At 69.7% G+C, this 40,631-nt stretch carries 13 protein-coding genes and 1 pseudogene; 3 read left to right on the forward strand and 11 right to left on the reverse strand.

Annotated features, from left to right (window positions below; genetic code table 11):
- From ACFWPA_RS17425 to ACFWPA_RS17445, 5 genes and pseudogenes are all read right to left on the reverse strand, one after another.
- Positions 1 to 7,678, reverse strand: a pseudogene (locus tag ACFWPA_RS17425) (amino acid adenylation domain-containing protein); the annotation flags it as partial.
- Between the two features lie 189 nt (positions 7,679 to 7,867).
- A complete protein-coding gene (locus tag ACFWPA_RS17430; protein ID WP_378571214.1) occupies positions 7,868 to 25,546 on the reverse strand; it encodes a non-ribosomal peptide synthase/polyketide synthase in 17,679 nt (5,892 codons plus the stop codon).
- Between the two features lie 694 nt (positions 25,547 to 26,240).
- Positions 26,241 to 26,981, reverse strand: coding sequence for an SDR family NAD(P)-dependent oxidoreductase (locus ACFWPA_RS17435; RefSeq protein WP_378508021.1), 741 nt, complete (start codon positions 26,979 to 26,981; stop codon positions 26,241 to 26,243).
- A complete protein-coding gene (locus tag ACFWPA_RS17440) occupies positions 26,978 to 27,985 on the reverse strand; it encodes a phosphotransferase family protein (protein ID WP_378508022.1) in 1,008 nt (335 codons plus the stop codon). The genes ACFWPA_RS17435 and ACFWPA_RS17440 overlap by 4 nt, the downstream gene beginning before the upstream one ends.
- Before the next feature lie 11 nt (positions 27,986 to 27,996).
- On the reverse strand, positions 27,997 to 29,205 hold the full coding sequence (locus ACFWPA_RS17445; RefSeq protein ID WP_378508023.1) for an acyl-CoA dehydrogenase family protein: 1,209 nt from the start codon (positions 29,203 to 29,205) through the stop codon (positions 27,997 to 27,999).
- 203 nt (positions 29,206 to 29,408) lie between these two features.
- Between ACFWPA_RS17445 and ACFWPA_RS17450 the strand changes: the two genes are divergently transcribed.
- Positions 29,409 to 30,302 (forward strand): helix-turn-helix domain-containing protein, encoded by an 894-nt coding sequence (locus ACFWPA_RS17450; protein ID WP_378508024.1) that lies wholly within the window; start codon positions 29,409 to 29,411, stop codon positions 30,300 to 30,302.
- Positions 30,303 to 30,371: 69 nt separating this feature from the next.
- Here ACFWPA_RS17450 and ACFWPA_RS17455 read toward each other — a convergent pair whose 3' ends face one another.
- A complete protein-coding gene (locus ACFWPA_RS17455; RefSeq protein ID WP_378571217.1) occupies positions 30,372 to 31,265 on the reverse strand; it encodes an SDR family oxidoreductase in 894 nt (297 codons plus the stop codon).
- Between the two features lie 108 nt (positions 31,266 to 31,373).
- Positions 31,374 to 31,652, reverse strand: coding sequence for a hypothetical protein (locus ACFWPA_RS17460; RefSeq protein WP_378508088.1), 279 nt, complete (start codon positions 31,650 to 31,652; stop codon positions 31,374 to 31,376).
- A 52-nt stretch (positions 31,653 to 31,704) separates the two neighbouring features.
- Here ACFWPA_RS17460 and ACFWPA_RS17465 point away from each other — a divergent pair, with 52 nt between their 5' ends.
- Positions 31,705 to 33,165 (forward strand): MFS transporter, encoded by a 1,461-nt coding sequence (locus tag ACFWPA_RS17465; protein ID WP_378571219.1) that lies wholly within the window; start codon positions 31,705 to 31,707, stop codon positions 33,163 to 33,165.
- Positions 33,166 to 33,275: 110 nt separating this feature from the next.
- Complete coding sequence (locus ACFWPA_RS17470; protein ID WP_378571221.1) at positions 33,276 to 34,334, forward strand: DUF6777 domain-containing protein; 1,059 nt, start codon at positions 33,276 to 33,278, stop codon at positions 34,332 to 34,334.
- 4 nt (positions 34,335 to 34,338) lie between these two features.
- On the opposite strand, the gene ACFWPA_RS17475 is transcribed toward ACFWPA_RS17470, so the two are convergent.
- The 4 genes from ACFWPA_RS17475 to ACFWPA_RS17490 all read right to left on the reverse strand — a co-directional run bounded on the left by ACFWPA_RS17475 (position 34,339) and on the right by ACFWPA_RS17490 (position 39,915).
- Positions 34,339 to 35,094 (reverse strand): FadR/GntR family transcriptional regulator, encoded by a 756-nt coding sequence (locus ACFWPA_RS17475; protein ID WP_378508090.1) that lies wholly within the window; start codon positions 35,092 to 35,094, stop codon positions 34,339 to 34,341.
- An 88-nt stretch (positions 35,095 to 35,182) separates the two neighbouring features.
- Entirely contained in the window at positions 35,183 to 35,923 is a 741-nt protein-coding gene (locus ACFWPA_RS17480) for an ABC transporter ATP-binding protein (protein ID WP_378571223.1), read from the reverse strand.
- Positions 35,920 to 38,661, reverse strand: coding sequence for an ATP-binding cassette domain-containing protein (locus ACFWPA_RS17485; RefSeq protein ID WP_378571225.1), 2,742 nt, complete (start codon positions 38,659 to 38,661; stop codon positions 35,920 to 35,922). The genes ACFWPA_RS17480 and ACFWPA_RS17485 overlap by 4 nt, the downstream gene beginning before the upstream one ends.
- Positions 38,662 to 38,688: 27 nt before the next feature.
- Entirely contained in the window at positions 38,689 to 39,915 is a 1,227-nt protein-coding gene (locus ACFWPA_RS17490) for an ABC transporter substrate-binding protein (protein WP_378571227.1), read from the reverse strand.
- Between the last annotated feature and the right edge of the window lie 716 nt (positions 39,916 to 40,631).

Here is a 40,631-nt window from a genome sequence, read left to right on the forward strand (position 1 = left end):
GGCCGCGGTAGCCGCGAGCCAGACCAGGCCCGGCGAGGTAGAGCTCGCCGACCACCCCATCCGGCACAAGTCGCAGTGTGCTGTCCAACACCACCGCCCGCATCCCGTGCACCGGCGGGCCCGCGGTGATCGGCAGGCCCGGCACCAGTGGCCGACTGCTGGTCGCGACGATCGTCGCCTCGGTGGGCCCGTACCCGTTGATGAACGTGCGCTGGTCTGCCCAGCGGGCCATCAGCTCCGGTGGGCACGCCTCACCGCCGACGCCGACCATCCGCACCTCGGGAAGCTCGGCCGGGTCCACCGACGCCAGCGCGGACGGCGTCATGAGCACGTGGCTGACCCGCTCGCGTCGGAGCAGCTCGGTCAGTTCCGCGCCGCCGTAAACCGTGGTGGGGGCGATGACGAGGGTGGCGCCGGGCACCGCGGCCAGCAGCAGTTCGTTGACCGAGATGTCGAAGCTCGGTGATGCGAAGTGCAGCACCCGCGATTCCGCGGTGACCTGGTAGTCCGCATGCTGGTAGGCGCAGAAGTTTGCCAGGCCGGTGTGGCTGACCACCACGCCCTTCGGCTTGCCGGTCGAGCCCGAGGTGTAGATGACGTAGGCCGGGTGCGCCAGCCGCAACGGCCGGGTCCGGTCGGCGTCGGTGATCGGCGCCGCTGACACCGCCTCGAGCAGCGCAGCACTCTCGTCGAGCACCAGCCAGTGCTCGCCCGGCAGCCGGTCAACGAATTCCGTTGTGGTCAGGCCGATCACCGATTCCGAATCGGTGAGCATGTGATCGATCCGCTCGGCCGGGTAGGTCGGGTCCACCGGCACGAACGCGGCACCGGTCTTCGCGACCGCCCAGATGCTCAGCACCGATTCGATCGACCGGCGCATCGCCACCGCGACGACCCGCTCGGGTCCGGCGCCGTATCCGATCAGCACCCGAGCCAGGCGTGAGGACCGCTCGTCGAGCTCGCGGTAGGTGATAGTGCGCCCCTGGAAGGACAGCGCCACCGCCTCGGGATCCCGCAAGACCCCCTCCCCCAGCAGGTCCGGCAAAGTCCGCGGATCCACACCGGCAGCACCGGACCTCGTAAGGAGGTCTACCCGCTCGGCCGAGTCGAGCAGGTCGATCTCGGCGACCCCAATGGTCGGCCGCGCCACCACCGCCGCGAGCACCCGCCGGAACCGCGACACGAACCCGACGATCGTCGACTCGTCGAACAGATCCGTCGCATAGGTGAAGCCACCGGTCATGCCAGCCGGAGTGCCGTCCGACGCGATCGCCTCGGACAGGCTGACCTGGAGGTCCGCCTTCGCCGGGTGCTCATCGACCTCGACCCCGGAGACGGTGAGGCCGTCGAGGTGAAGTTCGGTCCGGCCCATGTTCTCCAGCGCGAGCGCGACCTGGAAGAGCGGGTGCCGCGCCTGCGACCGGGCCGGGTTGAGCACCTCCACGAGCCGCTCGAACGGCACATCCGCGTTCCCGAACGCCGCGAGATCCACCTCGCGCGCCTGCCCCAGCAGGTCGGTGAACGAGGCACCGGATTCCACCTGGAGACGGAGGACGAGGGTGTTGACGAACATGCCGACCAGCCCGTCAAGCTCGGCCTCGCCGCGCCCGGCGACCGGGGTACCGACCGCGATATCCGAGGTGCCCGACAACCGGGCGAGCAGCACGGACAGCGCGGAGTGCAGCACCATGAACAGCGTCGAATTGTGCGTGCGGGCAAGCTCGGTGAGCGCCCGGTGCAGTTCGGCGTCGATCGTGAAGTCGATCAGGCCGCCGCGGTTCGTCGCGGCCAGCGGGCGAGGCCGGTCGGTGGGCAGGTCCAGCTGCTCCGGCAGCCCGGCCAGCCGCTGCGACCAGTGGTCCACCTGCCGGGAGATCAGCGACTCCGGATCGTCCTCCGACCCGAGCACCTCCCGCTGCCACAGCGTGTAGTCCGCGTACTGCACCGGCAGCGGAGCCCAGGTGGGCGCCTCGCCCGCGCTGCGCGCCGCATAGGCGACCGTGACATCGCGCGTCAGCGGTCCCATCGAGAAGGCGTCGCCCGCGATGTGGTGCACGACCAGGACCAGCACGTGCTCGTCGGTGCCGCCAACGCGGAAGAGCCTGGCCCGCAGGGGAACCTCGGTGGTGACGTCGAAGCCGGCCTGGATCGTCGCGACGACGCCCGCGGTCAGTGCGTCGACCGACACGATCTCGGGCGTCAGGTCGATCATCGCCTGCGCGGCCGGAAGCACCAGCTGGTGGCCGGTGCCGTCGACCTCCGGGTAGACCGTTCGCAGCACCTCGTGCCGCGCGATCACGTCACCGACGGCCGCCCGCAACGCTGCGATGTCGAGGGCACCGGTCAGCCGGACGGCCACCGGAATGTTGTTCGCGGCGGATGCGGTGTCGAAGCGGTTGAGGAACCACATCCGAGACTGCGCCAACGACAACGGAACCCGCTCCGGCCGCGGACCCGCAACCAACGCAACCCGCCCACCCGCGCCGGCCTGCGACTCCACCCGCGCCGCCAGCCCCGCGACCGTCGACGACTCGAACAGCTCGCGAACCGCGACCCGCGCATCGAGCGCCGCACCCAACCGCGCCGCCACCTGCATCGCGACCAGCGAGTTGCCACCCAACTCAAAGAAGTCGTCATCGGCACCGACCCGCGGGGCCCCGAGCACCTCACCGAACACCGACGCCACGATCTCCTCCACCGGCGTCGACGGCGCCCGGAACACCCGAGCCTCAAACACCGGCGCCGGCAACGCCTTCCGATCCAACTTCCCCGACGCATTCAACGGGAACGCATCAAGCACCACCACCGCCGACGGCACCATGTACGACGGCAACACCCCACCCGCGAACACCTTCACCGCACCCGCATCGACCACCGCACCCGGCACCGGCACCACATACGCCACCAGATGATCACCCGCCGACGTCGACACCACCAGCACCGCCGCCTGCAGCACCGACCCCTGCCCAAGCACCGCCGACTCGATCTCACCCAACTCGATCCGCTGACCACGGAACTTCACCTGAAAATCGGTACGCCCGATGTAGGCCAACTCACCGGCCGCATCCCACGTCACCAGATCACCGGTCCGATACATCCGCTCACCAAGCACCGAGAACGGATTCGCCACAAACCGATCCGACGTCAGATCCACCCGCCCGAAATACCCGCGCGCGAGCTGATCCCCCGCCAGGTACAACTCACCCGGCACCCCCACCGGCACCGGATGCAACCGCGAATCCAACACGTACACAAGCGAATTCCACTGCGGACGGCCGATCGAGATCGCCGCCGCATCACCGTCACCGCTCACGTCACGGTAGGTGATCGACACCGCCGCCTCCGTCGGCCCATACAGATTGTGCACCCGCGCCGCACTCACCGAAGCGAACGCCCGCACCGTCTCCGGCGGCAACGCCTCACCGATCACGAACACCTGCCGCAGCGACTTCAGTTCCGCCGCAGGCACCGCCGCCGCGAACACCGTCAGCATCGACGGCACGAAGTCCGTCACCGTCACCCCATGCTCGGCGATCTTCCCCGCCACATACCCCGGATCCCGATGCCCATCGGGCGTCGCCACAATCAACTGCGCACCCACCCGCAGCGGCATAAACCAACCCCACAACGACACGTCGAACGTCGTCGCCGTCTTCTGCAGGTACACGTCGCCGGAATCCAGCAGGTACTCGCCCTGCATCCACTCCATCTGGTTGACGATCGCCCCATGGCTGACCGCAACACCCTTCGGCTTACCCGTCGACCCCGACGTGAAAATCACATACGCCGGATGCTCCGGACGCAGCACCGAACCCCGCTCAGCATCCGAAACCGGGGCATCATCGACACCCGCCAAATCCAGCCGATCCAGCAGCAGGACAGACCTGTCCCCCGCGGCCTCGAACTCGTCTCGCGCCGTCGTCAGCACCACCACCGGACGTGCCGTGTCGAGGATGTGCCCGATCCGCTCCGCCGGATGATCCGGATCGATCGGCACATACGCGCCACCCGCCTCCAGCACCGCATAGATCCCGACCACCAAATCCAACGAACGACGAACAGCCAACGCCACCAACGACTCCGGGCCGACACCCACACCGATCAGATGACGCGCCACCCGGTTCACCCGAGACGCAAACTCCCCATAGGTCAGCGACTCACCCTCAAACACCACCGCCACCGCATCCGGCGACGCCGCCACCCGACGACGAAACCCATCCAGCAGCAACCCACCCGCCGGCAACGCACGACCGGTCTCGTTCCACGACGTCAGCGTCAACGCACGCTCGTCCGCCTCAAGCAACTCAATGTCCCCGACCACCACCCCGGCGTCCGCGACCACCGCCGACAACACACCCTCAAACCGCCGACCGAACGCGACCACCGTCGCCTCATCGAACAGATCGGTGGCATAGGTGATCTGCACGGTCATCGCGGGCGCGCCGCTGTCCGCGACCGAGTCGAGCATGGTGACCTGCAGGTCGAACTTGGCGATGCCGGGGTCGAAGTCGAGGGCCGCGACCGTCAGGTCCGGCAGTTCGACGGCGGCTTGCTCGAGGTTCTGGAAGAACAGCGCCACCTGGAACAGCGGGTGCCGCGCCTGCGACCGGGCCGGGTTGAGCACCTCCACGAGCCGCTCGAACGGCACATCCGCGTTCCCGAACGCACCGAGGTCGTTCTCCCGGACCCGGCCGAGCAGGTCCGCGAACGGTTCGGCCTCGTCGACCTCGGTGCGCAGCACCAGGGTGTTGACGAACATGCCGACCAGGTCGTCGAGTGCGGCGTCGCCGCGTCCGGCGATCGGTGCGCCGATCGCGATGTCGGAGGTGCCCGACAACCGCGCCAGCACCACCGCGAGCGCGGCGTGCACGACCATGAACGGTGTCGCTCCGAGATCGCGGGCCAGCCCGTCGATCCCGGCGACCAGTTCGGGTGACAACGGGAACCGGTGGTTGACGCCTGCGTGCGAGGCGACCGCGGGCCGCGGCCGGTCGGCGGGCAGGTCGAGTTGGGTGGGGAGGCCGCGGAGGGCATCGGTCCAGTACGCCAGTTGCCGCGCGATGGTCGAGACCGAGTCGTCCTCGGAGCCGAGCGCCTCGCGCTGCCACAGCGCAAAGTCCGCGTACTGCACCGGGAGCGGTGTCCATGCGGGCGCCTGCCCGGCCGACCGGGCGGCGTAGGCGGTGACCACGTCCCGCACCAGGGGGGCGATCGAGAATCCGTCGCCGGCAATGTGGTGCACGACGAGCACCAGCACGTGCTCGGTGTCCGAGACCCGCAGCAGTCGGGCCCGCAGCGGCACCTCGGTGGTGACCTCGAATCCCCCGCCCGCGATGCCGAGGACGGTGGGCAGCAGGTCCTCCTCGGTCACCGACTGCGGTGTCAGGTCCGGGGTCGCCCGGTCGACGGGCAGGATCAGCTGGGTGCCCTCGCCCGCGTGCTCGGGGTAGACGGTGCGCAGCACCTCGTGCCGCGCGACCACGTCGGCGACCGCCGCGGCCACCTGCGCCGGGTCGACGGCTCCGCTGAGCCGGACCGCGAACGGGATATTGTTCACCGCGCTCGCGCTGTCGAACCGGCTGAGGAACCACATGCGGGACTGGGCCAGCGACAACGGAATCCGGTCCGGGCGTGGTCCCGCAGCCAGGGCGGGCAGGGAGTTGCCGCCACCCGCGGCGGCATCGACGACCGCGGCGAGTTCCGCGACGGTGGGGGCGTCGAAGAACTCGCGGACGTCGATCCGGACCCCGAACTCGGCGTTGAACCGCGCGATCGCCCTGGTCGCGATCAGCGAGTTGCCACCGAGTTCGAAGAAGTCGTCGTCGGCACCGATCCGCTCCAACCCGAGGAGCGCGGCGAACATGGCCGCCAGCGTCTCCTCGGTCGGCGTGCTCGGTGCCCGGTACTCGCGGGCCAAGGACGAGAAGTCCGGCGCGGGAAGGGCTTTGCGGTCGAGCTTGCCGCTGGCGTTGAGCGGGAACCGCTCCAGCACCACGAACAGCGACGGCACCATGTAGTCGGGCAGGCGGTGCTTGAGATCCGCCCGCAGTTCCCGGTGATCCGGTGTCATCCCGGCCGTCGCGACGAGATAGGCGACGAGATGGTCACCGACGGTGGGGTCGCTGTGCACCACCACGACGGCCTGGGCCACCTCGTCCCTGCTGAGGAGCGCCGCCTCGATCTCGCCGAGCTCGATGCGCAGGCCGCGCAGCTTCACCTGGAAGTCGATGCGGCCGAGGTAGTCGAGCGAGGCGGGCGCCTCGACCCGCCAGCGCACCAGGTCACCGGTCCGGTACATCCGGGCGCCGGCTGCGGCGTACGGGTTCGCGACGAACCGGTCCGCGGTCAGTTCGGGCCGGGCGACGTAGCCGCGGGCGAGCTGCACACCCGCCAGGTACAGCTCGCCGGGCACCCCCACCGGCACCGGCCGCAGCCCGTCGTCGAGGACCAGAAGTTCGGTCTCGGCGACCGCGGAGCCGATTGGGATCGCCGCGCCGTCGTGTTCGCCGGTCGGGTGATAGGTGACGTCCACCGCCGCCTCGGTGGGGCCGTACAGGTTGTGCAGGCCTGCGGAGCTGACCGCGCGGAAGCGGGACGCGGTCTCGGCGGGCAGCGCCTCACCGGACGCGAAGACCAGGCGCAGCGTGTCGACGTCGGCGGCGGTCGGTTCGGCGAGGAACATCGCCAGCATCGACGGGACGAAGTGGGCGACCGTGACGCCGCGGTCGATCATCGTCTTGACCAGGTACACCGGGTCGCGGTGGCCGTCATGGGTGGCGATCACCAGCTTCGCACCCATCAGCAGCGGCCAGAACAGCTCCCACAGCGAGACGTCGAACGTGTACGGCGTCTTCTGCAGAATGACGTCGTCCTGGGTGAACCGGTACTCGGACTGGCGCCACAGCAGGTTGCTGACGATGGCGCGGTGCGCGACCGCGACGCCCTTCGGCCGTCCGGTGGATCCGGAGGTGAAGATGACGTAGGCGATGGTGTCGGCGGACAGCGGCGACAGCCGGTCCGCGTCGGTGACCGGGGCGGTGGAGTAGCCGGACACGTCGAGGGTGTCGATCTCGAGCACGGTCACGCCTGCGGGCATCGGCACCGCGTCGCGGGCGGTGGTGACCACCGCGGCGGGCCGCGCCACGTCCAGGACGTACGCGATGCGGTCCGCCGGGTGGTCGGGGTCGAGCGGGACGTATGCGCCGCCCGCCTTGACGATCGCGTACATGCCGATCAGCAGGTCGAGGGAGCGGCGGATCGACAGCCCGACCATCGATTCCGGGCCGACGCCCGCCTCGATCAACCTGCGGGCGAGCGCGTTGGCACGGGCATCGAACTCGGCGTAGGTCAGCGTCGCGCCCTCGAATTCGAGTGCGACGGCGTCCGGGGTCCGCACCACCTGCTCGTCGAAGAGCGTCGGCAGGGTCCGCGGCAGCGGTGCCGCCGCCGCGACGCCACCCGCGGCGGCGACGTCGGCGAGCAGGGCCTCGGTCACCGCGCCGAGCCCATCGGTCTCGGAGTCGGCGAGGTTCGGCAGCAGGCTCGAGAGCACCACCGGGATCAGCGCGTCCGCCCCGAGCGCGCCGCCCATGGCCGAGTCGAGTGCCGCGAGCTCCGCGTGCAGCACCCGGTAGGCGATGGCGGCATCCCCGTGCCGGACGGCGACCCGATCCGGGTCGGTGTTCGCGATATCGGCGATCAGTCGCGGCAAATCCTCGACAACAAGCGCCCGCCCCTGTGAACCCACACCCGACATCTGGCCGTTCCCTTCACTACACCGCGATGCCCGGCCATGACCGACCGGAACACGCGCACACAAAAGACGTGGGACGCCACAAATTCGGGCGTCCCCGCGTGAACTATAGGTTCACTGCGTGCCGCCTGACCGGGCTTTCTCAACAATCGCTTGGGACTCGGTGACCAGGGAATCCATCACCTTCGCGAGCCCCTCCGGACCCAACGCGGGAAGGATGCCGGGGACGAGCCCGGACAGCGCGACGGTGATCGCCGCCTCCGGCTTGAGTGCCGCGCCCATCGACTTCACCACGGCCGCCACCTTGGCGGCCAGCTGCCCGAAGGTGATGGCCGTACCGTCGTGGGTCAGGGCGACGGCGTCGGACCCGACCGCCGCCGCGGCCGCAACCAGATCCGGCAGATCCGCCGCCGTCGGCTCCTGCGTCGGCGCGAATCGGGACCGTTCCTGCTCGGTCAGGATGTCGATGCCGCGCAGCAGCACCATCGGGTCGGCGGACACCGCGTCGAGGATCCGGGTGAGCCTGCCCGCGAACAGCGCGATGGTCTCCGGCAGGAACAGGTCCGTCGCGTAGGTGAACTGCATCCGGATCTCCGCGGGTGCGCCGCGGTCGTCGAAGGTCTCCTGCCCGGTGAGCTGCAGGTCGAACTTCGCCTGGTCGAAGCCGCTGTCGAGCGCCGACACCTCCAGCCCGGGCAGCTGCAGCGACCGGGCAGTCATGTTCTGGAACGCGAACATCACCTGGAACAGCGGCGAGTAGGCCGTCGACCGTTCCCGCCCGGTCACGTCGACGAGCCGCTCGAACGGCACGTCGGCGTGGTCGAAGGCGGCCAGGTCCTTCCGCCTTGCCTGCGCGAGCAGGTCGGTGAAGGTCGACCCCGAGCCGACCTCGGTGCGCAGCACCACGGTGTTGACGAACATGCCGATCAGGTCGTCGAGCACCCGCTCCCCGCGCCCGGCGACCGGGGTTCCCACGGTGATGTCGGTCGACCCGCTCATCTTCGCGAGCAGCACCGCGAACGCGCTGTGCACGACCATGAACAGCGTTGCATGGTGGTCGCGGGCGATCGCGTTCAGCCGGTCCGTCAGCTCCGCGTCGATCGTGAAGTCGTACGATCCGCCGCGCATCGACTGGCGGGCGGGGCGCCGATGATCGGTCGGCAGTTCCAGCTGCTCGGGCACCCCGGCCAGCTCGTTCACCCAGTAGTCGACCTGCCTGGCGAGCGGGGACTCCGGGTCGTCCTCGGAGCCGAGCACCGCGCGCTGCCACAGGCTGTAGTCCGCGTACTGGACCGCCAGCGGCGCCCAGCCCGGTTCCCTGCCCTCCACCCGCGACGAGTAGGCCATCATGACGTCCCTGGTCAGCGGGCCCATCGAGAAGCCGTCCCCGCTGATGTGGTGGACCACCACCACGAGCACGTGCTCCGTCGCGCTCAGCTCGAACAGCCGGGCCCGGATCGGGACCTGCGTGGTGACGTCGAATCCCAACGACACCGTCTCCAGCAGCAGGGCGGGCAGGTCCCGCTCGGCGACCCGGGCCGGGGTCAGATCCGGCCGCACCGCATCGGCTGGCCGCACCACCTGAACCGGGCCGTCGGTGCCGTCCGGGTAGACCGTCCGCAGCACCTCGTGCCGCTCCACCACGTCCCGCATCGCGGATGCCAACGCCGGGACGTCGAGCAGCCCGGACAACCGGATCGCGGCCGGGATGTTGTAGGCGGCGGAGTCCGGCATCATCCGGTTGAGCACCCACATCCGCTGCTGCGCGAGCGAGAGCGGGATGGCGTCGGGGCGCGGCATCACCGTCAGCGGCGTCCTGCCGCCGACGCCCGCGATCTCGGCGACCCGCGCGGCGAGAGCGCCGACGGTCGGTGCCTCGAACAGCAACGCCACCGGCACCGTCGTGGCAAATATTTCCCCGAGGCGCGCGGTCACCTGCGTCGCTACGAGCGAGTTGCCGCCGAGCGCGAAGAAGTCATCGTCGAGGCCGACCCGGCCCGCGGCGAGCACCTCCGCGTACACGTCCGCGACCGTCCGCTCGGCCGCGGTCTCCGGTGCGCGGAACTCCGCCACCGAGAATTCCGGGGCGGGCAGCGTCGCCCGGTCCAGTTTGCCGTTGACGGTGAGCGGCAGGGCGTCGAGCACCACGAACGCGGCGGGCACCATGTAGGCGGGCAGGCCGGCCAGCGCGTGCGCCTCGAGCCGCGCGGTGTCGAGGGTCGTGCCGGCGGCGGACACCAGGTAGGCCACCAGCCGGTCGACGCCGTCGCCGTCCGCGCGGGCGGTGACCACCACCGCGCCGACCGACTCGTCGCGGGCAAGCACCGCCTCGATCTCGCCGAGCTCGATCCGGTACCCGCGCACCTTCACCTGGAAGTCGCCGCGCTCGAGGTACTCGAGGTCGCCGCCGGCCCGCCAGGTCACCAGGTCGCCGGTGCGGTACATGCGCTCGCCGGGAAGGCCGAACGGGTTCGCGACGAAGCGGTCCGAGGTCAGGTCGGCGCGGCCGTGATAGCCACGCGCCAACTGCGTCCCCGCCAGGTACAGCTCGCCGGGCACCCCGGCGGGCACCGGGTTCAGCCGCCGATCGAGCACGAACAGTCGGGTGTTCCACTCGCCCCTGCCGATCGGCACCGACGTGCGATCGTCGTCGGTGACCCGATGCGCGGTCACCGAGACCGCGGCCTCCGTCGGGCCGTACAGGTTGACCAGTTCCGCACTGTTCGACTCCCGGAACGCCTGCGCGGTCGCCGCGGGCAGCGCCTCCCCGATCGCGAGGACGCGACGCAGGTCAGCGGACACGGCGGTGCCGCCCGCGACGGTGGACAGCATCGTCAGCATCGACGGCACCGTGTGCAGGGTCGTCACCCGCTGCTCGCGCAGCAGCGCCAGCAGGTAGTCGGGGTCCTGCTGACCACCCGGCCGGGCAATCACCAGCCGACCACCGGTCACCAGCGTCGACCAGAACTCCCACACCGATAGGTCGAAGGTCGCCGCGGTTTTCAGCAGCGCCGAATCGGTTGCATCCAGGCAGAATTCGAACCGCAGCCATTCCAGCTGGTTGACGATCGCCCGGTGGCTGACGGCAACGCCCTTCGGCCTGCCGGTGGACCCGGAGGTGAAGATGACGTACGCCGGGTGCTGCGGCCGCAGCGCGGTGATCCGCTCCGCGTCCCGCACCGGCGCGTCGGAGAACCCGGCCAGGTCGAGGGTGTCGACGTGCAGGACCGGGATGGTGCCGGCGGTGAATGCGTCCCGGTCGGTGCTGAGCACGCACACCGGTACCGCGGTGTCGAGAATGTGCGCGATCCGCTCCGCGGGGTGATCGGGATCGACCGGCACGTAGGCACCGCCCGCCTTGGTCACCGCGTACATGCCGATGACGAGTTCGACGGATCGACGCATCGCGAGCACCACCAGGGACTCCGGTCCCACCCCCGCCGCGATGAGCCTGCGCGCGAGACGGTTCACCCGGGCATCGAACTCGCGGTAGCCGAGTTCGATGCCGTCGCACCACAATGCGGGTGCCGCGGGGGTGCGGCCGACCTGCCGGTCGAACAGGTCGACGAGTGTCTGCTCGTCGACCGGTTCGGCGGTGTCGTTCCATCCACCGAGGAGCGTGATCCGCTCGGCGTCGCCGAGCAGATCGACGTCGCCGACGGGTGCCGACGGGTCCGCGACGACGGCCTCGAGCAGCCGGATGAAACGGTCCGCGAATCCGGCGACCGTCGCCTCGTCGTAGAGGTCGACCGCGTAGCTGAACACCGCATCCAGCCCCGCCGGTGCACCGGTCTCGTCGTACCGGTCGGTGAGGAAGAGCTGCAGGTCGAACTGCGCGTTCTCGGTGTCGAGGTCGAGTGCCGTGACGGTGAGGCCGGGCAGTTCCAGGCTGGTCTGCTCGTGGTTCTGGAACGAGAAGCCGACCTGGAAGATCGGGTGCCTGGCGGTGGACCGGGTCGGGTTGAGCACCTCGACCAGCCGCTCGAACGGCACATCCGCGTGGGCGAAGGCCTGCAGGTCGGTTTCCCGAATCGCGGCGAGCAGGTCCGCGAACCCGGACTCCGAGGTCACCCGGGTGCGGAAGACGAGGGTGTTGACGAACATGCCGATCAGGTCGTCGGTCGCGGCCTCGCCGCGCCCGGCGATCGGGGTGCCCACCGCGATGTCGGTGGTTCCCGACAGCCGGGCCAGCAGCACCGCGAGCGCGGTGTGCGCGGCCATGAACAGCGTCGCGCCCTGACCGCGCGCGAGGTCGCCGAGCCCGCGGTGCAGCCGCGCGTCGACCGCGAACGCGACCCGGCCGCCGCGGTGCGACTGGACGGGCGGCCGCGGCCGGTCGGTCGGAAGGGTCAGCTGATCCGGCAGCCCGGCGAGGGCGTCCCGCCAGTATCCGATCTGCTGCGCGGCAACCGAATCCGCGTCATCGTCGCTGCCGAGGAGGCGACGCTGCCACAGTGCGTAGTCGGCGTACTGCACCGGAAGCGGCGCCCAGCCGGGGGCCGTTCCCGCGATGCGGGCGGTGTAGGCGGTCATCACGTCCCGCACGAACGGGGCCATCGAGGAACCGTCCGCCGAGATGTGGTGGACCACCGACGCGAGCACATAGTCGGTCGGACCGGTCGGCGTGCGCACCTCGAACAGTCGGATCCGCACCGGAATCTCGGCGGTGACGTCGAAGCGGGTGGTCATCAGCTCGGTCAGCAGCCCGGGCAGGTCATCGGCCCGCACCCGCTCCGGGGTGAGCTCCGGGGTCGCCTGCGCGGTCTGTTCGATCAGCTGGATCGGCCCGGTCGCGGTCTCGGGGTAGCGGGTGCGCAGCGACTCGTGGCGGGCGAACACGTCGCCGACCGCGGCCCGCAGCGCGGCGACGTCGAGGTCGCCGGACATCCGGATCGCCATCGGGATGTTGTAGGCGGTCGATGCCGAGTCGAAACGGTTCAGGAACCACATCCGCTGTTGGGCAAGGGACAGCGGGAGCTGCCCCGGCCGCTGCTGCGCCACCAGCTCGGCTCGGCCGCCCTCGCCGCGGTGGGCGACGAGGCGCGCGGCCAGCTCGGCGACGGTCGACGCGTCGAACAGTGCGCGCACCGGCACCTTGGTGTCGAGGGCGGTGCCGAGCCGGGAGATCACCTGTGCGGCGGACAGGGAGTTGCCGCCGAGCTCGAAGAAGTCGTCGTCCGCACCGACCCGGTCGGCGCCGAGCACCGCGGCGAAGACGCCAGCCACGATCTCCTCCACCGGCGTCGACGGTGCCCGGAACACCCGCGCCTCGAACACCGGCGCGGGCAACGCGCGCCGATCGAGCTTCCCGTTCGCCGTCAACGGGATCTCGTCGACCACCACGAACGCCGACGGAACCATGTACGCCGGCAGCAATCCCGCCGCACCATCGCGCACCACCGCGACATCCACACCCGACGACCCGGCGGCCACCACATACGCCACCAGCACCGGATTGCCCGGGGTGTCCTCCCGAACCACCACCGCCACCTGTCGCACCGACTGCTGCGCCAGCACCGCCGACTCGATCTCACCGAGCTCGATCCGGAAGCCGCGCACCTTCACCTGATCGTCGGCGCGGCCCAGGTACTCCAGGTCCCCGCCGCGTCCCCACCGCGCAAGGTCGCCGGAGCGATACAGCAGCGACCCCGCGGCACCGAACGGATTCGCCACGAACCGTCCTGCGGTCAGGGCGGGCCGACCCAGGTAGCCCCGCGCCAACTGCCCACCCGCAACGTACATTTCACCCGGCACACCCACCGGCACCGGACGCAACCGCGCATCGAGGACGTACACCTGCAACCCGTCGATCGGCTGCCCCACCACACTCGCCGCCGACGACGAGGCCATCGCCCGGTCGAGTCCGCGATGCGACACGTGCACCGTCGTCTCGGTGATCCCGTACATGTTGACCAGCCGCGGCCCCGGCGCGCCGAGGCCGTCGCCGTGCCGGTCGAACCAGTCCGTCAACCGCCGCAGCTCCAGCGCCTCACCACCGAAGATCACCTGCCGCAACGCAAGCTGGCCGACCGAGGCCGATGCCCGGTCCACCTCCGCCAGCTGGTAGAACGCCGACGGCGTCTGGTTCAGCACCGTCACCCGCTCCCGCACCAGCAACTCCAGGAACTGATCCGGCGACCGGGACGTGAAGTAGTCCACCACCACCAGCGTCCCGCCGTAGAGCAGCGGACCCCACAACTCCCACACCGAGAAGTCGAACGCATACGAGTGGAACAGCGTCCACACATCCGACTCGTCGAACCCGTACACCGACTCGGTGTTCGCCATCAGCCGCGCGACGTTGCGGTGCGGCACCAGCACACCCTTCGGGCGACCCGTCGACCCCGACGTGTAGATCACGTACGCCACATTGCCGGGTGTCAGCGGCACGATCCGCTCCGCATCGGTCACCGGCGCAGCCGACACCGCGGCCAGGTCCACCCGGTCCAACTCGACCACCGGCAACCCGGCCGGACGCACCGCCTCCACACCCGAGCCGGTCAGCAGGCACGCCGGCGCCGCGTCGGACAGCATGAACTCGATCCGCTCCGCCGGATAGGTCGGGTCCACCGGCAGGTAGCCGGCACCTGCCTTGATCACCGCAAGCAACGCCACCACCAGATCCGCAGACCGCGGCAGCGCCACCGCCACCAACGACTCCGGGCCGACACCCATCGCAATCAACCCGCGCGCCAGACGATTCGACCGACCGTCGAGGTCGGCGTAGGTCAGGGTGTCTCCCCCGTACCGCACCGCGACCCGACCGGGGTGGGTCCGGGCCACCGCGTCGAACAGTTCCGCCAGCGTCGCGTCGACACCGGCATCGGCCCCCGCCGACGTCCACTCCGACACCACCAGCTCCCGCTCACCCGAGCCGAGCAGGTCGATGTCCCCGACCACCACCGCCGGATCCGCAACCACCTGCGTGAGGATCCGCACGAACCGGTCGCCGAACGACTCCACCGTCACCCGGTCGAACAGATCGGTGGCATAGGTGAATTCGGCCGTGAGCCCGGACGGGCGACCGTGCTCGTCGACGGCCTCCGACACCGTGAGCTGCAGGTCGAACTTCGCGACCTGCGCGTCGACGTCGGCCTCGCCGATCGTCAGGCCCGGCAGTTCCAGGCTCACCCGCCCCAGATTCTGGAACGTCAACGCCACCTGGAACAGCGGGTGCCGGGCCTGCGAGCGCTGCGGGTCGAGTGCCTCCACCAGCCGCTCGAACGGCACATCGGCGTGCGCGAAGCCGGCGATGTCGGTGTCCCGGACCCGCGCGAGCAGATCCGTGAAGGTGGCCGTCGGCTCCACCCGGCTCCGCAGCACCAGTGTGTTGACGAACATGCCGACCAGGTCGTCGAGCGCGGCGTCACCGCGACCGGCGACCGGGGCACCGATCGCGATGTCCTCGGTGTTCGACAGTCGCGCCAGCAGCACCGCCAACGCCGCGTGCACCACCATGAACATCGTGGCGCCCTCCCCGCGGGCAAGGTCGCCGAGCGCGGCGTGCAGCTCGGCGTCCACGGTGACGGTGGTGCCTGCGCCGCGATACGACGCCACCGCGGGCCGGGTCCGGTCGCTCGGGAGCTCCAGCTGGTCCGGCAGGCCCGACAGCTCGCGTGACCAGTGCACCAGTTGCCGGGAGATCAGCGACTCGGGGTCGTCCTCCGACCCGAGCACCTCCCGCTGCCACAGCGCGTAGTCGGCGTACTGCACCGGCAGCGGCGACCAGGTGGGGGCCTGGCCTGCGCTGCGGGCGCCGTACGCGGTCATCACGTCCCGGACCAGCGGGGCCACCGAGAAGCCGTCGGCGGCGATGTGATGCACGACGAACATCAGCACGAACTCGGTCTCCCGCAACGCGAACAGGGTTGCCCGCAGGGGGATCTGCACGGTGACGTCGAACCCGGCGCTGGCCTCGGCCACGATGGCCGCGGGCAGGTCGTGGTCGGTCACGGGTGTCGGCATCAGGTCCGGGACGGCGTCGGCGAGCGGCACGATCACCTGCATCGGGCCCTCCGCCGTGTCGGGGTATCGAGTCCGCAGCACCTCGTGCCGTGCCACCACGTCCGCGACGGCCGCCTGCAGCGCGGGGATGTCGAGCTGCCCGGACAGCGTGATCGCGGCCGGGATGTTGTTGACGGCGGATGCGGTGTCGAACTGGTTGAGGAACCACATCCGGGACTGTGCCGGGGAGAGGGGAAGCCGTTCCGGGCGCGGGCCCGCAACCAACGCGACCCGGCCACCAACACCGGCCTGCGACTCCACCCGCGCCGCCAAATCCGACACCGTCGACGCCTCAAACAACACCCGCACCGGCACCAGCGCATCCAACGCCGCACCCAACCGCGCCACCACCTGCGTCGCGATCAACGAGTTGCCACCCAACTCGAAGAAATCATCATCGAGACCCACCCGCTCCACACCCAGCAGATCCGCGAACGTGACCGCCACGATCTCCTCCACCGGAGTCGACGGCGCCCGGAACACCCGCGCCTCAAACACTGGCACCGGCAGCGCCGCACGATCCAACTTCCCCGCCGCATTCAACGGGAACGCCTCAAGCACAACGAACGCCGACGGAACCATGTACGACGGCAACACCGCGCGCAGCGCCCCCCTCAGCGCATCGGCATCCACCTCAACACCGGAGACCGGCACCACATGGGCCACCAACGCATCCCCGACACGCTCATCGCGGTGCACCGTCACGACGGACTGCGCCACCGACGCAACCGTCAGCAACGCCGCCTCGATCTCGCCCAACTCAATCCGCTGCCCACGCAACTTCACCTGAAAATCCGTACGACCGATGTACTCCAACTCACCAGCAGCGGCCCACACCACCAGATCACCCGTCCGGTACATCCGCTCCCCGACCCGGAACGGATTCGCCACAAACCGATCCGCCGTCAAATCCACCCGACCGTGATAACCCCGCGCCAACTGCACACCCGACAGATACAACTCACCCGCCACACCCACCGGCACCGGCCGCAACCGACCATCCAACACAAACACCTGCGTATTCGGCACCGGCACACCCATCGGCACCGACACCACCTCGGTCCCATCCACCCAACGATGCGTCGAATGCACCGCAGCCTCCGTCGGGCCATACAAATTGTGCAATTGCGCACCACTGACAGAGGTGAAACGCGACGCCGTCACCGCAGGCAACGCCTCCCCCGCCGCAAACACCTGCCGCAACGCCACATCCGCCGAACCGCACACGCCCTGCAGATAATCAACGAACACCGACAACATCGACGGCACAAACGACGTCGCCGTAATCCCCCGCTCCGCAATCACCGCAGCCAAATACTCCGGATCCCGATGACCATCCGGCCGCGCAACATGCACCCGACCACCAGTCACCAACGGAACAAACAACTCCCACACCGACACATCAAACGTCAACGGCGTCTTCTGCAGGACGACGTCATCCGCACCGAACCCATACCGCGACGCCATCCACGCCACCTGATTCACCACCGCACGATGGCTCACCGCCACACCCTTCGGCCGACCCGTCGACCCCGACGTGAAAATCACATACGCCGCATTCTCCGGACGCAACGGCCGAACCCGCTCAACATCCGCAATCGGCGCATCCGAAACACCAGCAAGGTCGAGCCCGTCCACCAACAGGACAGACCTCACCCCCGCCTCGAAGCCATCGCGCACCGTCGACAACACCACCACCGGATCCGCAGAATCCAGGATGTGCCCAACCCGGTCCGCCGGCTGATCCGGATCCACCGGCACATACCCCGCACCAGCAGCCTGCACCGCATAGATCCCGACGATCATCTCCACCGACCGGCGCATCGCCACCGCAACCAACGACTCCGGCCCCACACCCACCGACAACAAATACCGCGCCAAACGATGCACCCGCGACGCAAACTCGCCATACGACAGCGACTCACCCTCAAACACCACCGCCACCGCACCCGGCGTGGCCGCCGCCTGCACCTCAAACAACTCCACCAACGTCCCCGACCCAAGATCGGCAGCGGTGTCATTCCACCCCGACACCACCAGCGCACGCTCGTCGGCGTCGAGCAACTCGATGTCCCCGACTAGCACCGCCGGATCCGCGACAACGGCGTCGATGATCCGGGTCAGCCGCGCACCCAGGTTCGCGATGGTCTCCGCATCGAAAAGGTCGGTGGCGTAGGTGAAGTCCGCGACAAGCCCGTCGGCCGCGCCGCCGGCGGCCGATTCGGTGACGGTGACGTGCAGATCGAACTTCGCGATCTGTTCGTCGTACTCCACCTGTTCGACGCGCAGCCCGGGCAGTTCGAGCCGGGCGGTTCCGATGTTCTGGAACGCGAGCATCACCTGGAACAGCGGGTGGCGCGCCTGCGAGCGTGCCGGATCGATCACCTCGACGAGCCGCTCGAAGGGCACGTCGGCGTTGCCGAACGCCGCAATGTCGGCGTCCCGGGTGCGGGCCAGCAGCTCCGCGAACGGCAGCGCCGCGTCGACGTCGGTGCGCAGCACCAGCGTGTTCACGAACATCCCGATCACGTCGTCGAGGGCGCGTTCACCCCGGCCCGCGACCGGTGTGCCGATGGCGATGTCGCTGGTGCCGCTGAGTCGGGCGAACAGCACCGACAGCGCCGCGTGCAGCACCATGAACATGGTGGTGTGGTGTTCGCGGGACAGGGACTCGAGCCGGGTGTACCGGTCCGTGCCGATCTCGATGCGGTGGGTGGCCCCGCGATGGGACGCGACCGCGGGCCGCGGCCGGTCGGTGGGGAGCGCCAGCTGGTCGGGCAGCCCGTGCAGCGCGTCCCGCCAGAAGCCGACCTGCTGGGAGATCAGCGAATCCGGGTCGTCCTCGGAGCCGAGCACCGCACGTTGCCACAGGCTGTAGTCCGGGTACTGCACCTCGAGCGGGGACCAGTCGGGGGCGGCGCCCGCGGTGCGCGCGGTGTACGCGAGCATCACGTCGCGGGCCAACGGCGCCATCGACCAGCCGTCCGCGCTGATGTGGTGGACGACTACGGCGAGGACGTGTTCGTCCGTGCCGAGTTCGACGAGCCGTGCGCGCACCGGGATCTGGGTTCGCACATCGAATCCGGTCGAGGCGAAGTCGACGAGGATGTCATCGAGTTCGGCTGCACTGCAAGCGATTCGATCGAGTTTCGTCGGCACGTCGGCCGGGTCGAGCACCACCTGCACGGCACCGAGCTCGGTTTCGGGGAACACCGTGCGGAGCGACTCGTGCCGGGTGAGCACGTCCACGACCGCGGCCTGCAGGGCATCGACGTCCAGGGTTCCCGACAACCGCATCACCATCGGGAGGTGATAGACGGTGGCGTTGCTGTCGAACCGGTTGAGGAACCACATCCGCTGCTGCGCCAGCGACAGCGGGATGGACGCAGGCCGGTCCGTCGCGGTCAGCGCGGGGCGGGCACCGCTCCCCACGTGGTCGGCCGCCCAGCCGGCGAGCGCGGCGACGGTGGGCGCCTCGAACAGGATCCGCACCGGGACGGTGACGTCGAGGGCGACACCGAGCCGGGCCACCACCTGGGTGGCGATCAGGGAGTTGCCGCCGAGGTCGAAGAAGTCGTCGTCGAGTCCCACCCGGTCGACGCCGAGCACGTCCGCGAAGGTGCCAGCGACGGTCTTCTCCACCGGGGTCGACGGCGCCCGATACGCGCGCGCCTCGAACACCGGTGCGGGCAACGACTTCCGGTCCAGCTTCCCGACCGGCGTCCGGGGAATCTCGTCGATCACCATGATCGCGGCGGGCACCATGTGGGAGGGCAGCCGCTCACCGAGCGCGGCCTTGAGTTCGGCCACGTCGATGGCGGCGCCGGGCGCGGCAAGCACGTAGGCGACCAGGGCGGTGTGCCCGCCTGCCCCCTCGTGACCGAGGGTTACCGCGAAGTCGATGCCGGGACGGGCGGCGAGCGCCGCGTCGATCTCGCCCAGTTCGATGCGGAAGCCGCGCACCTTCACCTGGAAGTCGGACCGGCCGAGATAGTCGACCTCGCCGTTCTCGGTCCAGCGAGCGACGTCGCCGGTGCGGTACATCCGCTGGCCCACGCCGCCGAACGGGTCCGCGACGAACCGCTCCGCCGTGAGACCCGCCCGCCCGCGGTAGCCGCGGGCCAGGCCGGGGCCGGACAGGTACAGCTCCCCGACCACACCGACGGGGACGGGGTTGAGCCGGTGGTCGAGGATGGCGTTCCGGATCCCGGCGGTGGGGTGGCCGATGGTGATGTGCTCGCCCGGCGCCAGCGCATCGGTGCAGCTGGCGACGACGGTGCTCTCGGTCGGCCCGTACGCGTTGACGAACCGTCGACCGACCGACCAGGCGGCCATCAGTTCCGGCGGGCACGCCTCGCCGCACACCACGACGACGCCCAGCTCGTCGAGGGGTTCCGGGTCGACGGTCGCCAGCGCACCCGGGGTGATGACGACGTGCGAGACCCGTTCCCGGCGCAGCAGTTCCGTCAGCTCGGGTCCGCCCCACACGGTCGGCGGTGCGATGACCATGGTGGCCCCGACGCCGAAGGCGACGATCAGTTCATAAAACGCGACGTCGAAGCTCGGGGACGCGACGTGCAGCGTCCGTGCCCCGGGGACGATCCGGTAGTCCTCGCGCTGGTGGTCACGCACGTTCGCGATGCCCGCGTGGGTGACGACGACGCCCTTGGGCAGTCCGGTGGAGCCGGAGGTGTAGATGAGGTATGCGGGGTGGTCGATCCGCAGCGGCCGGATCCGGTCCGCATCGGTCACCGGGGAGCCGGACAGCGCTGACGCCGACTCTTCGGCCCGGTCGAGCGCGAGCCATTCGACCGACGGCGGCAGGTCCGCGATCTCGTCGGTGCAGCTGACACCGAGCACCGCGCCGGAGTCGGTGACCATGTGCATGATCCGGTCCTGCGGATAGGTCGGATCGACCGGCACGAAGGCGGCACCGGCCTTCGCGACCGCCCACACCGACAGAATCGATCGCAGGGACCGTCGAATGGCCAGTGCCACCGTCGTTTCCGGACCGACGCCGCGGGAGATCAGCAGTCGGGCCAGTCGCGACGAGCGTTCGTCCAGTTCCCGGTAGGTCAGGGACCCGTCCTCGCTGACCAGTGCGGTGGCCTCGGGGTCGCGGGCCGCTGCCGCGGCGAGGAGGTCGGGCAGCAGTCGCGGGTCGGTGCCGGCGGCCGGGCCGCCGGGTCGCAGCCCGGTCCGCGGGTCGACGCGCTGCAGCAGGTCGGTGCGCTCGGCGGCGGACAGGATCTCAATGTCGCCGACCGGGCGGGTCGGATCGCGGAGCACCGCAGAAAGAATCCGGGTGAACCGCTCCGCGAATCCGATGACCGTCGCCTCGTCGAACAGGTCGGTGGCGTACACGAATTCGGCGGGCATGACCCCGGAGTCGGTGGCCTCGCGCAGCGTCAGCTGCAGGTCGAACTTGGAGACATCGACCTGGACCTCCCCGGCCGTGACCGACAGCCCGGGCAGTTCGAGGGTGGTCTCGCCCATGTTCTCGAAGGACAGCACCACCTGGAACAGCGGGTGGCGGGAGGTGGACCGGGCAGGGTTGAGCACCTGGACGAGCCGCTCGAACGGCACGTCGGCATGGGAGAACGCCGACAGGTCGGTGTCCCGGACATGGGACAGCAGATCGGTGAACGACGACCCCGGGTCGACCTGGGTGCGCAGCACCAGGGTGTTGACGAACATCCCGATCACATCGTCGAGCGCCTGCTCGCCGCGTCCCGCGACCGGGGTGCCGATGGCGATGTCGCTGGTCCCGCTCAGCCGGGACAGCAGCACACCCAGCGCCGCGTGCACGACCATGAACGGCGTGACCCCGTGCGCGCGCGCGAGCGCGGCCAACGCTTCCGTGACGTCCTCGTCGATCGTGAACCCGACCCGGCCGCCGCGGAAGGACTGCACCGCGGGCCGCAGACGATCCGCGGGCAGGTCCAGCTGGTCGGGAATCCCCGCCAACGCGCCGCGCCAGTAGTCGATCTGGCCTGCGGACACCGAGGTCGGATCGTTCTCGTCGCCGAGCACTTCCCGCTGCCACAGCGCGTAGTCGGCATACTGCACCCGCAGCGGCGGCCACTCGGGCAGGGTGCCGCCGGCCCGGGCGGTGTATGCGGTCATCACGTCGCGGGCGAGGACCGCCCAGGACATGCCGTCCGCGGCGATGTGATGCAGAACGAGCGCAACGGCAAGCTCGTCGGCACCGATCGCGAGGATGCGCACCCGGAACGGGATCTCCTCGGCCACATCGAATCCGGCGGCGGCGAACTCCGTCAGCGCGGTCGCCAGATCCGCGTCGGGCACGACCCGCACGGACAGGTCGAGATCCACCTCGTCGGCGGGTAGGACCACCTGGTGGACGCCGTCCGCGGACTCGGGGAACACGGTGCGCAGCGACTCGTGCCTGCCGACGACGTCGAGCAGTGCCGCGCGCAGCGCAGCGGTGTCGGTGCGGCCTGCGAGCCGCACGACCAGCGGAAGGTTGTACGTTGCCGCGGCCGTGTCGTACTGGTTGAGGAACCACATGCGTTGCTGCGCAAGGGATAGTGGGATGCGATCGGGTCGGATTCGGCCCGTCAGGTGGGGTCGCTGCTCCCCCCGCGAACCCGCCCGCTCGGCACGGTCGGTGATGGCGGCGACGGTGGGCGCCTCGAACAGCGCGCGCACCCCCAACCGGATCCCGAACGCGGCCCCGATCCTGGCCACCACCTGGTTCGCGTTGAGGGAGTTGCCACCCAACTCGAAGAAGTCGTCGTCGAGCCCGACCTGACCGACACCGAGGACGTCTGCGTAGACGGCGGCGACGACCTCCTCCGCCGGGGTTCGGGGGGCGCGGAACGCCCGTCCGCCCGCGGTGACGTCGGGCACCGGGAGCGCCGTCCGGTCCAGCTTGCCGCTGGCATTGAGCGGGAACGCCTCGAGCGCCATCACCACCGACGGCACCATGTACGACGGCAACACCGACCCGACCGCGGACCGCAGCTCGTCGACATCGAGCACCGCGCCGGCGGTGGGCACGGCATACCCGACGAGGTGCTCACCGGCGGCGGAATCGCCGCGCACGACCACGACACTCTGTGATACCCCGGGCAGGCCGTTCAGTACCGCCTCGATCTCGCCCAACTCAATCCGCTGCCCACGCAACTTCACCTGAAAATCCGTACGACCGATGTACTCCAACTCACCAGCAGCGGCCCACACCACCAGATCACCCGTCCGGTACATCCGCTCCCCGACCCGGAACGGATTCGCCACAAACCGATCCGCCGTCAAATCCACCCGACCGTGATAACCCCGCGCCAACTGCACACCCGACAGATACAACTCACCCGCCACACCCACCGGCACCGGCCGCAACCGACCATCCAACACAAACACCTGCGTATTCGGCACCGGCACACCCATCGGCACCGACACCACCTCGGTCCCATCCACCCAACGATGCGTCGAATGCACCGCAGCCTCCGTCGGGCCATACAAATTGTGCAATTGCGCACCACTGACAGAGGTGAAACGCGACGCCGTCACCGCAGGCAACGCCTCCCCCGCCGCAAACACCTGCCGCAACGCCACATCCGCCGAACCGCACACGCCCTGCAGATAATCAACGAACACCGACAACATCGACGGCACAAACGACGTCGCCGTAATCCCCCGCTCCGCAATCACCGCAGCCAAATACTCCGGATCCCGATGACCATCCGGCCGCGCAACATGCACCCGACCACCAGTCACCAACGGAACAAACAACTCCCACACCGACACATCAAACGTCAACGGCGTCTTCTGCAGGACGACGTCATCCGCACCGAACCCATACCGCGACGCCATCCACGCCACCTGATTCACCACCGCACGATGGCTCACCGCCACACCCTTCGGCCGACCCGTCGACCCCGACGTGAAAATCACATACGCCGCATTCTCCGGACGCAACGGCCGAACCCGCTCAACATCCGCAATCGGCGCATCCGAAACACCAGCAAGGTCGAGCCCGTCCACCAACAGGACAGACCTCACCCCCGCCTCGAAGCCATCGCGCACCGTCGACAACACCACCACCGGATCCGCAGAATCCAGGATGTGCCCAACCCGGTCCGCCGGCTGATCCGGATCCACCGGCACATACCCCGCACCAGCAGCCTGCACCGCATAGATCCCGACGATCATCTCCACCGACCGGCGCATCGCCACCGCAACCAACGACTCCGGCCCCACACCCACCGACAACAAATACCGCGCCAAACGATGCACCCGCGACGCAAACTCGCCATACGACAGCGACTCACCCTCAAACACCACCGCCACCGCACCCGGCGTGGCCGCCGCCTGCACCTCAAACAACTCCACCAACGTCCCCGACCCAAGATCGGCAGCGGTGTCATTCCACCCCGACACCACCAGGTCGAGCTCGGCCGCGGTGGCCGCGGTCAACGACCACACCGGTGTCTGGGCGTCCGCGCGCACGAACCGGTCGAAGAAGTCCAGGAATCGCGAATGCTGCTGCTGCGCTTCCTGGTCGGTGTAGAGGTTGGGGTTGGACTCGAAATCGATGTGGGTGCGGGTGCCGCCGACGCTCTGATAGAAGTTGACGCCCAGGTCCTCGATGATGCCGGTGGAGAGGACGTTGTACTCGCCGACGATCGAGCCGAGCGACACCTCGTTGTGGAACAGCATGATGTTCACGAGCGGACCGAGCAGGTCGCGGTGCGCGGTGCCCGCCGCGGCGCCGCGGCGGATGTCCTCGTACCGGTACCGCTGACGCCGCAGTGCCCCCGAGACGGCGACCTGCACCTGCTTGAGCAGTTCGGCAACCGTGGTGTCCGCGCCGACCCGCAGCCGCAGCGGAAGCACGTTGGACATCATGCCGCCCGACCTGCGGGCCGCCGCGGTGGTGCGCGCGGTGACGGGCAGGGTGAGGACGACGTCCTCGGTGCCGGAGATCTGCGCGAGGTAGCTCGCGAATGCCGCGATCAGCATGCCTGCGGGCGAGGAGTTCTGCTCCGCGACCACCGCTTCGAGGCGGCGGGCGACGCCGTCGGACAATGCCGCGCTGGTGATCCGGTTGACCGCGGACGGCGCCGCGGTGCGACCGCTGAGGCTGGTGCCCTGCTCCAGCCCGGCGATCCGCTCGGCCCAGTACTCGCCGTCGGCGGTGAATCGGGGGCTCTCCCGGTAGGCGGCATCGGATTCGTACAGTGCGCGCAGGTCGACCGTCGTGAAGGGTTCCGGTTCGCGACCCTCGATCGCGGCGGTGTAGAGCTCGGCGACCCGGGTCATGAAGTTCATTGCCCCGAAGCCGTCGAGGATGATGTGGTGGCAGCGCGAGTACCAGAAGTAGCGGTTGTCCTCGACGCGGAGCACGGCAGCGAGGATCAGTCGGTCCGCGAGGAGGTCGAGCGGAGCGCTGTAGTCCTCGAGCATCCACGCGTTGGCTGCGGCAACCGGATCGGATTCAGCACGGAAGTCCCGGTTGATCATGGAGTCGTCGATGGTGAGGTCGACCATCTGGCAGGGCTGACCGTCGCGTTCGAGGAGCCGAAGCCACCCGGACCCGAACTCCGTCGATGCGACCCGGCTGGCCCGCTCGAGGACGTCGAAATCGACGTCGCCACGCAGATCGACGTACTGGGCGATGTTGATCGGGACCTCGGGGTCGAGGTGCTGGGCGTACCACATCCCCAGCTGCGCCGGCGACAGGGGAAAGACGTCGAACTGTTCGACCCCGTCGGTCTGGACCGTTCGGTCGAAGTCGGTGCTGTCGAATCCGTCGATGGCAGTCAACGATGTACCCCTGATTCCGGAATGCGTCGCAAGTTCCCCAGCCGTTCGAACAGCGCGACCCGCGAATCGGGCATAGCTCGCGCCCGGACAGACATGGCGAACCGAATGGAATTTGTCTTAAGGAAGCCGAATTCGGCTCAAGGCGCGCGCCACCCGCGCGAAACCACTGCTGTCAGCGGGAGGGTCCCCGACCGGGTACACCGCACGGCAGCGCCGGGCCGGACAGCGACCGTCCGACGCGAAGGCCGGCGTTCTGCCACGTGTTCGCGATGGTGGTGGAACACAGCACATGGTGTCCGACGCTCCATAGTGTGCTCACAGATCGCCCTCCCGAAAGACAATCACCCCGCCTGATGTGGCGGCCTTACCTATCCACGATGGGTGCGGTTGCTCCCATTGCACGAGGCAACTTACCGCGTTCACCACACCCGGCGAGGCGGTTTGGGAACTTCCTTCGACAAGCGTCCAACTCAGTGCCGTTCGGGTGCGTCAGAACCGCACACGGTCCGGCGTCCAACCCGCCCCGACCTCTCGTTCCCCCAGGTCACGCTCGATAACCGGCAGCAAACCGGACAATCCTACCTGGTAACAGAATGATTGTGGCCGGGTCACAGATCGTGACCCGGCCTCATCAAGCGGCAGTTGTCTGGCGATTAGCCAAACCCCGCGAACAGCCGTCGCGCACGTGCCCGGTTCAGGCCCGGAGCCCGTCCGTCCCGGCGCGCGTGACCACCAGGTTCGGCACCACCGCACGCGCCGACAACCGCAGCAGGGAGTCGACCAGCTCCACGATGTCGTCGACCTCGATCATCTCCTCGGCCGGAATCCGGTCACGGATCCACGCGCTCATGTCGGTGTCGACGTACGCGGGCGAGATCGCCGTCGCGCTGACCCCGTTGCCGGACTCCTCCGCATTCAGCGTTGCCACCAGCGAGATCAGCGCGGCCTTCGTCGCGCCGTAGACGGCGAGGCCCGATTCGGCGTAGACCCCGGTGATCGACGACAGCGCGATCACCTTCGCACCCCGCCCCGGGTCGGCGGTCGCACCCGCCCGCAGCAGCGGCAGGCACTGCTGCAGGAGCAGGAACGGCGCCCGCAGGTTGACGTCCAGGGTCTTGTCGAAGCGTCGCATCGGGAAGTCCGCGACGGTGCCCGCCGTTCCGACACCAGCGTTGACGATCAACGCCTTCATCGGCCCCAGCTCCTCGGCATGCCGAGCGGTGAGCCGCTCGATCGCCGTCGGGTCCGCCATGTCGCCCGCCACCGCGAGCACCCGCGGCGCCCCCGCCGCCCGCAGGCCCGCCGCCACCTCGTCAAGGCGTTGCTCGTCGCGGGCACTGATCGACAGCGAATAGCCCTGGGAGGCAAGTCGAGTCGCGATCCCGAGGCCGATCCCCCGGGAGGCACCGGTGACAAGCGCGGTCGGGGCGCTCACGCCGACACCCCGGCGAGGGCGCGCAGCCCGGCGGCCATGAACTCACCGGTCGCCTCGGCAGCGCGCATCGCGCCGCCCCCCGCGTCCGACCCCTGCCTGGCCCGGTGTGTGATGCCCTCGCCGATGACGCCGAGCTTGAAATTCGCGAGCGCCAGATAGAAGTTCCAGTCGCCGAGGTCGCGTCCCGAGGCGGTCGCGTAGATCTGCGCGAGATCGTCGGCGCTGGGCAGCCGCGGACTGGTCCAGGCCGCGCGGGAGCCGAGCACCAGGTCGAAAACCGGTGCCCGGTAGACGCACATCAGCGCGGCGTCGGTCAGCGGATCACCGAGGGTGGACATCTCCCAGTCCACGACCGCACGGATGCTCGTCGCGTCCTCGGTGTCGAGGATGGTGTTGTCGATCCGGAAGTCGCCGTGCACGATCGACGCGGCGGTGGTGGCCGGGATCGCCTCGGCGAGCTTGGCGTGCAGTACCGCGACGTCGGGAAGTTCGCGGGTCTTGACCCGCTCCCACTGCCCGGCCCACAGTGCGACCTGGCGCGCGACGAACCCGTCCGGGCGACCGAACTCGCCGAGTCCGACGGACCGGTGGTCCACCGCGTGCAGATCGGCGAGCACCCGGACCAGGGCATGCGTCGAGCCGCGAACCTCGGTGTCGGACAGCGTATCGAGATCGTCCTGGTCTCGGATGACGCGCCCGTCGACGAACTCGACCACCGTCATCTGCGCACCGAGGGCCGTGCCCGACTCGTCGAACGCCACGGTGCGGGCCACCGGAACCGCGGAGTCCTGCAGTGCCCGGGTCACCCGGAACTCCCGCGCCATGTCGTGCGCGGACGGGGTCAACCCGCTGGTCGGTGGGCGCCGCACGATCCAGGTGCTGCGACCGTCGGACGCCCTGAAGGTGAGGTTCGAACGCCCCCCACTGACCAGGTCGACCGTCAGGTCCCCGACGACGTCGACACCGCTGTCAACCAGAAACCGCTGCAGTGCGGTGACATTCATGCCTGGAAGACTCATCGCGACTCCAATCCGGCGCGCTTCGCTGCGCCGACGACCCGCTTGGCCAGCGCCCAGCGGTGCACCTCGGACGGACCGTCGTACACCCGGAAGGGGCGCACCTCACGGGACAGCCGTGCGAGCGGCAGGTCCGCGGACACCCCCATGCCACCGCACATCTGAATGCTGCGGTCGACGATCCGGAAGATCGCCTCGGCCGCATAGGTCTTGGCGATGGCGGTCGCGTTCGCCGCCCTGTCACCCTGGTCGAGTTCCCAGCAGGCGCGGGTGAGCAGTGCCCGCGTCGCGGCGATGTCGATCTCGTTGTCCGCCACCATCTGCTGCACCATCCCGAGATCACCGATCCTGGCGCCGAACCCCTCCCGCCGCGCGACGTAATCGACCGCGACGTCGTGGCCGCGGCGGGCGGCGCCGAGCCACCGCATTACGTGCGTCATCCGCGCCGGGCCGAGTCGGACCTGCGCGTACTCGAAGCCGCGGTCCACCTCGCCGAGGACCGCGGAATCCGGGACGAAGACGTCCTCGAAGGCAACCTCGCAGTGCCCGCCGAGCATCGACGTGTCCAGCGTGTCGATGTGTCGCCCGACCCGGATCCCCGCCGTGTCGGCGGGGGCAAGGAACATCGTGGCACCGCCACGGTCACCGGGCTCACCGGCGGTGCGGGCGAAGATGATGAAGAAGCCGGCACCGTCGGCTCCGGTGATGAACCACTTGTGGCCGTTGATTCGCCAGCCGCCGTCGGACCTGTCGGCCCGGGTGGTCAGTGCCGATGGATCCGAGCCAGCGCCGGGCGCAGGCTCGGTCATCGCGAATGCGGACCGGACGTCGCCGCGGGCGAGTGGGGCGAGGTACTGCTCCCGCTGCTCCGGGTCGGCGATGTGCGCGAGCATGTGCACGTTGCCCTCGTCGGGGGCGGCGATGTTCAGGGCGGTCGGCCCGAACAGGGAGTAGCCGGCTTCCTCGAACACCGGCGCCCGGTCCGACATGCTCAGGCCGTGGCCACCGAACTCGATCGGCGCGTGCGGCGCGAACACGCCCGCGTCCCTCGCCGCCTGCTGCATCGTCGCCCGGATCGCGTCGCCACCCGCGGCCGTGATGTCGCCGCCGTGCTTGTCCTCGATGGGCAGGATGTGGTCGCGGGTGAACGCACGGGTGCGCTCAACGAGCGCCTGCACGTCGGGCGCGTGGGTCAGATCGATCGCCACGAGCAACCCTCCTCGATCGGTCCGGAATCCGAGCGATCGCTCGGCTTGCCGATCAAGGTGTCACAACGGCCCAGATTCGGTCAAGCCCTGCCATGTTCCTGGTGGTCGCGCCGCGCTGGCCCGTTCAGATTCCCTGATAGCATCAGTAGTGTTCAGTAATTCTGAATATCTCCGATGATCGAACGAGAACGAGGAGGTTGCCGGTGGGCGAGACACCGATCACGCCGGCCGAGCTGATCCGGGCCGCCCGCCTCGAGCGCGGCCTGTCGGTCCGCGAGCTGGCGCGCCGGCTCGGTGTCAGCGCCGCCACGATCAGCGCCATCGAGAACGGTCGGACGGGGGTCAGCGTCGACCGGATCCGCGCGATCGCCGACGCCCTCGGGACGTCGGTGGCCAGGCTGGTCGGCGAGCACCCCGGGGCGGATGCTCCGCGCGGTGCCGCCACCGACGTCGGCCCGGCCCCGCGTCGAGCGCCGGGCGCCGAGCGGGCGACGGCCCCGGCCGGCGAGCAGTGGCGGGTCTTTCCGCCGCTACGGATCGACCCCGTGCTCGCGGCGGCCATCGACGCATTCGTCGAGACCGGCTATCACGGCGCGACCGTCCGCTCCCTCGCACGGCGGGCCGGCATGAGCGTCCCCGGCGTCTACCACCACTACCGGGACAAACAGGCGCTGCTGGTGCGCGCCCTCGACCTGACGATGGACGAGTTGCATTGGCGGGTCCGCGCGGCCAGCGCCGAGGGCGGTACCGCGACGGAGCGGGTCGCCCTGATCGTGGAGGCCCTCGCCCTTTTCCACACCCACCGGCGGTCCCTCGCGTTCATCGGCGCCAGCGAGATGCGGAGCATCGAAGACCCGGACCGGATCCGAATCACCGAGTCCCGCAACCAAATTCAGTATCTCCTCGACGAGCAGATCGATGCGGCCGTCCGGGACGGCGGCCTGACCACCGCCCATCCACGCGACGCGGGCCGGGCCATCGCGACGATGTGCACGTCGCTGCCGCAGTGGTTCCGCGCGGACGGACCGGTGACACCCGAACAGATCGCCGCCGAGTACGCACAGTTTGCGCTGAACCTACTCGGGCACACACGTTGAACGGGGGTTCATGTGCCACCCACGTCGAGCGAATGACACATGAACCCCCGTTCAACGGTGGCGGGTCGGTCAGGAGCGGGGGTTGCCCGCCATGGTCGAGTTCGGGCGGGCCTGCGCGACGAGCGCCGGAATGATCTCGCCGAGCTCGGCCGGATCCCAGCGCTCGTTCTTCGAGACGCCGGGACCCGCGACCCACGTCTCGGCGACGCTGATCGAACCGCCGTGCACGTTGAAGATCCGACCGGTGACGCCGTCCGCCTCCGGGGATCCGAGCCACACGACGGTCGGCGAGATGTTCCCCGGCGCTGCCGCGTCGAATCCGGTCCGCTCCTTCTCCGCCTCGGCCGCGGCGACGAATCCGTCGAGCCCCGCGGTCATCTGGGTCAGGGCGGTGGGGGCGATCGCGTTGACCGTGACGCCGAGCCGGGCGAGTTCGTCGGCGAGGATCACGGTGAACGCGGCGATGCCCGCCTTCGCGGCGCCGTAGTTGGTCTGGCCCAGGTTGCCGTACAGCCCCGACGGCGACGAGGTATTGATGATCCGCGGGTGCGCGACCGGCGTCCCCGCCTTGCTCTGCTGCCGCCAGTACGAGGCGGCGTGCTGCGACGGGGCGAAGGTGCCGCGCAGGTGCACGCGCATGACGTCGTCCCACTGGTCGACGGTCATATTGACGAACATCTTGTCCCGCAGGATGCCCGCATTGTTGACGAGCACGTGCAGGGTGCCGAACTCCTCGATCGCGGTCCGCACCAGACTGCCAGCACCGTCGAAGTCGGAGATGTCGTCCTTGTTGGCGACGGCCTCACCGCCCATCGCCCTGATCTCCTCGACAACGGCCTCCGCCGGGCCGAGATCGTTGACGACGACCTTCGCGCCCTGCCTCGCGAATTCGAGTGCGTGCTCGCGGCCGATTCCGCCCGCCGCACCGGTCACGATCACCACGCGTCCGTCGTTGATGCCCATGTGTTCCACTCCCCACTCGGTGTCCGCTACGGGCCGAGGCCTCGGCCGGACGCCACGGTACAAGAGCATCGGCCGCCGACGGGGCGAGCCGACTCCGGCCGGTCGCGGTCAGGTCCGCGGCCAGTGCACGCCCTGACGCCGTTCGATCTCCTCGTTCAGCCGCCGCAACAGCGCGACGAGGTCGGTGCGGTCCGCATCGGTCCAGCCGCCGACGAGATCGTCGATGCCGGTGATGTTCCTGGTGCGGTCGCGGCGCAACGCGGCGAGGCCGGTTGGGGTCGGCCGCAGCCGACGCGCCGTGCCCCCGTCCGGGTCCGGAATCTTCTCGGCAAGGCCGGACCGGACCAGCGCAGCGGTCTGACGGTTGACGGTGTGTACGGTGCACATGCAACGCGGGGGGCGTTCGTTCCTGCCGCGACGAACGCACAGAGAGAGACCCGTGACCCTCGTCGATCCCCCTGCCGCCCGACCCGATTCCCGGGCAGGCCTCATCCTTCCGACGCTGGCGTTCGCGGGCATCGTCGTGTCGCTGATGCAGACCCTCGTCGTTCCGCTGATTCACGCGCTGCCCGACCTGCTGAACACCTCCTCGGCGACCGCCTCCTGGGTGGTCACCTCGACGCTGCTCGCCGCCGCCGTCGTCACCCCGATCGCGGGGCGACTCGGCGACATGGTCGGCAAGCGGCGAATGATCCTGATTTCCATGGCCTTTCTGGTCGTTGGGTCGGTGGTGTGCGCGCTGAGCAGCACCGTGACCCCGGTGATCATCGGACGGGCACTGCAGGGAGCCGCGACCGGCGCCATCCCGCTCGGCATCAGCATCCTGCGCGACGAATTGTCGCGGGAGCGCGTCGCCTCGGCCATCTCGGTGATGAGCTCGACGATGGGGGTCGGTGGCGCGATCGGGTTGCCCGTCGCGGCCTGGACCGCGCAGAGCTACAGCTGGCACGCCCTGTTCTGGGCGGCGGCGATCCTCGGTGCGCTGGTGGCGATCTCGGTCGCGGTGCTGGTGCCCGAGTCCGCCGTCCGGACGCCGGGACGTTTCGACTACCCCGGCGCGATCGGCCTTGCCGGTGGCCTGGTCGCCCTGCTGCTCGCCCTGACGAAGGGGGCGCAGTGGGGGTGGACGAGCCCGCTCACGCTCGGGCTGCTCGGCGCGTCGATCGTGATCTTCCTGATGTGGGGCACGATCGAACTGCGGACCACCGACCCGCTCGTCGACCTTCGGGTGTCCGCGTCCGCGACCGTGCTGTTGACCAACGGTGCCTCGGTCCTCACCGGATTCGCCATGTACGCCACCTCGTTGACGGTGCCGCAGCTCCTGCAGGCACCGCCGGAGACCGGATACGGGTTGGGCCGGTCGATGGTGGCCGCCAGCCTGTGCATGGCACCGGCAGGCATCGTGATGATGATGCTCTCCCCGGTCTCCGCACGCCTGACCCGACGCCACGGCCCCCGGGTCACGTTGATGGTCGGCACCACGGTCATCGCCGCCGGGTATCTGATCGGTGCCGTCGCGATGAACTCGATCTGGCAGCTCGCGGTCGTCTCCACCATCATCGGCGCGGGCATCGGCATCGCGTACGCGGCGATGCCCGCGCTGATCATGGGTGCCGTCCCGATCCGCGAGACCGGCGCGGCCAACGGACTGAACTCGTTGATGCGTCTGGTCGGAACGTCGTTCGCTGCCGCGGCGATGACCGTCGTGCTCACCTCGATGACGCAGCAGCACGGGCCGGTCGAGGTGCCGACCAGGGAGGCGTTCGTGGTGACCTTCCTGATCGGCGGCAGCGCGGCCGTCATCGCGCTGCTCGTCGCGTTCTTTATCCCGCGCCGGGCCCCGGAGCGCGAGCCCACCGCTTCGGCCCGGGTCGAGGTGGGCGCGGGCTCCGCGCGGTAGCGCAGGTCGACCGGACCGCGCATGCCCCCGGCGAGCGGATCGACGACTCCGACCCGCGGACCCGGCGCGGTCAACGGGCACCCCGCCACCGGAGCGCCTACGCTGGCCGGGTGGCCCCCGACAATGGCGGGCGGGCCGCTCACCGGGCCCGCCACCGCACCGTCGCAACCACCGGCTCCCACCAGGGGTGGCCGGTCCGGTTCGCCGCGGTCGCGTGCGTCGCCGTCGCCGCGACCGGATGTTCCCAGCGCGGCACCGACCCGGAGCCGGTCGCCCTGCTCACCACCATCCAGGACGGCGAGCTTCCGTGGACCGATGTCCTGCTGCCACCGCAGACGCCGACGATCGTCCCACCCGGCCCGCCGGGCAGCGAACTACCCGCCGACACCACGCCGGTGGTGACCGGCGACCGCGGCGGGCTCTACGGCGGGAGCCTGGAGCGCCCGTTGTGCGACAGTGCACGACTCGTCGACGACCTCGAACGCGATCCGGTGAAGCTGGCGGCCTGGTCCGAGGTGCAGGGCGTCTCGGACGTGCGCGGCTACGTGGACGCCCTGACGCCGGTGCTGCTTCGGGCGGACACGCGGGTCACCGGCCACGGGTTCGACGACGGACGCACCACCGCGCGGGACGCGGTGCTCGAGGCGGGGACGATTGTCCTGATCGACGACCACGGGATCCCGCGGGTCCGGTGCGCGAACGGGACACCGCTGAGCACCCCCACCTCGGATGTGAAACCCACCCCGAACGTCGTACCCTGGCCCGGGTTCGACCCCGATCGGATCCTGGTGGTGCGGCCGTCGCTCGATGCGATGGGCATGGTGTCGGTGGTGGACATCGCCACCGGCGCGCTGACCACGGTCCCGGTCGGATCCGGTCCCCCTGGCCCGACTCCGGCACCGACAATCCCGCCCGCGGCCCCGGCCCCGGCACCCGCGCCGGTTCAGGCCGCTCCGGTCGAGCAGGCGCCGCGGCGCGCGGCCGCGGAAGTGCCAGCGCCTGCGCCTCCCCCCGCGCCGGAGCCGCCGCCTCCCCCCGCTCCTGCCCCGCCCGAGCCTGCACCCGAGCCGGTCGTGGTGCCACAGCCGCCACCGCCACCGGCCCCGCCCGCCGAGATCCGGGTCGAGGTGCCGGGTCTGCCTCCGCTGGTGATCCCGGTACCGCGGTGAGGCTTTAGGTAAGCACCTCAACGAGGGTGGTCTCGGAGTCGCCGATCATGTAGGTCTCGATCGCGTCGAGGTGCTTGCGCCAGAAGGTCTGCGCCGCGACCGTGTCGCCGTCCCGCATCAGGCCGAGCACCCGAAGGTACGCACGGTGCGCGGCGCGGGCGGCGGGCCGCTCGTTCGCCCCGCCGTGGGACGCGATGAACAGCGCGTGATGGGCGTCGATGATGTGCACCACCATGCCCGCGAGCACCGCCAGCGTCTGGTTTCCCGCCAACTCGATCAGGGCCTGGTGCACGTCGACGTCGTGCCGCGAGAAGGCTTCCGCGTCGTCGAGGAGGTCAGCCCCGATCTCCACCAGCGCCTCGAAGGTGTCGAGCTCGGCATCGTGGGCGCCGTCCGCAAGGGTCCCGACCGCGGCCACCTCCAGCGCCGCCCGAGCCCGGTACACGTCGACGAGGGGGACCCCGCGATACTGCAGCAGCAGCCCGGTGTAGCGGGCGGCCGCCGCCGAGTCCGGCGCGAGGACCCGGGCACCGCCATGCGCGCCCCGCAGCACCGTGATGATCGACTCGGATTCGAGGATGCGGAACGCCTCCCGCAGGGTCGGCCGGGACACGCCGAACTGCTCCATGAGCGCGGCCTCGTTGGGCAGCGGGTCGCCGACCTCCAGTTCACCCGTGATGATCCGGCGGCGCAGGCTGGCCGCGACCAGCTCACCGGCCTTCGGCACCCGGACGACGGACGACTTCGCAGCCACTCCCACGACACCCCTCTTCGATCCGCGGCCCGCCCTGGCAGGCCGATACGACGCACCAACCGTACAAGGGTTCACCTGATCGGCCGTTGCCAGCTCAGGTGGGTGTCTCGTCGTCGGCGACCCCGGACAGGTACGCCCGCCGAACGGTGTCGAGATCGGCGGCAATCTCGGCGGCGGTCCCCTCGACGATCACCCGTCCCCGTCGCATCACGTACACCCGGTCCGCGACCTGCAGCACCTGACGCACGTGCTGTTCGACCAGCAGGACACCGACCCCGCGTTCGTCGGCGGCGGCCCGCACCACGGCGAGCAGGCGCGCGACGATCTGGGGCGCAAGGCCGAGCGACAGTTCATCCGCGAGCAGCAGTCGAGGGTTTCGGGCGAGCGCCCTGGCCAGGGTGAGCATCTGTTGCTCGCCACCGGAGAGCAGGCCGGCCTGCCTGCCGAGCAGTGGCCGCAGCTCCGGGAAGATCGCGCAGGCCGCGTCGGCGGGCACGGCTGCGAGCTTCAGGTTCTCGGCCGCGGTGAGGCCCATGATCACCGACCGTTCCTCGGTGACGTAGCTCAGGCCGCGCCGGGCCCGGGTCGCCAGGGAGGTCCCGGCATCGGACCCGAGGAGGCTGACCGTGCCGGCGAGCGGGGCAAGTTCGCCCGCGACGGTCAGCATCGTCGTCGACTTCCCGGCACCGTTGGCGCCGATCAGCGCGACGACCTCACCGGCCCGCACCCGAAGGTCCAGGTCCCGGCAGACCACCGCGCCGCCATACCCGGCGTCCAGCCCGGCGCAGTCGAGAACGGTTTCCCCGGTGGCCCGTTCGGTTGCGGTGGTGGTCATTGCAGCGCCCCCGTTGTCTCGTCGTCGGTGCCCAGATACGCGGCGCGGACCCGTTCGTCGGCCATGATCGTGTCGGGGTCGCCCGCGGCGATCACCCGGCCCGCCTCGAGCACCACGATCCGGTCGCACGTCGACATCACCAGCCCCATGTCGTGCTCGACGAGCAGCACCCCGGCACCGCGCTCATCGGCCAGTCGCCGAATGCACTGCGCAAGTTCACGACTCTCGGCATCGTCCAGCCCGGCGGCCGGTTCATCGAGCAAGACCACCGACGGTCCCGACGCGACGGCCCGGGCGATCCCGACGAGTCGGCGCCGCCCATACGGCAGCTCCCCCGGCATCGCGGACAGGTCGTCGGCGAGCCCGAAGTCGAGGACCGCGGTCGACGCGGTCGCCGATAGTGGTCGTTGTCGCGGCCAGATCAGATCGGTCAGCCAGCCCGTGCGGGTCGCCTCATCGGCGCCTGCGTGGATGTTGTCGCCAACGGTGATGTCCTCGAACAGTTCGAGGGATTGGAAGGAGCGACGCAGACCGCACCTGGCGCGGCGGGCCGTCGACCATCCGGTGATGTCGTCGGCACCGAGCGCGACGCTGCCCGCGGCCGGTGCCACGAAGCCGGTGATCGCGTCGATGACCGTGGTCTTGCCCGCCCCGTTGGGCCCGATCAAGCCGACGACCTCGCCCGGTCGGACCGTCAGGTTGACGTCGTCGACGGCGGTGACCCCACCGAACCGAACGCCGAGCCCACGGACCGTGAGCGGGGCCGCCGGGACGGTCGACGTGTCCGCCTCCGTGGTGAGCTGCCGCGCCTGCGGGCCTGTGGACCGTGCGGGCAGCGCCGATATCGGGGGGCGTCGACGGATCGCGCGGCCCACCCTGGTCAGCATGTCGGCGATGCCGTTCTGGTTGACGAGCAGGATCACGATCAGGACGACGCCCCCGATCAGCGTCGCGAGCGCGCCGCTGCCGGATCCGTCGGACAGTGCCCTACTGACGATCGCGCCGGGCCCGAGCAGGGCCCCGACTATGCCGCCGATCACGTATCCGAGGCCGCCGGTCACCGTCTGGACCACCGCGTTGATCGACGCGAACGCGTTGAACTCGACGTATGTCACCGCCGAATTACGCAGCCCCAGCAAGATTCCCGCGACCGCCGCGATTCCGGCGGCCAGCGCGAAGGCATAGATCTTCACCGTGAACACGCTGATTCCGAGCGACGCGGCCGCGCGCTCGTTGGTGCGGACCGCGATCAGCCTGCGCCCGGTCCGGGAGCGGCGCAGGTTCGCAACGATCACGCCAACGACCACGAGGACCGCCAGGCAGAGCAGCGCCCACCGTTCGGGGTGGGTCGTTGCGGTGACATCGACGCCGAACAGCGTCAACTTCGGGATCCGGACGGAGTTGTCGAGCTTGTCCCCGGTGAGGGCGGGATTGCCGAACACCATTTCCTGAACGGTGAATCCGAGCCCGAGGGTGACGACGGCGAGGTTGACGCCGCGGGTGCGCAGTGCCGGCAGGGCGAACAGCACGCCAACCACAACGACGGCGGCCACCGCGACGATCGCGGCCGGGATCAGCGACCACCCGGCCTGACCAACGAGTCGGGCGGCGATCAGGGCGCCGAGCCCGCCGACCGTGTACTGCGCCAACGACAACTGGCCCGCGTACCCGGTGACCACGACAATCGACAGCAGGAACACCGCCGCGGCCAGGGTCAGGGTCAGCGACCGCAACCAGTCGCCGCTGAACGCGACCGCGATCACCGCGATCACGACGGCGACGACCAGCCCGGGCCAACGGACGGCGCCCGAGCCGAGGCGCGGGAGGCGTTCCGAGACGTGACTCCGCAACGGTAGGCCCTTGCCCCGCACCACCAGCACGATCAGGATGACAAGGAACGGCACCGCCCGGTTGATCCCCGTCAGGGTTGGCATGTGCAGGAATTCGCGGATCGGGTCCTGGTAGAGCACGACCAGGCTCTCACCGACACCGAGGACGAGTCCCCCGAGGAGGGTGAGCGGGAACGACCGGAAGCCGCCGAGCAGGGCGGCGGCGAGCGCGAACACGGTGACGATCACGACGAACGCGGTCGGCGTCAGGCCGGTCAGGGGGGCGACGAGGATTCCGGCGACGCCGGCGAGTGCGCCGCCGACGGTCCAGGTCAGCGCCGCCAGTCGCTGTGGCGACCAGCCCAGCGCCGCGGCCGCTCGCTCGTTCTCCGCGGCCGCGGTGATCGCCAGCCCAACCCGGGTGAACCGGGTTGCCGCCCACAAGAGGGCGGTCAGGGCAACCGCGATGCCCAGCAGGATCAGCCGGTCCTGCTGCACGACGATTCCGCCCCAGTGGTAGGCGTCGTTCGGCAGAAAGGCCCGCACCCGAATGGATTTCGATCCGTAGAACTGCTGAACCGCCGACTGCAGGATCACTAGCAGGCCGAGGGTGGCCGCGAGCCGCACGATGGGGGCCGCGTTCGCGAGCCACCGCAGCACCGTCAGCTGGAAGATCAGTCCGATCCCGCCCGCCACCGCGACCGCGGTGGCGATCGCGAGCCACATCGGCCAATCCTGGTCACGCTGCAGGGTTTCCACGCATAGGTAGGCAGCGACCATGGCGATCGCACCCTGCGCGAAGTTCACCACCCCGGACCCGCGGTAGACCAGCACCACGCCCTGCGCGAGCAGGGCGTAGGCCGCTCCGGCGCCGAGCCCGAGAATGGCGAACTGCACGAACTCCGTCATCACCGCTCCCCGATCGGGTGGTCCGCGCTACTGGGAACGCAGGTCGTACTGGTTCGGGTCGGTGACGACGACGTCACCGTCGAAGCTCATCCGATACATCTTCGAGTTGGACACCCGTTGGAAGATGCCGAACGGCTCGGTCGCGTTCGGGGTCCAGGCCGGGACGAGCCCAGCCATGTCGAGATTCTTCGCGTTCATGAAGCCCTGGGCCACCGCGTTCGCGCTGATCGTGTCGAGCCCCTCGGCGACCTCGCCGAATGCCCGCACCGACAGCCAGGAGAAGATCTCGGTTCCGTTGAGCTCCGACCGTTCGAGGTCGGCGTCCCCGGATGCCTCCATGTCGTCCAGGAAGTCGACCAACCCCGGGAAGTCGTCGGTGCTCGACGACGGCGCAGGCACCGGGCTGGTGTAGACGGAGGTGGTGGCGAAGTCGCCGAGGTTCTGCAGATCGGTCTGGGTGAATCCGGTCGCGGCGAGCGCGAAGCTGAGCTTCGATCCGAGCTGGTTGAACGCCTCCGCGATCTGGTTCGACTCGGTCGCGGTCAGCGCCATGATGACGCCCTGCGCGTCGTTGCGTTCGGCAGCGGCCACGAACTGGGTGTAGTCGGTGGCGCCTGCACCGACGGCGACCTCGTTGACGATCTCGGCGCCCTTCGACTGCACGAACGGGCCGATGAACTGGTTGAGCATCGCGGTGACCGGGAGGTCCGGCCGCATCAGGGTCAGCTTCGTCTTCCCGTTGGCGACGAGGGTGTCCACGGTGCCGAACAGGGTCAGCAGTGAGCCGGAGAACGGGGTGTACACGTTCGGCGCGGTGAAGTCGGCGATGTTCATGGGGTTCATGCCGATCCGGGGGATGCCCGCGCTCGCGAGCTTCTCCGACACCGCCTGCGGGGAGGCGGCGGTGAAGTCCGCGAGGGTCGCGACGACGCCGTCGGCGATCATCTTGTCGACGCAGTCGAGTTCCTTGTTGGGGTCGCCGACGGAATCGCACTGGATCAGTTCGAGCGGGCGCCCGTTGACGCCGCCGCGCGCGTTGAACGCGTCAACCGCCGCCGTGAGTCCCGCGGCCTGGCTGGCCACCGAGATGCCCGGTGCCTCGATCGGGATGATCTGTCCGACCCGGATCGGCTCGCCGGTGGCGGCGGAACCACCCGTCTCGGCGTCACTGCTGCTGCACCCACTGATCACGAGGCCCGCGGCGGCCAGTGAGGCAATGGCGGGAACGAGTCGCTGCGAAAAAGTTCGGGTCAACGGACCATCCTTACGACGACGGACCTGGGCGTCGGCTGTACCCGATCACCCGGAGCGCCAGCTCGTCGCCCGGAAAACCGGAAATACGGCATTCCGCCCAGCATTTCGCAGCATCGTATGAAGCCAACGCGGGTCGCGGGAGCGGATTCGCAAAATCCGATTGCCGATGTCGCGTCGATTGCGTTCGAATCCGCTACGCGAAGCTCACCAGTCCGGCTAAATTCCGAATATTGTTGTGCATCAATTACATCGACCACCCGGAGCCTTTGCCAGCGGAACGCGACCTGGCGACCCCGCGGAAGCTCAGACGCCTGGCGGCCATACGGTTCGCGCCGCGAACAACACAGCCCGGCGGAACAGACGGCCGCCCCACCGAATCGAATCCACTCTCCAATCCGGAAGCCCCTGCTCATGTCAGCGCGGGCCGGAAGCAGTTGACCTCGCCAAGCCACGCCGCTGATGCCTGGGGTTGGCCCCGCCCAGCGGACACAGCGTCAGACGGCTCCTGCCGCCTTAGTGAACTACTTCTCATACTCGGCCGGACCGATCATCTCGATCGCCGAGTGTCAACGACGCCGGTTGTAGACCCGCTCGATCCAGTCCCCGACAGCGATACGGTCGGGGAGAGTCCCCTGGGGTGGTGGGAATCGGGTGAGACCCTGACCTGCAGGATCGGCCGCGTGTCGGTCCCGTAGCAAGGACGGGCCATCGCGTAG

This window comes from Rhodococcus sp. NPDC058505 (genome assembly GCF_042720095.1).
In the GTDB taxonomy this organism is placed as follows: Bacteria; Actinomycetota; Actinomycetes; order Mycobacteriales; family Mycobacteriaceae; genus Rhodococcus_G.

Bases quoted from the DNA above. Each gene is read 5' to 3' on its own strand.
- ACFWPA_RS17460 (WP_378508088.1), bottom strand. From the start codon at position 31,652: ATGTGCACCGTACACACCGTCAACCGTCAGACCGCTGCGCTGGTCCGG.
- ACFWPA_RS17440 (WP_378508022.1), bottom strand. From the start codon at position 27,985: ATGAATGTCACCGCACTGCAGCGGTTTCTGGTTGACAGCGGTGTCGAC.
- ACFWPA_RS17455 (WP_378571217.1), bottom strand. From the start codon at position 31,265: ATGGGCATCAACGACGGACGCGTGGTGATCGTGACCGGTGCGGCGGGC.
- ACFWPA_RS17485 (WP_378571225.1), bottom strand. From the start codon at position 38,661: ATGACGGAGTTCGTGCAGTTCGCCATTCTCGGGCTCGGCGCCGGAGCG.
- ACFWPA_RS17480 (WP_378571223.1), bottom strand. From the start codon at position 35,923: ATGACCACCACCGCAACCGAACGGGCCACCGGGGAAACCGTTCTCGAC.